General features: G+C 65.6%; 49 protein-coding genes and 1 pseudogene (1 of these 50 running past the window's edge). 19 read left to right on the top strand and 31 right to left on the bottom strand.

Translation table 11 applies throughout. The features are described 5' to 3' along the window. The 5 genes from XARJCFBP2528_RS15190 to XARJCFBP2528_RS15170 all read right to left on the bottom strand — a co-directional run. Positions 1-1079 carry the beginning of an NADP-dependent isocitrate dehydrogenase gene (locus tag XARJCFBP2528_RS15190; RefSeq protein ID WP_016903146.1) on the bottom strand. Its footprint begins 1153 nt before the window's first position, so 1079 of the gene's 2232 nt are visible here — the first part of the coding sequence; it begins with the start codon at positions 1077-1079; its stop codon lies beyond the left edge, outside the window. Positions 1080-1483: 404 nt separating this feature from the next. Continuing rightward, complete coding sequence (locus XARJCFBP2528_RS15185; protein ID WP_016903147.1) at positions 1484-2041, bottom strand: hypothetical protein; 558 nt, start codon at positions 2039-2041, stop codon at positions 1484-1486. A gap of 63 nt (positions 2042-2104) precedes the next feature. Then, positions 2105-2398 (bottom strand): LysM peptidoglycan-binding domain-containing protein, encoded by a 294-nt coding sequence (locus XARJCFBP2528_RS15180; protein ID WP_016903148.1) that lies wholly within the window; start codon positions 2396-2398, stop codon positions 2105-2107. A 102-nt stretch (positions 2399-2500) separates the two neighbouring features. After that, on the bottom strand, positions 2501-3316 hold the full coding sequence (gene queF / locus XARJCFBP2528_RS15175) for an NADPH-dependent 7-cyano-7-deazaguanine reductase QueF (RefSeq protein ID WP_016903149.1): 816 nt from the start codon (positions 3314-3316) through the stop codon (positions 2501-2503). Positions 3317-3482: 166 nt separating this feature from the next. Beyond that, positions 3483-4799, bottom strand: coding sequence for a M20 family metallopeptidase (locus XARJCFBP2528_RS15170; protein ID WP_026064472.1), 1317 nt, complete (start codon positions 4797-4799; stop codon positions 3483-3485). 256 nt (positions 4800-5055) lie between these two features. Here XARJCFBP2528_RS15170 and XARJCFBP2528_RS15165 point away from each other — a divergent pair, with 256 nt between their 5' ends. From XARJCFBP2528_RS15165 to XARJCFBP2528_RS15155, 3 genes are all read left to right on the top strand, one after another. Further along, a complete protein-coding gene (locus tag XARJCFBP2528_RS15165; protein WP_039518524.1) occupies positions 5056-6297 on the top strand; it encodes an efflux RND transporter periplasmic adaptor subunit in 1242 nt (413 codons plus the stop codon). A 93-nt stretch (positions 6298-6390) separates the two neighbouring features. Beyond that, on the top strand, positions 6391-9639 hold the full coding sequence (locus XARJCFBP2528_RS15160) for an efflux RND transporter permease subunit (RefSeq protein WP_047124855.1): 3249 nt from the start codon (positions 6391-6393) through the stop codon (positions 9637-9639). 133 nt (positions 9640-9772) lie between these two features. Then, a complete protein-coding gene (locus XARJCFBP2528_RS15155) occupies positions 9773-12913 on the top strand; it encodes an efflux RND transporter permease subunit (RefSeq protein ID WP_016903153.1) in 3141 nt (1046 codons plus the stop codon). Between the two features lie 929 nt (positions 12914-13842). Here the strand turns inward: XARJCFBP2528_RS15155 and hglS are convergent. The 11 genes and pseudogenes from hglS to XARJCFBP2528_RS15105 form a co-directional block, all read right to left on the bottom strand. After that, entirely contained in the window at positions 13843-15210 is a 1368-nt protein-coding gene (gene hglS, locus XARJCFBP2528_RS15150; RefSeq protein WP_016903154.1) for a 2-oxoadipate dioxygenase/decarboxylase HglS, read from the bottom strand. 343 nt (positions 15211-15553) lie between these two features. Then, positions 15554-15691, bottom strand: a pseudogene (locus XARJCFBP2528_RS23510) (beta-ketoacyl-[acyl-carrier-protein] synthase II); the annotation flags it as partial. Between the two features lie 124 nt (positions 15692-15815). Beyond that, positions 15816-16439, bottom strand: coding sequence for a hypothetical protein (locus tag XARJCFBP2528_RS15145; protein ID WP_047124854.1), 624 nt, complete (start codon positions 16437-16439; stop codon positions 15816-15818). Between the two features lie 160 nt (positions 16440-16599). Next, complete coding sequence (locus XARJCFBP2528_RS15140) at positions 16600-17187, bottom strand: hypothetical protein (RefSeq protein WP_016903157.1); 588 nt, start codon at positions 17185-17187, stop codon at positions 16600-16602. A 112-nt stretch (positions 17188-17299) separates the two neighbouring features. Next, positions 17300-18058: an HAD family hydrolase gene (locus XARJCFBP2528_RS15135; protein ID WP_016903158.1), complete on the bottom strand. Its 759-nt coding sequence runs from the start codon at positions 18056-18058 to the stop codon at positions 17300-17302. Positions 18059-18095: 37 nt separating this feature from the next. Next, positions 18096-18530, bottom strand: a complete 435-nt coding sequence (locus XARJCFBP2528_RS15130; RefSeq protein WP_016903159.1) for an EF-hand domain-containing protein — start codon at positions 18528-18530, stop codon at positions 18096-18098. Positions 18531-18785: 255 nt separating this feature from the next. After that, a complete protein-coding gene (locus tag XARJCFBP2528_RS15125) occupies positions 18786-19148 on the bottom strand; it encodes an EF-hand domain-containing protein (RefSeq protein ID WP_016903160.1) in 363 nt (120 codons plus the stop codon). A 224-nt stretch (positions 19149-19372) separates the two neighbouring features. Beyond that, entirely contained in the window at positions 19373-19750 is a 378-nt protein-coding gene (locus XARJCFBP2528_RS15120) for a hypothetical protein (protein ID WP_016903161.1), read from the bottom strand. A gap of 137 nt (positions 19751-19887) precedes the next feature. Further along, on the bottom strand, positions 19888-20085 hold the full coding sequence (locus XARJCFBP2528_RS15115; protein ID WP_016903162.1) for a CPXCG motif-containing cysteine-rich protein: 198 nt from the start codon (positions 20083-20085) through the stop codon (positions 19888-19890). Between the two features lie 80 nt (positions 20086-20165). Beyond that, on the bottom strand, positions 20166-20912 hold the full coding sequence (locus XARJCFBP2528_RS15110) for a M15 family metallopeptidase (RefSeq protein ID WP_080591356.1): 747 nt from the start codon (positions 20910-20912) through the stop codon (positions 20166-20168). Positions 20913-21010: 98 nt separating this feature from the next. Next, on the bottom strand, positions 21011-21817 hold the full coding sequence (locus XARJCFBP2528_RS15105) for an N-acetylmuramoyl-L-alanine amidase (protein ID WP_047124853.1): 807 nt from the start codon (positions 21815-21817) through the stop codon (positions 21011-21013). 311 nt (positions 21818-22128) lie between these two features. Between XARJCFBP2528_RS15105 and XARJCFBP2528_RS15100 the strand changes: the two genes are divergently transcribed. From XARJCFBP2528_RS15100 to XARJCFBP2528_RS15070, 7 genes are all read left to right on the top strand, one after another. Continuing rightward, positions 22129-23541 (top strand): SH3 domain-containing protein, encoded by a 1413-nt coding sequence (locus tag XARJCFBP2528_RS15100; protein ID WP_016905007.1) that lies wholly within the window; start codon positions 22129-22131, stop codon positions 23539-23541. Next, positions 23538-24635 (top strand): dipeptide epimerase, encoded by a 1098-nt coding sequence (locus tag XARJCFBP2528_RS15095; RefSeq protein WP_016905006.1) that lies wholly within the window; start codon positions 23538-23540, stop codon positions 24633-24635. The genes XARJCFBP2528_RS15100 and XARJCFBP2528_RS15095 overlap by 4 nt, the downstream gene beginning before the upstream one ends. A gap of 368 nt (positions 24636-25003) precedes the next feature. Then, positions 25004-26023 carry an IS5 family transposase gene (locus XARJCFBP2528_RS15090; protein WP_047124271.1) on the top strand — a complete coding sequence of 340 codons (1020 nt, stop codon included), beginning with the start codon at positions 25004-25006 and terminating at the stop codon, positions 26021-26023. Positions 26024-26673: 650 nt separating this feature from the next. Beyond that, positions 26674-27450 (top strand): L,D-transpeptidase family protein, encoded by a 777-nt coding sequence (locus XARJCFBP2528_RS15085; RefSeq protein ID WP_047124852.1) that lies wholly within the window; start codon positions 26674-26676, stop codon positions 27448-27450. Then, the gene (locus XARJCFBP2528_RS15080; RefSeq protein ID WP_016902824.1) at positions 27447-28754 is read left to right on the top strand and encodes an APC family permease; all 1308 of its coding nucleotides are present in this window, start codon (positions 27447-27449) and stop codon (positions 28752-28754) included. The genes XARJCFBP2528_RS15085 and XARJCFBP2528_RS15080 overlap by 4 nt, the downstream gene beginning before the upstream one ends. Positions 28755-28842: 88 nt before the next feature. Then, complete coding sequence (locus tag XARJCFBP2528_RS15075; RefSeq protein WP_016902823.1) at positions 28843-29340, top strand: hypothetical protein; 498 nt, start codon at positions 28843-28845, stop codon at positions 29338-29340. A 170-nt stretch (positions 29341-29510) separates the two neighbouring features. Next, positions 29511-29843 carry a hypothetical protein gene (locus tag XARJCFBP2528_RS15070; RefSeq protein WP_016902822.1) on the top strand — a complete coding sequence of 111 codons (333 nt, stop codon included), beginning with the start codon at positions 29511-29513 and terminating at the stop codon, positions 29841-29843. Between the two features lie 55 nt (positions 29844-29898). Here the strand turns inward: XARJCFBP2528_RS15070 and yiaA are convergent, their stop codons facing one another. Beyond that, on the bottom strand, positions 29899-30336 hold the full coding sequence (gene yiaA, locus XARJCFBP2528_RS15065; RefSeq protein WP_026064399.1) for an inner membrane protein YiaA: 438 nt from the start codon (positions 30334-30336) through the stop codon (positions 29899-29901). Between the two features lie 170 nt (positions 30337-30506). On the opposite strand from yiaA, the gene XARJCFBP2528_RS15060 reads away from it, so the two are divergent. Next, positions 30507-31685: a PQQ-dependent sugar dehydrogenase gene (locus XARJCFBP2528_RS15060; RefSeq protein ID WP_016902820.1), complete on the top strand. Its 1179-nt coding sequence runs from the start codon at positions 30507-30509 to the stop codon at positions 31683-31685. Between the two features lie 293 nt (positions 31686-31978). Here XARJCFBP2528_RS15060 and XARJCFBP2528_RS15055 read toward each other — a convergent pair whose 3' ends face one another. The 3 genes from XARJCFBP2528_RS15055 to tsaD form a co-directional block, all read right to left on the bottom strand. After that, positions 31979-34150, bottom strand: a complete 2172-nt coding sequence (locus tag XARJCFBP2528_RS15055; protein WP_016902819.1) for a glycoside hydrolase family 3 N-terminal domain-containing protein — start codon at positions 34148-34150, stop codon at positions 31979-31981. A gap of 234 nt (positions 34151-34384) precedes the next feature. Then, positions 34385-34741 (bottom strand): dihydroneopterin aldolase, encoded by a 357-nt coding sequence (gene folB / locus XARJCFBP2528_RS15050; RefSeq protein WP_024938857.1) that lies wholly within the window; start codon positions 34739-34741, stop codon positions 34385-34387. A 72-nt stretch (positions 34742-34813) separates the two neighbouring features. Next, positions 34814-35893, bottom strand: coding sequence for a tRNA (adenosine(37)-N6)-threonylcarbamoyltransferase complex transferase subunit TsaD (gene tsaD, locus XARJCFBP2528_RS15045; protein ID WP_026064397.1), 1080 nt, complete (start codon positions 35891-35893; stop codon positions 34814-34816). 280 nt (positions 35894-36173) lie between these two features. Here tsaD and rpsU point away from each other — a divergent pair, with 280 nt between their 5' ends. The 4 genes from rpsU to dnaG all read left to right on the top strand — a co-directional run bounded on the left by rpsU (position 36174) and on the right by dnaG (position 40152). Next, complete coding sequence (gene rpsU, locus XARJCFBP2528_RS15040) at positions 36174-36389, top strand: 30S ribosomal protein S21 (RefSeq protein ID WP_002808376.1); 216 nt, start codon at positions 36174-36176, stop codon at positions 36387-36389. Between the two features lie 257 nt (positions 36390-36646). Then, entirely contained in the window at positions 36647-37093 is a 447-nt protein-coding gene (locus XARJCFBP2528_RS15035) for a GatB/YqeY domain-containing protein (protein ID WP_016902816.1), read from the top strand. A 248-nt stretch (positions 37094-37341) separates the two neighbouring features. After that, entirely contained in the window at positions 37342-38292 is a 951-nt protein-coding gene (locus tag XARJCFBP2528_RS15030; protein ID WP_016902815.1) for a YihY/virulence factor BrkB family protein, read from the top strand. 111 nt (positions 38293-38403) lie between these two features. Next, a complete protein-coding gene (gene dnaG / locus XARJCFBP2528_RS15025; protein ID WP_016902814.1) occupies positions 38404-40152 on the top strand; it encodes a DNA primase in 1749 nt (582 codons plus the stop codon). 279 nt (positions 40153-40431) lie between these two features. Here dnaG and XARJCFBP2528_RS15020 read toward each other — a convergent pair whose 3' ends face one another. Continuing rightward, on the bottom strand, positions 40432-41643 hold the full coding sequence (locus XARJCFBP2528_RS15020; protein ID WP_016902813.1) for a lipase family protein: 1212 nt from the start codon (positions 41641-41643) through the stop codon (positions 40432-40434). A gap of 347 nt (positions 41644-41990) precedes the next feature. On the opposite strand from XARJCFBP2528_RS15020, the gene XARJCFBP2528_RS15015 reads away from it, so the two are divergent. Both XARJCFBP2528_RS15015 and XARJCFBP2528_RS15010 read left to right on the top strand, forming a co-directional pair. Further along, the gene (locus tag XARJCFBP2528_RS15015) at positions 41991-42995 is read left to right on the top strand and encodes a bile acid:sodium symporter family protein (protein WP_016902812.1); all 1005 of its coding nucleotides are present in this window, start codon (positions 41991-41993) and stop codon (positions 42993-42995) included. A gap of 265 nt (positions 42996-43260) precedes the next feature. After that, positions 43261-44841, top strand: coding sequence for a thioredoxin family protein (locus tag XARJCFBP2528_RS15010; RefSeq protein WP_016902811.1), 1581 nt, complete (start codon positions 43261-43263; stop codon positions 44839-44841). 201 nt (positions 44842-45042) lie between these two features. Here XARJCFBP2528_RS15010 and cyoE read toward each other — a convergent pair whose 3' ends face one another. Genes cyoE through XARJCFBP2528_RS14990 form a run of 4 tightly spaced genes read right to left on the bottom strand, consistent with a single transcriptional unit; the run spans position 45043 to position 48444 of the window. Continuing rightward, entirely contained in the window at positions 45043-45939 is an 897-nt protein-coding gene (gene cyoE, locus XARJCFBP2528_RS15005; RefSeq protein WP_016902810.1) for a heme o synthase, read from the bottom strand. A 2-nt stretch (positions 45940-45941) separates the two neighbouring features. Next, positions 45942-47105, bottom strand: coding sequence for a COX15/CtaA family protein (locus XARJCFBP2528_RS15000; protein ID WP_016902809.1), 1164 nt, complete (start codon positions 47103-47105; stop codon positions 45942-45944). Positions 47106-47115: 10 nt separating this feature from the next. Beyond that, a complete protein-coding gene (locus tag XARJCFBP2528_RS14995) occupies positions 47116-47691 on the bottom strand; it encodes a hypothetical protein (RefSeq protein WP_016902808.1) in 576 nt (191 codons plus the stop codon). A 27-nt stretch (positions 47692-47718) separates the two neighbouring features. Continuing rightward, positions 47719-48444 (bottom strand): SURF1 family protein, encoded by a 726-nt coding sequence (locus XARJCFBP2528_RS14990; RefSeq protein WP_016902807.1) that lies wholly within the window; start codon positions 48442-48444, stop codon positions 47719-47721. 60 nt (positions 48445-48504) lie between these two features. Here XARJCFBP2528_RS14990 and XARJCFBP2528_RS14985 point away from each other — a divergent pair, with 60 nt between their 5' ends. Beyond that, positions 48505-48723, top strand: coding sequence for a twin transmembrane helix small protein (locus XARJCFBP2528_RS14985; protein ID WP_006449736.1), 219 nt, complete (start codon positions 48505-48507; stop codon positions 48721-48723). Between the two features lie 98 nt (positions 48724-48821). Here the strand turns inward: XARJCFBP2528_RS14985 and XARJCFBP2528_RS14980 are convergent, their stop codons facing one another. From XARJCFBP2528_RS14980 to XARJCFBP2528_RS14955, 6 genes are read right to left on the bottom strand one after another with little or no spacing between them, the layout of a single operon-like run. Next, positions 48822-49697 (bottom strand): cytochrome c oxidase subunit 3, encoded by an 876-nt coding sequence (locus XARJCFBP2528_RS14980; protein ID WP_016902806.1) that lies wholly within the window; start codon positions 49695-49697, stop codon positions 48822-48824. Positions 49698-49736: 39 nt separating this feature from the next. After that, positions 49737-50333 carry a cytochrome c oxidase assembly protein gene (locus XARJCFBP2528_RS14975; protein ID WP_016902805.1) on the bottom strand — a complete coding sequence of 199 codons (597 nt, stop codon included), beginning with the start codon at positions 50331-50333 and terminating at the stop codon, positions 49737-49739. Further along, positions 50330-50500, bottom strand: a complete 171-nt coding sequence (locus tag XARJCFBP2528_RS23890; protein WP_024938846.1) for a hypothetical protein — start codon at positions 50498-50500, stop codon at positions 50330-50332. The genes XARJCFBP2528_RS14975 and XARJCFBP2528_RS23890 overlap by 4 nt, the downstream gene beginning before the upstream one ends. After that, positions 50481-52085, bottom strand: coding sequence for a cytochrome c oxidase subunit I (ctaD, locus tag XARJCFBP2528_RS14965; RefSeq protein WP_016902803.1), 1605 nt, complete (start codon positions 52083-52085; stop codon positions 50481-50483). Before ctaD ends, XARJCFBP2528_RS23890 begins: the two co-directional genes overlap by 20 nt. A gap of 39 nt (positions 52086-52124) precedes the next feature. After that, complete coding sequence (coxB, locus tag XARJCFBP2528_RS14960; protein ID WP_016902802.1) at positions 52125-53075, bottom strand: cytochrome c oxidase subunit II; 951 nt, start codon at positions 53073-53075, stop codon at positions 52125-52127. Between the two features lie 16 nt (positions 53076-53091). Further along, the gene (locus tag XARJCFBP2528_RS14955) at positions 53092-53568 is read right to left on the bottom strand and encodes a DUF2244 domain-containing protein (RefSeq protein ID WP_016902801.1); all 477 of its coding nucleotides are present in this window, start codon (positions 53566-53568) and stop codon (positions 53092-53094) included. Between the two features lie 290 nt (positions 53569-53858). Here XARJCFBP2528_RS14955 and putA point away from each other — a divergent pair, with 290 nt between their 5' ends. Beyond that, on the top strand, positions 53859-57059 hold the full coding sequence (putA, locus tag XARJCFBP2528_RS14950) for a bifunctional proline dehydrogenase/L-glutamate gamma-semialdehyde dehydrogenase PutA (protein WP_016902800.1): 3201 nt from the start codon (positions 53859-53861) through the stop codon (positions 57057-57059). Positions 57060-57671: the final 612 nt, after the last annotated feature.

Here is a 57671-nt window from a genome sequence, read left to right as displayed (position 1 = left end):
TCGCGAATCATCGCCGGCATCGACGCATCGACAATCACGTCGCTGGGCACATGCAGGTTGGTGATGCCCTTGTCCGAATTGACCATGGCCAGGGCCGGACGCTGCGCGTATTCGGCCTGGATATCGGCCTTGATCTGCGCCTGCTGGTCTTCCGGCAGCGTGGCGATGCGTGCGTACAGGTCGCCGATGCCGTTGTTGGGATCGAAGCCGACCGACGCAAGCGCTTCGGCATGCTTGCTCAGCGTGTCCTTGTAGAACTCGCCGACCACCACGCCGAACAGCACCGGGTCGGAGACCTTCATCATGGTGGCTTTCAGATGCACCGAGAACAGCACATCCTTGGCCTTGGCATCGGCGATCTGCGCGTCGATGAAGCTGGCCAGCGCGCGCTTGCTCAGCACCGCGGCATCGACGATTTCGCCGGCCTTGACCGCGACCTTGTCCTTCAACACGCTGCTGCTGCCGTCGTTACCGACGAATTCGATCTTCAACGCGCCGGCGGCCGCCGCGGTGGTGGATTGCTCGCTGCCGAAGAAGTCGCCGTCGTCCATATGGGCCACGTGCGACTTCGAATCGCTGCTCCACTTGCCCATGCGGTGCGGATGCTTGCGTGCGTAATTCTTCACCGACAACGGCGCGCGGCGGTCGGAGTTGCCCTCGCGCAAAACCGGATTGACTGCGCTGCCCTTGACCTTGTCGTAGCGCGCCTTGATGTCCTTTTCGGCATCGTCCTTGGGCGTGTCCGGATACGCCGGCAGCGCATAGCCCTGGCCCTGCAGTTCGGCGATGGCGGCCTTGAGCTGCGGCACCGAGGCGCTGATATTGGGCAGCTTGATGATGTTGGCTTCCGGCGTGGTGGCCAGCTCGCCAAGCTCACCGAGGTCGTCGGCGATCTTCTGCGCGTCGCTCAGGTGTTCGGGAAACAGCGACAGGATGCGGCCGGCCAGCGAGATGTCGCGGGTTTCGACCACGATGCCGGCAGTATTGGTGTAAGCATCGATGATCGGCAGCAGCGACTGCGTGGCCAGATACGGTGCTTCGTCGGTGAGCGTGTAGATGATCTTCGGTGTCTTCGACATAAGGTGCGATGGCTCGTGTGGTCGGAAGGAGCGCCGGCGTTGTTGGCACTGGCGTTGGCGTGCGCGACGGGGGTCGCTGCTGGCACGCCGATCGGCCGGCGCGTGGAACGCGGCGATGGATCAGCACGGCATTGTCGCGTCTGAGCCGCGCCCGGGTAAAGCGACCACAGGCGGATGCTCCATCCCGCCACCCGTCCAATGCGATGGATGCAGCTGAAACGAATGTGCCGTCTGACAGAATTGCATAGAAAAAAGGGCGCGATCGTGCGATCGCGCCCTGATGGCCTGCTGGAAGAACGATAGGGCAACGCGATGGACGCGCTTGTCCGACATGCTTGGGATCGGCGCGCTACCGCTTTGCGAATACGCACACCTATCTGCAGACTGCCTGCTCGCCTGGCTGCTTACTTGACCGTGATGGTCTGCGGAGTACCCGCCGGCTTGCCATCCACCATCACCTGCGCGGTGTAGCTGCCAGCCGGCCAGCCATCGGGCTTGCTGAAGCTGAGGTTGGTGGTTTCCGGGCCCGTCGTCGTCAAGGTGGCATTCTGCTCGCCGGCCACCTGGCCATCCTGATAGGTGAGTTTGGCTGCGACTGCCACATTGCTCGCGCTGCCATCGGTTTTCACCGAGACGATGATGGTGTCTTTGCTGCCGATATTGGCCGACGGAGTCACCGACTTGTCGGCAGTCGCCGTGGTGCCGACCACCACGCTCGACACCATTACCGCCGAACCTGTCGCGGCTGCGGTATCGGTGCTGGCAGCGCCGGTCGCGGTGCTCTGGCCAGCCTGATCGCTCGCCGGCGGTGTTGCGGCTGGACCCGGCATTGCCTCGGTGGCAGCCCCGGAGGTCGGATCCTTGGACACGCTGTCGTCGTCGGCCTTCTTGCTGCAGCCCGACAGGGCGAGGACGCCGGCAAGGGCAATGGCGAGGGTGCTAGAAATGGAAGTAGTACGCATGGATCAATCTCCGGATATCAGAATGAAAAGTGGGTTTCGAAAGCTGCCAGGTATGCGGTGCGCCTACGACTTCGGCGGCAACTGCAGGACCTGGCCCGGAAAGATCTTGTCCGGATCCTTGAGCGTTTCGCGGTTGGCTTCGAAAATCCGCGGCCACAGGTTGCCGTCGCCGTAATGACGCTTGGCGATGCTGGACAGACTGTCGCCCGCCTGCACGGTGACCGATTCGCCGACCAGCTGCGCAGTGCTCTGCACGCTGGTACGCACGTTGGAGAAATCCGCCGCTGGCGTGACGTCTGCGGTGCTGTCGACCGAGGACGTCACGTTGGAAAAATCTGCTTTCTTGTCGACATTCATTGCCGCAATCCCTTTGCATCACGATGACTGCAGGGTGCGCGGCGCGCCGTTAAGCGTGGATCGCGCCACCGTGAAGCTGGCGCGAGCCTTGAATGGGCGCGATTACTGGCGCAGGTCGCGGAAGATCGACAGCGGTGTCGGCACGCTGGGCGAGCTGCGCAAGGGGTTGATGTCCAGCCCGCCACGGCGGGTATAGCGCGCTTCCACCACCAACCATTCGGGCGCGCAGCGGAGCAGCACGTCATGGAAGATACGCTCCACGCATTGCTCGTGAAACTCGGCGTGGTCGCGGAAACTCACCAGATAGCGCAGCAGGCCTTCGCGGTCGATCGGGGCGCCGCGGTAGCGCAACGTGACGCTGGCCCAATCCGGTTGACCGGTGACCGGGCAATTGGACTTGAGCAGGGCCGAGGTCAGCACTTCTTCCACCACTGGTTGCGCGTGCGCCGCCAGATACGCGGCATTGGGCGGGCCGTAATCGTCGATGCTGACATCCAGTGCGTCGATCGACTCGCCCTCGCCCACTGCATCGATCGGCGGCAGACCGAATTCCACCGCCACGTCGGCACCGGCGCGCGTGGACAGGTCGGAGGCGATGCGCGTACGCACCGCTTCGGCGCTATTGAAGCGGGTGGCATTGAGCGAATTGAGATACAGCTTGAGCGACTTGGATTCGATCAACGACGGCGACTCGCTGGGCACGTGCAAGGTGGCGGTGGCCACGCACGGCTTGCCCTGCGCATCGAGCCAGCTGAGTTCGTAGGCATGCCAGCGGTCGCGGCCGATGAAGGGCAAGGCGCCCGTCAGGCCGATCGCCTCGCGCCCGGCCGCGCGCGGAATCGGGAACAACAGCGACGGATCGTAGCCATTGGGATAGGCGACCTCACGACCGAGGGTGGAATCTTCTGGGGTATTCATCGCGCCATTTTAGGCCGAGCGGGCTGGCCATGAGGTGTATAGCGGACGCTGGAGCGAGCTGGCGACAGAAGCAGCGGGCCGTCAAGCGGCCCGCCACCCCACACGATCACCAACGCTCAGCAGAAACCGCGCAACTGCACACGATTCCCCATTCCCCATTCCCGAATCAGCCAGCCTCCCCCTGATGCAGGTAATCCAGCGACACCTGCAACAGCGCGCGCAGGCCCACGTCCAGCGACGATTCGTCGAGCAGGAACTGCGGCGAATGGTTGCTGGGCGCGGTGGCCGGGTCGATGCCCTTGGCGGTGGAGCCGACGAAGAAGAACATCGACGGCACCTGCTGGGCGTAGAAGGAGAAATCTTCCGCGCCCATCTGCAACGGCGGTTCGTAGACATTGTCGGCGCCGACCACGGCCTGCAGGCTGGGCAGCATCCTGGCGGTCAGCGCCGGGTCGTTGACCGTGGCCGGGTTGCCGGGCTGGTCCGGCACCTGCGCCTCGACCTTGGCCCCGTGGGCGGCGGCGGTGTGCTCGGCCACCGTCTTGAGGTCGGCGAAGATCTGCTGGCGCATGGCTTCGTCGAAGGTGCGGATGGTGCCGACCATTTCCACGTCGTCGGGGATGATGTTGTAGCGGATGCCGCCCTTGATCGCGCCGAAGCTCAACACCGCCGGTTGTTTGGACAGGTTGGCGCGGCGGCTGATCACGGTCTGCGCGGCACCGATCATGTCGGCGCTGGCCACGATCGGGTCGATGCCGTTCCACGGCGCCGAGCCATGCGTCTGGCGGCCGATCATCTTGATCGCAAACCGGTCCGAGGCGGCCATCAGCGGGCCGCTGCGCACCGCGATCTTGCCGGCCTGCACGCTGGAGAACACATGCAGGCCGAACACCGCCTGTGGCTTGAAGTCGGCGAACAGGCCTTCCTTGAGCATCAGCGATGCGCCGCCCTCTTCGTTGCCGGGGGCGCCCTCTTCGGAAGGCTGGAAGATCAGCATCACTTCGCCGGGCAGCTGCTCACGCATGCCGACCAATGCTTCGGCCACCCCGAGCAGGATCGCGGTGTGGGCGTCGTGGCCGCAGGCATGCATCACCCCGACCTGCTCGCCGCGGTACTCGGCGGTGACCTTGGAGGCATACGGCAGGCCGGTCTGCTCCTTGACCGGCAAGGCATCCATGTCGGCGCGCAAGGCGATCTTCGGACCCGGCTTGCCGCCCTTGATGATGGCCACCACGCCATGATGGGCGATGCCGGTACGCGGCTTGAGGCCGAGCTTGCGCAGCTGCGCGGCCACGGTGGCAGCGGTGCGCTCCTCGCGGTTGGACAGCTCCGGGTGCTGGTGGAAGTCGCGGCGCCACTGCACCAGCTTGCTCTGCAACGGCGCGGCGGCGGCCTGGACTTCGGGCCGGGGCGCGGCCTGGGCGGCGGCCAGGGTGGGCAGGGCAAGCAGCAACGCGCTGGTCAGCAGGCGGGAGTGGCGCATCAGCAATCCTCTAAAGATGGTCGCTTAATGTAGTGCAGGTGCACGCTCGGTGGGCTGCAGTGGGGCTGGATTCAGTCCTGCGGTCAACCACATCGGCCCTGACGCGTTGCCGCTGCACTGCATCTGTGAACGCTGCAGTCGTTTCGTCCGGCGGGCCGTTACTTCAGTAACGCTCAATTGCCTGATCGCAACGATATGCTTCGCACAGCCGCCCCACGGTCGCACCAGCGCCCGGCCCGCCCTCAGGAGTTGTCGCATGTCGCGTTTTTGGAAGATCACACTGCTGGTCGTAGCGGTGCTCGTCGTGGTGTTCGTCGCAATGCGGATGTTCGGCGGGGGCAACCACGGCAAGCGGGCGGATGCACCGGACGGCAATGGCACCGAGAACAGCGGCCCGGTACCGGTCACGGTCGTGGCCGCCACCACCCAGGATGTGCCGGTTTACGCCAGCGCGCTGGGCACGGTGACCGCGCTCAATACCGTCACGGTCAGCCCGCAGGTCGGCGGCCAGCTGATGAGCCTGAATTTCAAGGAAGGCCAGGAAGTGAAGAAGGGCGAGCTGCTGGCGCAGATCGACCCGCGCACCCTGCAGGCCAGCTACGACCAGGCGCTGGCGGCCAAGCGCCAGAACCAGGCGCTGCTGGCGACCTCGCGGGTGAACTACCAGCGCTCCAACGACCCGGCCTACAAGCAGTACGTCTCGCGCACAGACCTGGATACCCAGCGTAACCAGGTGGCGCAGTACGAGGCGGCGGTATCGGCCAACGATGCGCAGATGCGCTCGGCGCAGGTGCAGTTGCAGTTCACCCGCGTGACCGCGCCGATCGACGGCATCGCCGGCATCCGCGGCGTGGACGTGGGCAATATCGTCAGCGCCAGTTCCACCATCGTCACCCTGACCCAGATCCGCCCGATCTACGTGTCCTTCAACCTGCCCGAGCGCGAGTTGCAGGCGGTGCGCAGCGGCCAGGCGGCCGCCCCGCTGGACGTGGCGGCGCTGGATCGCGGCGATGCGCACGTGATCAGCGGCGACGGCAAGCTGGAGGTGATCGACAACCGCATCGCCGCCGACAGCGGCACCTTCGGTGCGCGTGCGATCTTCGCCAACACCGACAACGCCTTGTGGCCGGGCCAGTTCGTCAACGTGCGCCTGCAGCTGCGCACCATCTCCGGCGGCACCGTGGTGCCGACCCAGGCCGTGCAGCGCGGCCCGGACGGCGATTACGTCTACGTGGTCGGCAGCGACAACACCGCGCAGATGCGCACCGTGGTGCAGGGCGTGGAAGTGGACGACAGCCATGTGCAGGTCACCAAGGGGCTCAAGCCGGGCGAGCGCGTGGTGACCGAAGGCCAGTTCCGGCTCAAGCCGGGCAGCAAGGTCAGCGCGCTCAAGCCGGGCGAAACCCCGCCGGAGCCGACCGAGGCAGAACTCAAGGCCGCGCAGGACAAGAGCCGTGGCGGCGCCGGCGGCCGACGCAGCGGCGGCGGTCCGCGCTAACTCGCGAGCACCGGCGACGGGACTTCCGTCGCCGGTGTGCATCGGCGCTGCGCGCGCCGGCATCGATTGACGTCTTCAGCAAGGACACCCCCCGTGGGCTTTTCGACCATCTTCATCCGCCGTCCCATCGCCACCTCGTTGTTGATGGCGGGCATCCTGCTGCTGGGCATCCTGGGCTACCGGCAATTGCCGGTCTCGGCGCTGCCGGAAATCGACGCGCCCAGCCTGGTGGTCACCACCCAGTATCCCGGCGCCAATGCGACCACCATGGCCTCGCTGGTGACCACGCCGCTGGAGCGCCAGTTCGGGCAGATCTCCGGGCTGCAGATGATGACCTCCGATTCGTCGGCAGGCCTGTCCACGATCATCCTGCAGTTCTCGATGGACCGCGACATCGACATCGCCGCGCAGGATGTGCAGGCGGCGATCCGTCAGGCCACCCTGCCCTCGTCGCTGCCGTATCAACCGGTCTACAACCGGGTCAATCCGGCCGATGCGGCGATCCTGACCCTCAAGCTCACCTCCGACTCGCTGCCGCTGCGCGAGGTCAACCGCTATGCCGATGCGATCCTGGCCCAGCGCCTGTCGCAGGTGCCGGGCGTGGGGCTGGTGTCGATCGCCGGCAATGTGCGGCCTGCGGTGCGCATCCAGGTCAACCCGGCGCAGCTGTCGAACATGGGCCTGACCATGGAGTCGCTGCGCAGCGCGTTGACCCAGACCAATGTCAGCGCGCCCAAGGGCTCGCTCAACGGCAAGACCCAGTCCTACAGCATCGGCACCAACGACCAGCTCACCGACGCGGCGCAGTACCGCGAGACCATCATCAGCTACAGCAATGGCCGCCCGGTGCGGCTGGCCGATGTGGCCAACGTGGTCGACGGGGTGGAGAACGACCAGCTCGCCGCCTGGGCCGACGGCAAGCCGGCGGTGCTGCTGGAAATCCGCCGCCAGCCCGGTGCCAACATCGTGCAGACGGTGGAGCAGATCCGCAGCATCCTGCCGCAGCTGCAGGCGGTGCTGCCGGCCGACGTGCACCTGGAGGTGTTCTCCGACCGCACCGAAACCATCCGCGCCTCGGTGCACGAGGTCAAGTTCACCCTGGTGCTGACCATCGCGCTGGTGGTGGCGGTGATCTTCGTGTTCCTGCGCCGGTTGTGGGCCACCATCATTCCCTCGGTGGCGGTGCCGCTGTCGCTGGCCGGCACCTTCGGGGTGATGGCGTTTGCCGGCATGTCGCTGGACAACCTGTCGCTGATGGCGCTGGTGGTGGCGACCGGCTTCGTGGTCGACGATGCGATCGTGATGATCGAGAACATCGTGCGCTACATCGAACAGGGCAAGAGCGGGCCGGAGGCGGCCGAGATCGGCGCCAAGCAGATCGGCTTCACCGTGCTGTCGCTGACCGTGTCGCTGGTGGCGGTGTTCCTGCCGCTGCTGCTGATGCCGGGCGTGACCGGGCGGCTGTTCCATGAGTTTGCGTGGGTGCTGTCGATTGCGGTGGTGATCTCGATGCTGGTGTCGCTGACGCTGACGCCGATGATGTGCGCCTACCTGCTCAAGCCCGACGCCCTGCCCGAAGGCGAGGACGCGCACGAACGCGCCGCGGCCGCCGGCAAGACCAACCTGTGGACGCGCACCGTGGGCGCTTACGAGCGCAGCCTGGACTGGGTGCTGGCGCACCAGCCGCTGACTCTGGCGGTGGCGATCGGCGCGGTGGCGCTGACCGTGGTGCTGTACATGGCGATCCCCAAGGGCCTGCTGCCCGAGCAGGACACCGGCCTGATCACCGGCGTGGTGCAGGCCGACCAGAACGTGGCGTTCCCGCAGATGGAGCAGCGCACCCAGGCGGTGGCCGCGGCGCTGCAGAAGGACCCCGCCGTGACCGGCGTGGCCGCCTTCATCGGCGCCGGCACCATGAACCCGACCATCAACCAGGGCCAGTTGTCGATCGTGCTGAAGACGCGTGGCGACCGCGAGGGCCTGGACGAAGTGCTGCCGCGCCTGCAAAAGGCGGTGGCCGGCATTCCCGGCGTGGCGCTGTTCCTCAAGCCGGTACAGGACGTCACCCTGGACACCCGCGTGGCCGCCACCGAATACCAGTATTCGATGTCGGATGTGGACAGCAGCGAGCTGGCCACCTGGGCCGGGCGCATGACCGAGGCGATGCGCAAGCTGCCCGAGCTGGCCGACGTGGACAACAACCTGGCCAACCAGGGCCGGGCGCTGGAGCTGAGCATCGATCGCGACAAGGCCAGCATGCTCGGCGTGCCGATGCAGACCATCGACGACACGCTGTACGACGCCTTCGGTCAACGCCAGATCTCCACCATCTTCACCGAGCTCAATCAGTACCGGGTGGTGCTGGAAGTGGCGCCGGAGTTCCGCAGCAGCACCGCCTTGATGAACCAGCTGGCGGTGGCCAGCAACGGCAGCGGCGCGCTGACCGGCACCAATGCCACCAGCTTCGGCCAGCTGACCTCGTCCAACTCCTCCACCGCCACCGGCGTGGGCGCGCAGAACACCGGCATCGTGGTCGGCGCCGGCAGCATCATTCCGCTGGCCGCACTGGCCGAGGCCAAGGTCACCAACACGCCGTTGGTGGTCAGCCACCAGCAACAGCTGCCGGCGGTCACGATCTCGTTCAATCTGGCGCCCGGCCATTCGCTGTCGCAGGCGGTGGAGGCGATCGAGCAGGCGCGCCAGGATCTGAAGATCCCCACCCAGGTGCATGCGGCGTTCGTCGGCAAGGCGGCCGAATTCACCGGCAGCCAGACCGATATCGTATGGCTGCTGCTGGCCTCGATCGTGGTGATCTACATCGTGCTGGGCGTGCTCTACGAGAGCTACATCCACCCGCTGACGATCATCTCCACGCTGCCGCCGGCCGGCGTCGGCGCGCTGCTGGCGCTGATGATGTGCGGGTTGAGCCTGTCGGTGGACGGCATCGTCGGCATCGTGCTGCTGATCGGCATCGTCAAGAAGAACGCGATCATGATGATCGACTTCGCCATCGACGCCCGCCGCGAAGGCGCCAACGCGCACGAAGCGATCCGGCGCGCCTGCCTGCTGCGTTTCCGCCCGATCATGATGACCACCGCCGCCGCGATGCTGGGCGCGTTGCCGCTGGCGCTGGGCACCGGCATCGGCTCGGAACTGCGGCGTCCGCTCGGCATCGCCATCGTCGGCGGCCTGCTGCTGTCGCAGCTGGTGACGCTGTACACCACGCCGGTGATCTACCTGTACATGGAACGTGCCGGCGAGCGGCTACGCGATTGGCGCGCGCGGCGTGCCGCCCGCCGCGACGGCGTGCCCCCGGCCTCCACCTCGGAGCGCCCGGCATGATGACCGATGGCGTCATCGCTGATCGGTCTGCCTGCCCACGGCACCGCCTTCCCGCACGCGCGTATGGCAACTGCGCTGGCTGTTGCCTTTCCCGATTCCCGAATCCCGAATCCCGATTCCCGGCAGTCACCCCATGAACATCTCCGCGCCCTTCATCAAGCGCCCGATCGGCACCGCGCTGCTGGCGATCGGTTTGTTCGTGATCGGATTGATGTGCTACCTGCGGCTGGGCGTGGCGGCGTTGCCGAACATCCAGATTCCAGTGATCTTCGTGCACGCCACGCAGTCCGGCGCCGATGCCAGCACCATGGCCTCCACCGTCACCGCACCGCTGGAGCGCCACCTGGGCCAGCTGCCCGGCATCGACCGCATGCGCTCCTCCAGCTCGGAGAGCAGCAGCCTGGTGGTGCTGGTGTTCCAGAGCAATCGCAACATCGATTCGGCCGCGCAGGATGTGCAGACGGCGATCAACTCTTCGCAATCGGACCTGCCGTCCGGGCTCGGCACGCCGATCTATTCGAAAGCCAATCCGAACGACGACCCGGTCATCGCCATCGCGCTGACCTCGGACACGCAATCGGCCGATGAGCTCTACAACGTTGCCGACTCGCTGCTGGCGCAACGGCTGCGCCAGATCACCGGCATCAGTTCGGTCGATATCGCCGGCGCCTCCACGCCGGCGGTCCGCGTGGATGTGGATCTGCGCGCGCTCAACGCGCTGGGCCTGACCCCGGACGATCTGCGCAATGCGGTGCGCGCGGCCAACGTCACCTCGCCGACCGGATTCTTGTCCGACGGCAACACCACCATGGCGATCGTGGCCAACGATTCGGTGTCCAAGGCCGCCGATTTCGCCCAGCTGGCGATCTCCACCCAGTCCAACGGGCGCATCGTGCGGCTGGGCGACGTGGCCACCGTCTACGACGGCCAGCAGGATGCCTATCAAGCGGCCTGGTTCGACGGCAAACCGGCGGTGGTGATGTATGCCTTCACCCGCGCCGGCGCCAACATCGTCGAAACCGTGGACCAGGTGAAGGCGCAGATTCCCGAGCTACGCGCCTACCTGCAGCCCGGCACCAAGCTGACGCCCTACTTCGACCGCACCCCCACCATCCGCGCCTCTCTGCACGAGGTGCAGGCCACGCTGATGATCAGCCTGGTGATGGTGATCCTGACCATGGCGCTGTTCCTGCGCCGCCTGGCGCCGACGTTGATCGCGGCGGTCACCGTGCCGCTGTCGCTGGCCGGCTCGGCGCTGGTGATGTACATACTGGGCTTCACCTTGAACAACCTCAGCCTGCTGGCGCTGGTGATCGCCATTGGCTTTGTGGTCGACGACGCGATCGTGGTGATCGAAAACATCATGCGTCATCTGGACGAAGGCATGCCGCGTCTGGATGCCGCACTGGCCGGTGCGCGCGAGATCGGCTTCACCATCGTGTCGATCACTGCCTCGCTGGTGGCGGTGTTCATTCCGATGCTGTTTGCCAGCGGCATGATCGGCGCGTTCTTCCGCGAGTTCACCGTGACCCTGGTGGCGGCGATCGTGGTGTCGATGCTGGTGTCGCTGACCCTGACGCCGGCGCTGTGCAGCCGCTTTCTGTCCGCGCACACCGAGCCGGAGAAACCTGGCCGTTTTGGCGCCTGGCTGGACCGCATGCACGAGCGCATGCTCGCGGTGTACACGGTGGCGCTGGATTTCTCGCTGCGGCACGCCTTGCTGCTGTCGCTGACGCCGCTGCTGTTGATCGCCGCCACCGTCTTTCTCGGCGGCGCAGTCAAGAAGGGCTCGTTCCCTGCGCAGGACACCGGCCTGATCTGGGGCCGCGCCAATTCCAGCGCCACGGTGTCGTTTGCCGACATGGTCAGCCGCCAGCGCCGCATCACCGACATGCTGATGGCCGACCCGGCGGTGAAGACCGTCGGCGCGCGGCTGGGCTCCGGCCGGCAGGGTTCCAGCGCCTCGTTCAATATCGAATTGAAGAAGCGCGACGAAGGCCGCCGCGACACCACCGCGCAAGTGGTCGCACGCCTGAGCGCCAAGGCCGACCGCTACCCGGATCTGGATCTGCGCCTGCGCGCGATCCAGGACCTGCCCAGCGACGGCGGTGGCGGCACCAGCCAGGGTGCGCAGTACCGCGTTTCGCTGCAGGGCAACGACCTGGCGCAGCTGCAGGAATGGCTGCCCAAACTGCAGGCCGCGTTGAAGAAGAATCCGCGCCTGCGCGATGTCGGCACCGACGTGGATACATCGGGTCTGCGCCAGAACATCGTGATCGACCGCGCCAAGGCCGCGCGCCTGGGCATTTCGGTCGGTGCCATCGATGGCGCGCTGTATGGCGCCTTCGGCCAGCGCTCCATTTCCACCATCTATTCGGATCTCAACCAGTACAGCGTGGTGGTCAATGCACTGCCCTCGCAGACGGCAACGCCCAAGGCGCTGGACCAGGTCTTCGTGCCCAACCGCGCCGGCCTGATGGTGCCGATCACCTCCGTCGCCACCCAGGTGCCCGGGCTGGCGCCGCCGCAGATCGTCCACGAAAACCAGTACACCACGATGGATCTGAGCTACAACCTCGCACCGGGCGTGAGCACCGGCGAGGCGGACCTGATCATCAAGTCCACCGTGGAAGGCTTGCGCATGCCCGACGGCATCCGCCTCAGCGGCGACGACAGCTTCAACGTGCAACTCAGCCCCAACTCGATGGGCGTGTTGCTGCTGGCCGCAGTGCTCACCGTCTACATCGTGTTGGGCATGCTCTACGAGAGCCTGATCCATCCGGTGACCATCCTGTCGACGCTGCCGGCCGCCGGCGTCGGCGCGCTGCTGGCGTTGTTCCTCACCAACACCGAGTTGTCGGTGATCTCGATGATCGCGCTGGTGTTGCTGATCGGCATTGTCAAGAAGAATGCGATCATGATGATCGACTTCGCGCTGGTGGCGCAGCGCGTGCACGGCATGGATGCGCGCGCGGCCGCACGCGAGGCCTCGATCGTGCGCTTCCGCCCGATCATGATGACCACCATGGTGGCGATCCTGGCCGCGGTGCCGCTGGCGGTCGGCCTGGGCGAAGGCTCCGAACTGCGCCGCCCGCTGGGCATCGCGATGATCGGCGGGCTGATCTTCTCGCAGAGCCTGACCCTGCTCAGCACCCCGGCGCTGTACGTGATCTTCTCCTGCCTGAGCGAACGCTGGAAGGCGCGTCGCGCACGTGCGCGTGCACGCCGGGCAGAGCGCGCGGCAGCACGGCGCCCGGCGGCGTCGGCGCACTGAAGCGACGCCGCACACGTGCCGGTCTGCACGGACCGGTGCGTGCCGGCCGGCATGGCGGTTGGCCCGCATCTTTCGCCATCGCTTGCCGCTTGCTGGCATGACGCCGGGGCATCGCTGCTGGCAGCGTATTCAAACGCGGCACGGTGATGCGAGCTGCAAATGCACGCTCGACCTACTTGCTTTCGGCCAGAGCCCAAGTGCTTGACCGCATCCAGACGACGCTGCGACCGGAAGTTCGGCTGTCTTGACGTGTTGGACGGTATGGATGGATCAGGGATGGATCAGTTATCGCGCGACGGGGCTGCAGCTTGGTTGCGGGGCCCTTGCCCGCCTACCATCGCAGGACACGCCGCAAGTACGTCCCTGTAGGCGCTTACGCGGCATCCATGCCGCGTAAGGTCCCGCGACGGTAGGCGGGCAAGGACCTGTCGAGATGGTCGGTGTCCGTGTCTGCAAGCGGGCATGGCATGCGTTGGTCGGATCAGGGTGGGTCCGATCGATCAGCTTCCCGGCACAGGCCGAGCAAGAGTCAGGCCTTCCAGCAAATAACCTGAAAAACGCAGGTAAACGCTCTTTACCCACCGACCAATTTCCTGGTGCGGTGTCCTCGCCGGTTGCGGGACCCTTGGCGGCATGAATGCCGCCAAGGAGCCTCCACGGACGGATTCACGGCGTGTCCCGCAAGCGGTGAGGACACCGCGCGCTCGACTCACTGAGCTTTTGACCTGAGCCGAAGCGCCTGACCGCGTCCAGATGCCGAGACTAGCCAAAACCTCGATTGCTTCTTTGTTCCGATGCTTCAAGGTACGCGCCATCCGAATCCGCAGCAGCGCACATTCTTGCAATGTGGACTGCGTGATCACGACACGTAATACGCGACAAAACCGGCAGACAGCAGGCGTGCAAACGTACGCGCCGCGCCGTGACCGCTACACCAGCAACGCCTGCAGCGACGCCCGCTCCAGCTGCGCGTACAACGCGCACTCATCCTGCACCTGCGCGCCCAGCGCCTGTTCGAAACTGCGCTTGCTCGAATGGGCGGCATAGGCGCGTTGTTCGGCGCCACCGAGATTGGACTGGAAGATGCCGGCCGCGCTCACCGGCAGGAAATCTTCATAGATGATCGGATCGGCACTGAGCAGACCGAGCGCAATCGCGGTTTCTGCCGGCATTGCCGCCACCTGCGCGGGATCGGCACGTCCGGCCTCGGTCAGCGCGTAGCGGAAATAGCCCAGGCCTTCCTGACGCAGCACGGCTTCGTCGTCGGGAAACGCCACGAACGCGGTCTGCAGCCGCGTGGCGTAATCGGTACCGGTGCTGCCCGCGCCATCGCTGTCGCGTGCCTGCGCCAGCAGCGCGTCGTACAGCGCGCGGCCCTTGGGCGTCAGCGCGAGCCCGCGTTGTTCGATCTCGCCGAAGCGCGCGGTATGCGTACCGTGCTCGGCCTGCCCGCTGTCGCCGACAAAGCGCACCGGCTCCTCCAGTGCCTTGAAGCTGGTCTGGCGCAGCAGGATCGGCACCCGACGACGCGGCGGCCCTTCGATCACCGCCTTGGCATCGATGCCGGCGCGCTGCATCTGCGCCTGCGCCGCATCGATATCCAGCGTGCGTGGCGTCAGGTGGTTGATATGCGGCCCGTGGAAACTCACCACGTCGGCGATCAGCTTGTGCGCCTCGCTCAACGCGCGGTAGGTCGGCAGCGACACCGTGGCATCGCCATGCCAGCGGAAGGTTTCCAGCGCTTCGGCCACGAACTGCTGCGCCTGCGCCGCCTCCAGCCCGCCATGGCGCTCGTGCTGTTCGATCAGCTCCAGCGCGGCGGCGGTGAAGATCTGCCGCTGCTCCAGGATCTGCGCCGCCTGCGCCCGCAGCGCGGCGTCTTCGATCAACTCCAGCCGCAGCAACGAGGTGAACACGCGGAACGGATTGACCGACAGCGCCGCCTCGTCGATCGGGCGGAACGCAGTGGAATGCACCGGCACACCCGCCACCGACAAATCGTAATAGCCCACCGGATGCATGCCCATCACCGCAAACAGCCGCCGCAACGTGGCCAGTTCCTGCGCCGTGCCGACGCGGATGGCGCCATGCCGTTCCAGATCCAGCCGCGCGCGTTCGTCGTTGCGTTGCAGGCGCGCGGCCAGGGCGGGATCGGCGCTCAGGGTGTCGGCGTTGACCTGCGCCACCAGCGTCATCAGGTCGCCGTACAACGGCACCTCGGCGCGATACATGTCCGACATCGCCTGCGCGAACAGGCTGCGGATGTGATCGGGGGAGACAAACACGGTATCGCGCATGGGCTGGTCTTGGCAGAGCCGGCCAACGCCGGCGTTGCAGCATTCTCGCCGACCGCACCCTGCGGCGGCCAGCTGCACGGCAGCATGCCGACGCCTGTGTTGGCGCGCAGACAGCCGCGCAGCCGATCGATCACCTCACGGCTTGCCACTGTGCGGGTTCCCACCAGGCGTAAAACGCATCGAGTGGCGGCTGGCGATCCGTGGCGAGCAGTCGTCCGCTGGATGCGGATGGTGGGCAAGCTCGGAACCGTAGCGCACGGCGTGGTCCATGTCGGTCCTAAGCCGACTGCGCCCGTGCGGCCGGGAGCGCAGTCATCTTGTGGGTCGCTCCGAGGATGGCCAACAAGCGAGAGAGGCCGCCAGCCCCGCCCAGGCTCAGGCCGACCTGGCGCGCATCGAACGGCTGGCACGGCTCCGGTGCCACTACCTGCAGCGAGTTGACGCCGAATAGCACGCTGCCGCACCGGTAGCCGACACCACCTTGAGCCGGCAGCCACCGGATCTGCTTGGACGGCGCGCAGGAAACGCAGCGTGCGAGTGGTACACGCCGGTTCCTAGTACCGCCACACCCGCCGGGTGGCTACGCCGCCGGTTTGCCAGCCACTTTAAAGCCCGGCCTGCGCCGCTGCCTCGGCCGCCTCGCTGGCCTGGCGCGCGGCTTCCAGCCGTTGCGCGTGATCGCCGAGCTGGCGTCGCAGCAGCGCGTCCAGGGTGATCGGACGTTCCCAGCGGTCGTAACTGGCGACGATGGCGTGCCGCAGCGCGCGCAGATGCACGGTCTCCGGCGTGACCGACAGCCGCGTGATCACGCCCTCCCAGCCGTCATGATGGTCACGGCTGTAGGCGCGTACCGTGTCGCGGCAGGACAACTGCAGCGTCTGCGCCCAGAAACAGGCGAAATAGATGTCGCCGGCGTGCCAGCCATGCACCTGCAACAATGCCTGCACATAACCGCGCGGGGTGCCGGTGTAGCGCGCAACTTCGCCGATGAAACTGTCCGGGTAGCGCTGCGCGTAGCTGCCCATGTCGGCCAGATGCTGGTCCACCCAGGCATCGCCGGTGCCCGGCGTCACTGCCGGCGCAGCAGCCGGTGCCGCAGCGGCAGGCGCGGATGCCGGCGCAGGCGACGTCTGCGCAACTGCCAGCATCGGCAGCAGCAGCGCACTCAGCAGCGGCAGGGATCGCAACGGCGAGATGAACAGTGAAGGCATGCGCCGATGATGCCGCATGCCCGCGTCGCTGTCAGGCCGAGCGCTTCCACCACCGACACAGGTGGCGCGCGGTCAGCGCGCCAGCCGCGTGGGATGCCCCGAGTCGGAACGGATGCATGACGCCGGACCGCCACGAGCATTCGCATGTCTGGCGCGCGCACAGCGGCGCCGGCCGCGCTCAGCGCAGATCGTAAAAACCGCCGTAGTGCACTTCGCGGCAGCCGCTGAGATCGCAGGCACCCACATAGCCCGGGCCGATGTAACGCTGCCGCGCATCGCGATTGTGCGGGCTGCTATAAGGGTCCGGGCCATACAGACCATTGCCGTAATAGATCTGGCCGTAGGGGCGGTTGCGCGACGCGCCCAGCCGCAGCCCGGCGCCATACCCGAGGTATCCGCGGGCGTCGCCGCCATAGGGGCCGTAGCGCTCGCCCGAATACCCGTCGGCAGCAAACACGCTGCTGCGCTCACGCCGGTCCGGCCGGGTCTGCAAGGTCGCAACACTCTGGCCCTGGGCATCCACATAACCCTGCTCGCGGTCGAAGCGCACCATGCGGAAATACACCAGCTCCCCCGCGTCCCGACGCGTACGCAGGCGGACATAGTTGCCGCCATCGTCGTAGTAAGGCTGACCGTCGCGAAAGATCACTTCGCTCGGGTTGATGACTTCTTCTTCGAGCTCGGCAGCCGCTAGCGACGGCGCGCCGCCTGACAGACCCAGCAATGCGGCCAGGCTGACACGGCAGGTAAACGACAACATGCGCATCGGTGATCCCTCCTAGTCGGCCAGGCATTCACGCCTGACCGGAAACGTCCTGTTGCTGGGCGCCGCCGGTTGCGCCGGCAGATCCAGGTCGCGGCGCTGGCCGCGACGGAAGTCAGCTTAGCGCGTGCTGCCGGGCCACTGCATCCAGCGCATGCACTGCCGCCGGCCAGCCGGCGGCGTCGGGCACTTCGCGCATGCGCGGCTCGTCGGCAGACACGCCATGCTCCTGCTCGTGCGCCCAGGTCACCGCGTACGGGGTGTAGATCCCCCAGCCGCCGATGGCCAGCACCGGCTCCACGTCCGAGCGCAAGGAATTGCCGATCATCACAAAGCGCTGCGCCGGCAGGTCGAACTCGGCCAGCACGCGCGCATAGGTCTGGGGATCCTTTTCGGACACCACCTCCACGCGCGGAAACAGATCGGCCAGACCGGATTGCTCGATCTTCTGCTCCTGATGGAACAGGTCGCCCTTGGTGATCAGCACCACCGCATAGTCGGCGGCAATTGCGCTGACCGCCTCGCGCACGCCGGCAATCACCTCCACCGGGTGCTGCAGCGTGGCGCGGCCGATCTCGACGATGCGCTGGATATCGCGTGCGGCGATGCGCGCCTGCGTCAGTTCGATGGCCGTCTCGATCATCGACAGCGTCATGCCCTTAGCGCCGTAGCCGAATACCTTGAGATTGCGCCGCTCCACCGCCAGCAGGTGCTGCTGCATGCGGGTATCGCCCAGATCCAGGTAATCGGCCAGGATCGCTTCGAAATCCGCTTCGGCAGTGCGGTAATAGTCCTCGCTTTTCCAGAGGGTATCGTCGCCGTCGAAGCCGACCAGTTGGATCGCCTGGCCGTCGCGCTGTGCAGAAGAGGTCATCGTGCCAGTTTAGCAGCGCACTGGAGCGCTGCTGCGGTCAATCCCCCGCGGCGTCGCCCGGACCGGGCTGGTAGCTGGCGAATTCGTCGCGCGACAGGCGCCCATCGCCATTGCTGTCGAAGCCGGCAAAATTCTCGCGCAGGACGGGGTCCGCGCCGGCTTCGGCTACGGTCAATGAGCCGTCGGCGTCGCTGTCCAGGCTGCGGAAGGTCCGTGGCGCCAACGTGCCGGCCTGCGGCGCCAGTGCGGCCTCCGCACCGCCTTTGGCAGCCGATGGCGCTGCAGCGTCGGCCGGCAGCAAGGGCGTGGTGGCAGGCGGTGGTGGGTCGATCGGCAACGGCGCCATTGCCGGTGTTGCCGTCCCTGTGGTGGAGGTCGCACGCGACGGGTTGGCTGGCGGCAACTCCGGCGGCGCCGCGAGCGCCCACAGTGGACTCGACAGGCCGACCAGCATGGCGATACGCAGCAGCATGAAAATGTGCCGAAGGGACGAGCGGGCAAATCTAGCGCGGCGCACGTAAAGAAAACGGGAGCGACCCTGACAGATCGCTCCCGCGTGTCCATCCTGTTACGTGGTCATGCTGCTACTTGCTGATCAGGAGCATCCACAAGGCGATGCCACGGATCAACCGACAACACTGCTCAAACGACTGCGATTGCGAAAGCTGCCTCCTGATGTCGAAAAAACATGTCGGCAAACGAACTCACTACCGTGCGACCTACTACCTCAGTTGCCTTGCGACCCACTACCCGCTGCGCCGCCCTGCTGCTTGGCGACAAACGCCTTGTATTCGTCCGGGGTCAGCTTGCCGTTCTTGTCGGAATCGGCGTCATTGAAGATCTGCGCGAGCCCGGCATTGACCTGGGCTTCCTGTGTGCTGATGGCGCCGTCGCTGTCGGTGTCGACGCTTGCCCAGGTCTGACCGCCGCCGGACTGCGCAGGCTGTGCCGCAGTGGTGGCAGAGCTTCCCGACTGGGCCGACGTCGCGGCGGCATCCTGCTGCGTACTCTGCGCCATGGCCGGCAGCGCCAGAGCGGCGGCAAGAGCGGCGGTGGCGGCGAGCAGCGAGGTGCGGTTGCGATTCTTCATTGGGTGGTCTCCTTGGCTTGGGAATGCGCGGTGTCGCCGCACATGGCCCCACCTTACCCAGCGCGAATGAACGCAAAACCCGCCGCAATTTCGCGCAAAACATCCTCTTAACCACGCGTCGGACGTTTGCGCCTAGCCATCTGTTAGACATCGGTGAGCCAAACAGAAGCAGCTCATTCAATGCGTCGAAATATGCGAACCGTGCCGCATTTCATAACGTAAATTTACGCATTCGGTGCCTCGTCATCCCAGCTTCCGGAGCTGAACAGTTTCCAACCCACCACCACACCGGCGATCGCCCCGGCCACTTCCAGGATCACCCGCGATCCCAATTCGTTGGGATCGTGGATCTTGGCCAATGCCAGGCGCGCGTACAGCGGCGACTCCAGCCGCACGATGCTGGTGTAGACGAGATTCCAGATGTCGTAGCCGCCGCCAATGACGACCGCGAGCAGACAGGCAATACCCAGCGTGTGCCCATGGGTGAAGTGCAGACGCCGGCCGATGTGCTCGACCCCGGCGAAGACCAGCACACCCAGCACCAACGCGATCAGGCCAGCCTCCAGCGAACCGAGCAGACCGAAGTGCAGGGGCAGATTCATCGTGACGATCCAGGCAGCAGGCGCACCAGTCTAGCGGTTGCGGGTGACGGATCCCGGCCGGGGCCGCAAGCGCAGGCGCTTACGCGAATGAGGATCGGCCTAGCGCTACGAGTGCCCGATGCTGCGGCGCGCCGCGCTCACGCATCGTCCTGCCCGCGCGCACTCACCTGCGCCTCGCCTTCTTCATCCCATTGCACGCTGACCGAGATCGGCTTGCAGCACACCTGACAATCTTCGATGTAATGCTGGTCGCCGCCGGTCAGATCCAGCGTCAGGGTGATCCACTCCCCGCAATACGGGCAGGCGATATCGATAAAGCGTTCCGGGTCGGACATGACAATTCCTTGCAGCAGCCTGGGGTGATGCACAACATGGACAGCACGGCGGCCGGAGTCACCGCCTGCGGCGCAGTCGCTCAGTTGACCGGCACATCGAACGCGGTATCCGGCATTGGCTCGGGGCGGAAGGTGAAATGCCACCACTCCATCGGATAGTTGGCAAATCCCTCCGCCGCCATGGCACGCAACAGCTGCTGGCGGTGGGCACGCTGGGCAGGACTGATGTCGCGCGCATCGGTATGCGCACGCGCATCGAAGAAATCGAAGTGAGTGCCCATCGCCACCGGCTGGCACGGGCCCTGCCGGCAATCGAGCAAGCCCAGGTCCAGCGTTGCGCCACGGCTATGCCCCGAAGTCTCGGCAATGTAGTCGCCCAACAGCGCGCGCTTATCCACACGCGGGTAGTACTGCGCCTTGGTCGACTGATCCTGCAGATCCGCAGCCCAGGCCACGAACGCCTGCACCGCGCGCACCGGCCGGTAGCAGTCGAACACCTGCAGTCGATATCCCTGGGCCTTGAGCGACCGCGCCACCCGCGCCAGCGCCTCCGCTGCCGGACGCAACAAATAGCACGTGGGCGCCTCATACCCCGGCACCACGCGCCCGGTGAAGTTGTTGCTGCCCGCATAACGCATGTCCACCGCAATCTCCGGCGCAAGGCCCTGCACATTGACCAGACCGGCTTGTGCGGCGGTTGTTGCCGAAGAGACATGCACCTCGGCAGCTGCGGCAACCAACGGCACCACCGCGATCGACAGCAGTGCATGACAGACCGCTCCCCGAACCCGCCGACGCAATGTCCGTATCGACCTGATTTGCCTCATCGTTTTTTTCCCTTGTAATCAATGGGGACATTGCACATCAGGCATCACGCCCGAATCGGGTCGCCAGGATGGCGCAGGCGAACGCGACCACGATGCACTTATGAGCCTTCGCTCTCAAGCTGCTTGGCCGTAACTGGCACGCTGAGTGGTCGCAGCGACCCGGTCAACGCATGCAGGATGCGCAAATCCTCGGCATCCAGCGTGCGGGCGTCGCTGCCGCGGTAGTGATGATGAAATGCCTGTAGCGTGGCGGCGGGATCGTCGAGGCTGTAGCCGAGCAGGGCCAGCGCCTGCCAGGGATCGAAGCCTGCCGGCGCGGCGGGGGCATCGGCGGCAGGCCAGCGGCCGAAGCCGGCGTCGGCCAGGCGCTTCCACGGAAACAGCGGGCCGGGATCGTTCTTGCGGGTCGGGGCCACGTCTTCATGCCCGACGATCTGCGTGCGCGGAATGCGCAGACGGGTGCACAGGTCGTCCAGCAGCACCAGCAGGCTGTCGATCTGGGCGGGCGCGAACGGCTCGCTGCCGTCGTTGTCCAGTTCGATGCCGATCGAGGCGGAATTGATGTCGGTGATGGTGCCCCATCGCCCGGCGCCGCCATGCCAGGCGCGCTGGTCGTCGCTGACCAGTTGATAGCGCGCGCCATCCTCGCCGATCAGATAGTGCGCACTGACCCGGCCGCCGCTATTGCGCCCGCGCAGCGTGCCCAGGCTCTGCGGCACCGATTGCTGGTCGGTGAAGTGCAGCACGATCAGGATCGGCCGCCGCGCGTCGTAGTTGGGCGAGGGCACCCACTGGGCCAGCGGGTTGCGCTGCGGCGCATGCGCGCACGCCCCCAGTGACAGCACCACCAGGCACAGCGCGGCGCGGAGCCAGGACGATGGCGACAGCGTGGGAGCAGATGACATCGGATTCTCCTGGCAAAACGGCTAGGGCTTGCGCTGTACCAGCACCCTGATGGGCCGCGCAGGCGATGCGCCCATTATCTGCCGTGCGGGGCGATGGCGTGCAGCACGCGGCTGCGGCCGGTGGCAGACAGACTGCACGTGTGCAGAGACCGACAGACCTTACGGCGCCGCTGCGCCATGCGACACGCACCGGCGATACTTGCGCATGCGTACACTACAAGCCGGCGCGGTCTGCGCAGGTCCGCGCGCCTGCGGTCGTGATTGCCTGTAAAAAGCCTCGCCAGTCGCTGCATCCATTAAGAGCCCTTTTCATGCCACTGTCGCGCCGCCTGCTGACGTTGTTGCTGCTGGTCACTGGACTGTCCTGCGTTGCCGCTGCGGCAACGCCTGCCAGCCCGATACCGCACACGGCACCGTTGGCGGCCAGCGATGCGCAGCTGACCGCCGACTACTGGATCCAGCGCGCTGGCAACACGCAGACGCTGCACATGACTGCCGCACAGATCGCCGGCTTCAATGCGCGTTTGCTGCGTGACGATGGCTCCATGCACGACCTGTCGCAGCTGGCCGAGGTGCTGCCGGCGGCCGAGGTGCGCGCGCGCATCGAAACACTGTCGGCCATGCCGACGCGTGCGTTATACGACAGCGAAGGTCGCAGCATCGATGCCTCGCGCCTTGCGACGCTGCGCCACGCCCTGGCACTGGATGCACTGCCCGCACAGGTCACGCCACGGTTCGCACTGGTGGTGCAGCGCGCGGCTCTGCGCACCTTCCCCACCGCACAACGCGTGTTCAGCACCACCGACGACCACGATATCGACCGCTTCCAGGAATCGGCGCTCTACCCCGGCACACCGGTGGCGGTGCTGCACACCAGCGCCGATGGTGCATGGCACTTTGTGCTTGCGGCCAACTATGCGGCCTGGATCGCTGCCGACCGGCTTGCCGTGGGCACGCGTGAGGAGGTGCTGGACTATGCACAACGCCGCCCACGGCTGGTGGTCACCGGGGCACGCGTGCAAAGCGCCTACACCCCGGAGGTACCCGCCATCTCCGCACTGGCGCTGGACATGGGCACCAGCGTGCCGCTGCTTCGCGACTGGCCGCCGCAGCAGCCGGTCAACGGGCAGTTGCCGCAGGCTGCCCGTGTCGTGCAGCTGCCGCTGCGCAACAGCGATGGTCGCTTGCAGCTGGTGCCGGCACTGATCCCGCGCAGTGCCGACGTGCGCGTAGGCCCGCTGCCGGCCACGCCTGCAGCGTTGTTGCAGCAGGCGTTCAAATTTCTCGGCGAACGCTATGGCTGGGGCAACGATTACGGTGCGCGCGACTGCAGCGGTTTCGTGCTGGATGTGTATCGCAGCCTGGGCATCGCATTGCCGCGCAATACCGGCGATCAGGCACGCAGCCCGGCACTGCTGAGCGTTCCGTTCCAGGCGCAGGCCGCACTGCCGCAGCGCCTGCAACAACTTGCCCGGCTGCAGGTCGGCGACCTGATCTATATCCCCGGTCATGTGATGCTGGTGATTGGACACGAGCACGGCGCGCCATGGGTGATCCATGATGTGGCCGGCGCCAGTTATCGCGACGCAGCCGGCAACGTGCAGCGCGCGCGCTTGAACGGTGTGTCGGTGACGCCGCTGCTGCCACTGCTCGCCAACGACGGCACACCGTTCGTCGACCACATCACCCGCATCCAACGCATCGCACCGATTGGCTCGCCATGAAGATCACCGGCTTTCGCCTCGGCATGCTGCGCGTGCCATTGAAGACCCCGTTCAAGACAGCAGTGCGTACCGTGCAGGCGATCGAGGACGTGGTGGTGCTGCTGCAGACCGACAGCGGCCACATCGGCTATGGCGCAGCGCCGGCCACCGCCCCGATCACGGGCGATACGCACGGCTCCATCATCGCTGCGATCCAGCATTGCATCGGGCCGACGTTGATCGGCCAGGACGTGGCCGATCTCAACCGGCTATGCGCGCTGGTGCAACACGCGCTGGAGCGCAACACCAGCGCCAAGGCAGCAGTGGAGATCGCGCTCTACGACCTGTGGGCGCAGGCCCTGGGCACCCCGCTCTACCGTGCGCTCGGCGGCGGCACGCCGCGCATCACCACCGACATCACCATCAGCGTCGATAGCATCGACGTGATGGTGGCGCAGGCGCAATCCGCGCTCACGCGCGGCTATCGGTCGCTGAAGATCAAGGTCGGCAAGGACAGCGGCTCGGACCTCGAGCGGATCACGGCGATACATGCCGCTGTCGCTGGTCGCGCATCGCTGCGCCTGGATGCCAACCAGGGCTGGACACCCAAACAGGCGGTGCGCACCATGCGCACGCTGGAACACGCCGGCATCGTGATGGAACTGGTGGAGCAGCCCGTCAAGGCCGCGGACATCGACGGGCTGGCGTTTGTCACCGCGCGGATCGACACACCGGTGATGGCCGACGAAAGCGTGTTCTCGCCGGTCCAGGTGATCGACCTTATCCAGCGCCGTGCCGCCGATATCGTCAACATCAAACTGATGAAGACCGGCGGGCTATCCGACGCAATCCGCATTGCCGATATCGCTGGCTTGTACGGCGTGCCCTGCATGATCGGCTGCATGATCGAATCCAGCATCAGCGTGGCTGCGGCAGTGCATCTGGCGGTGGCCAAGGCCGACAGCATCACCCTGGCGGATCTGGATGCGCCCGCGCTCGGGCAGTTCGATCCCACCGAGGGCGGCGTGCACTTCGACGATGCCCAGATCCATATCGACGAGTCGCCCGGCCTGGGCATCCGCCGCATCCACGGGCTGGAGCTCCTGCCGGCTTAACAGAACCTCTAAAATCTGCTGAAATAGGGCTTTTGGTCACATGTCGTTCCCTGCCGGAGTCGATGGACTGAACCTGCGCCGCTAAATGAAAAGAACTATGCGGACAGCCCGACCGGGGAAATAATCGGAGAATCCAGATGGATCTGTGCACAACGTTGTTGCCGAAAACCCTTACTTTCATCACCACGTACCGATGCACTGCAGCCTGCACGCAGTGCTGTTTTGAAAGCAGCCCCAAGGTCAAAGGACGGCTTGGTCGCGACGAGATGATTCGGGCACTTCACGATGTAAAAAATCGCTTTAAGGGCAGCTCTAAAAACCCCCGATCCTTGGCATCATAGTTCCACCGCCATCCAGGGTAAGAGCCGATGATCAGTCTGTTTGCCGGGGCCGAGCGCGAAGCCAAGCGCCAGCAGTTGAGCGATCCGCTGGAGCTGCTGTCGCGGCACATCGATTTCGTCGCGATCGCGGCGGTGATCGATGGCCACCTTCGCCTGGGCACGGGTGCCAAGGGCGGTCGCCCGGCGTGGCCGACGGAGCTGATGATCCGGCTGCTGCTGTTGCAGCAGTTGTACAACCTGTCCGACGAGGCGCTGGAGTACCAGGTGCTGGACCGTCGCAGCTTCCAGCGCTTCCTGGGGTTGGAACACAGCGGCAAGGTGCCTGACGCCAAGACGATCTGGGTGTGGCGTGAGCGGCTCAAGAAGAACGATCTGATCGGCGACATCAGCGCGGCGGTGAGCGGCCAGTTGCAGCGGGCCGGGTTCATTGCCCGGGGTGGACAGATCATTGATGCGAGCATCGTCAGCGCGCCGATCCAGCGCAATACGCGCGAGGAGAACGCCCGGATCAAGCGAGGCGAGGCTGTGCAGGACTGGAGCGATGCCAAGCGGCGGCAGAAGGACGTGCAGGCGCGCTGGACGCTCAAGCACGGCAAGGCCCATTACGGCTACAAGCTGCACGCCAACACGGATCGGCGCTGGGGGTTCATCCGGCGGCACGAGGTGAGTGCGGCCAACGTGCACGACAGCCGGCACTTCGAGACGCTGCTCGATCCAGTCAACACCGGGCGCACGGTACGGGCCGACAGCGCCTATGCCAGCCAGGCTCGGGAAACCGAACTCAGGCGACAAGGCTACCGCGCGGACATCCAGCACAAGGGGCAGACGGACAAGCCGCTGAGCCTGGCCCAGCAGCGTCGGAACCATCGCATCGCCAAGGATCGGGCGTTCGGCGAGCATCCGTTTGCCCGACTCGCCCAACAGGGAGGCAAATGCCTGCGCACGATTGGCCTGGCGCGAGCCCAGGTGGTGATCGGCCTGAAGGTTGCCGCACACAACCTGATGAGGCTGGCGCGGCTGCAGAGCCAGGGGATCGTGCCGGCGTGAGCGGAAACGGCGGCTGACAGGCCGCAATCCGGGTTTGAAATGCCATGGGTCGGCTCTTCGCGCCCCTTCGACCGGCAGGTGCGAGGGGGGCCTGTCGCCTTACCGAACATCTCAAACGGCAGAATCGAGGTTGTTCGAGGTGCCCTTAAAACGTCAGTAGGGTCTCCAGGCCGCATTGGTCCAGGCGCGATGCCTCACCACTTCTGCGCATGCAGTCACCCGGACAGCGAACGTCGTGCATTGCTTGCACCATGCCCACCGATCATCTCGACACGTCCTTGCCCGCTCACCGTCGCGGGACCTTACGCGGCATGGATGCCGCGTAAGAGCCTACAAGGACGTACTTGCGGCGTGTCCCGCGAGGGTGGGCGGGCAAGGGCCATGCAACCATGCCCCAGATCAGCCGCTCTGCAACCAGCTCAGCCACAGAGGCCAAGTCTCCCAGAACACCAAAACACACTCGCCAACCGTTATAAGCCCCGCCAAACAGTCGCACAAACCAGGCGCGCGCATGCGGCACACGGCCACATTGCTGAGTACAGTAGCGACATGATGGTGCGCCCGACGCGGCACCAAAGCAGCGTACTGTCTCCGTCAACCGTGTATCGACCCCAGACTTGTCCCCGCTCGACCATTCCCCCGGAGCCTGCATGCGCCTTGCCACCTTGTTTCGATCCGCCGTGCTGTTGGCGCTGGCGAGCTGCAGCAGCGTTGCCGTCGCTGCCGGGCCGATCGATGCCTTGAATCAAGCGCGCGCGTTGATCGTGGTGACCACGCCGGACTGGGACAGCACCCAGGCGCGCCTGCAGACATTCACCCGTGTGGACGGCCACTGGCAACCGGCCGCACCGGGCTTCGCAGTCGCGCTCGGGCGGCATGGCAGTGCCTGGGACGATGGCTTGCATCCGGCGCAGGCACAAGGCCCGCAGAAGCGCGAAGGCGACGGCCGCAGCCCGGCCGGTGTATTCGCGATCGGCCCGGCCTTCGGTTACGCCCAGCAGATCGACAGCGCCATGCCGTACCAGGCGATGAGCGCCACCCACTACTGCATGGATGTGCCGAGTTCGCCGCTGTACAACCGCATCGTCGATGCGGCGCAGGTCGGTAAGGCTGCAGTGGCCGGGTCGACCGAACCGATGCGCCTGGACCTGCAACATTCCGGCGATGCGCGTTACAGCGAGGGCTTCGTGATCGCCCACAATCCCGATGCGGTTCCCGGGCGCGGCAGCTGCATCTTCGCCCATCTGTGGCGCACGCCGGGCCAGTTCACCGCCGGCTGCACCGCGATGGCGCCGGCCGATATGCAACGCCTGCTGGCCTGGTTGAAGCCCGACGACAAACCGCTGTTCGTGCTGTTGCCACGTGCCGAATACGCACGCCTGCAAGCCCAGTGGCAGTTGCCCGAATTGAAGGAGGCGGCACGATGACCACCCCGGCTCCTGCACCCGATTCCACTGGCCTGGTCCGCGTGGTCAGCCGCTGGCAGATCGTCGGCTTGTCGATCAATGATGTCATCGGCAGCGGTATCTATCTGCTGCCCGCGGCCACCGCGGCACTGCTGGGGCCGATGAGCCTGTGGGCGGTGATGCTGGCCGGTCTGGCGGTGGCGTTGCTGGTGTTGTGCTACGCGCAGGCGGCCAGCTATTTCGACACGCCGGGCGGCAGTTACCTGTACACGCGTGAGGCGTTCGGCCCGTTTGTCGGCTTTCAGATCGGCTGGATGATCTGGCTCACGCGCATCAGTTCGGCAGCGGCATTGAGCAACGGCCTGGCCGATGCGGTGGCGCGGTTCTGGCCGACCGTGGCAACCGATCACTGGGCGCGCTTGCTGGTGGTCGTCGGTTCCCTGGGCCTGCTCACCGCCATCAACGTGATCGGCGTGAAATCGGCGGCGCGTACCGGCATCGCGCTGGTGATCGGCAAGCTGGTGCCATTGCTGCTGTTCGTGGCAATTGGCCTGTTCTACGTGGACTGGTCGTGGGCCTTTGCCGGCACCACGCCGGATCTGCGCGACCTGGGCAATCTGGGCGAAGCGGCCTTGCTGCTGCTGTTTGCCTATGCAGGCTTTGAGAACATTCCTGCGGCCGCGGGCGAATATCGCAACCCACGCCGCGACGTGCCCTTTGCGCTGATCACCATGATCGTGACCGTCACCTTGATCTACGCCGCGGTCCAGGTCGTCGCACAGGGCACGCTGCCCAATCTTGCCGCCTCGCCCACGCCATTGGCCGATGCCGCAAGCCGTTTCGGCGGCGAGGCGCTGGCGCTGATCCTCACCGTGGGTGCCACCATTTCCATCCTCGGCACCACCAGCAATACGGTCATGCTCGGGCCGCGTTTTCTGTTCGCGCTGGCACAGGATGGCTACGGCCCCGCATTCCTGGCACGTGTGCATCCGCGCTTCCACACCCCGGCTGCGGCAGTGCTGACCCAGGGCGTGCTGTCGCTGGCGCTGGCGTTGTCTGGCTCGTTTACGCAGCTGGCATTGCTGTCGATGGTCACGCGGCTGTTCGCCTATATCGGTACCGCTGCGGCAGTGATCGTGCTGGCGCGTCGCTACCGGCAACGCACCGACACCTTGCGCCTGCCTGGCGGGCCGGCCATTCCCATCGCAGCGCTGCTGCTGTCGCTGGGTCTGCTCGCCAGCGCCAGCTGGCAGAACCTGGCGGCCGCCGGGGTGGCATTGCTTGTGGGCTGGCTGATTTACCTGTTTCCGCGCAAGCCCGCATAGCGGTTTTCGCAGGACGCTCGCACAGCGATCACGCACGACTAACCGTGCTCGCCCAAGGCTGCAGCTCTCACCTGCATGGGAGCTTGCGATGAAACTGCGCCGTGTCTACAGCACGCCCGATATCGAGAGTGCGCAACGCGTCATGCAGGCCGCACGCAGCGCCGGCATCGACAACGATGCGCTGTCCTTGATTGCCCGTTCGGATATTGAACTGGAAGGCATTCCCGACGAGCGCAAGGATGCGAAGACGGATTTTCTCCCTGCTGCAGCGCGCGGCGCCGCCACGGGTGGCGCTGCGGGCCTGGTCGCCGGGCTGGTCGCCATCGCCGTGCCTCCGATCGGCCTCACCATCGCCGGCGCCGGCGTCATGGCACTGGCAGGCGCCCTGGTCGGCACCTGGTCGTCTGCACTGATCGGCGCCACCGTCCCCGATCCGGTCCGCCGCCAATTCGAGGACGAAATCCAGGCAGGGCGCGTCCTGGTCATCATCGACGCCGACGAGCCCTCGCTGCAGCATGCTGAAGCCAGCCTGCGTGCCGCCGGCGCTACGCCGCTACCGTACGAGGCAGCATCGGCAGCGACGTGATGCGCACCGACACCGGATGAATTGCTGGGCGCAGCGCACCGTATTGCGCAAGGGCGCACCAGAGAGCGTTACCAAGTGCAGCATGCCTTGATGTCCTCCTCACCTGCCCTGGCAACGGATTTAACACCCGCGCGCCTAGGTTAGGGCGCACATTCAACACGGAGACGAGCATGAACGTGCCGTATCAGATTCCGGGCCGCGCGCCGGACGAAGACCGCAGCCAGAACGTATCCAATTATTGGCGCGAGCGCTTCACCGAAGAATCGTATTACACCGAAGGTGACCGCTACGAAGATTACGAGGGTGCCTACCTTGCAGGACATGAGGCGCGTATCCGCGAAAACGCACGCGCCTACGATCAGGTCGAAGCAGAATTGCACCGTGAATGGGAAGCCAACCGTGGCACCGATGGCTTGAGCTGGAGCAAGGCCCGTCACGCCGTCAAGCGTGCCTGGGAAAATGCGACAGACTTCGTGAGTGGCGACAGCAAGTCCAAGCCCTGAAGACAACAACGCCACCGTCGAGGTGGCGTTGTTGTATCGGTGTGTGGGTGCTGCGTCAGTCCAGTGGCGGCGGTACCGCGCGCGAGTAATGCGATGCGATGGCGACATCCATCGCATCACGGGTGTTCTTCTGCACCGCAACCGCACCAAACAGGCTTAATGCGTAGGCCATTGCGTAGAAACCTTTCTCGCTCAGCAGCAGGGTCGCGTTGATCAAGCCGATTGCCAGAAGCAGCAGCGCGATGACCAGCGAAAACCAACAGATCGCGTAGTACAGTCCCGTCACCGGAATTCCATCTGCGCGGTCACGCACACTCTTCTGCAACGACACCGATGCGAACAGGCCAAACAACAGCAGCGTGAAGTAATAGCCTTTTTCGTTGAGCATCATCTGCGCGTTCCATAACCCGACCAGGTAGGCAATGCCGCCCAGCAGCAATGCAGCCCAGGATGCGGCGATAAAAGCAGGTGACGTTTTTTGCGTGGCAGCCATGGAAACTCCTTTTCATGGTGAAGCAGTAATGTGGGACGCACACGTCTCACAAAGAAAGTGATCTACGACAAGGCGGCCTTGAAGGCGTCGTGTAAGGTACTTTAAAACCCGACGCAGGACACGTTGCGGGAGGGCTGCAACGCAACTGCGCCCATTCCCTGGAGGACCTCATGTCTGTCCGACGTCTGCTTGCCCTGGCCTGCTCGGCCAGCTTGTTCACCGCCGCCGCCGCATGTGCCGCGCCTGCCGTCGCGCCCGCGGCCGCCATTCCCAAGGCGCAGTGGCCGTTCCAGGCCACCACCGTTGCCGATTTCGACGAACCCTGGGCAATGACCTTCCTGCCCGACGGCAGCCTGTTGGTCAGCGAAAAACGTGGCGCATTGATGCGGCTGGATCTCAAGACCAACCGCAAGAGCGCCATTACCGGCATTCCGGCGGTGGCGTACGGCGGCCAGGGCGGCTTCGGCGATGTCCTGGCGCATCCGCGCTTTGCCAAGAATGGCCTGGTTTATGTCAGCTACGCCGAACCGGGACAGGGCGACACCCGCGGCGCAGCAGTGGCACGCGCCAAGCTCACGCTGGATGCCAGCGGCGGCGGCACGCTGTCGGACCTGAAGGTGATCTGGCGCCAGGATCCCAAGGTCACCGGCAACGGCCACTTCGGCCACCGGCTCGCGTTCGGCCCGGACGGCAAGCTGTGGATCAGTTCCAGCGAACGCCAGAAGTTCACCCCCGCCCAGGACATGCAAGCCAACCTTGGCAAGCTGATCCGTCTCAACGATGACGGCAGCGTGCCGGCCGACAACCCGTTCGCTGCGCAGGGCGGCGTTGCCGCGCAGGTGTGGTCGCTGGGTCACCGCAATACTCTCGGCCTGGCCTTCGACGGCAAGGGGCGCCTGTGGGAACACGAGATGGGCCCGCTGGGCGGCGATGAGTTGAACCTGATCCAGCGTGGCGCCAACTATGGTTACCCGATCGTCTCCAACGGCGACAACTACGACGGCACCCCGATCCCGGATCACAACACCCGCCCGGAATTTGCCGCGCCCAAGATCAGCTGGACACCGGTGATCTCCCCAGCCGGCTTTGTGATCTACAGCGGCAAGCAGTTCCCGGCATGGCGCGGCAACGGCTTTATCGGCGGCTTGTCGTCGATGTCGCTGGTGCAGGTCTCGCTCGGCGATCAGCCACGCGAGGTGGCCCGTTATGACATGGGCGCGCGCATTCGCGAAGTGGAACAGGGTCCGGACGGCGCGCTGTGGTTGCTGGAAGACGAAGCCAGCGGCAGCACCGGGCGCCTGCTCAAGCTGACGCCCAAGAGCAAGGCAGCAGTCGAGAACGAGGCATAACTCCGCAAGATCGCGCCCAGGGGAGTCGTGCCACCGCCACGCGTCGAATGCGTGCTGGCGGTGGCCACGATTTTCGCCGCGAAGCCGTCTTCGATCCGGTGCGGTGTATGGCGCGATACATGCAGATGCGCGCAGACCCGTAGCCCCGCATCGACCAGGCACGTGCCTGCGTCTTCTCTGACCCGATGACGGCGCGCCCTTTGGCCACGTCCGTCACCGTCACGTCAAACCCGGTGCAGTAGCCGCACTCCGCTGCATGTCGCGTGAGTGCGCCATACCACGCCTGCGGGTGTTCAGGCCTCCAGCAACTCGAACGTCACCGCCTCGCCACTCTTGGCCGAGGCGCACACCCACACATCGAACACGCCCGGCTCGGCGCCAAACACATTCTTGTGGTTGGTAAAGGCCAGTGCGTCACGCGTCAGGGTGAACACCACGTCCGTACTTTCGCCAGGCTGCAACAATACCTTGCGGAAACCCTTGAGTTCGCGCACCGGGCGCACCCGGCTGGCCACGCGATCGTGCACATACAGCTGCACCACTTCTTCGCCGGCCACGCGGCCGGTGTTGGTGACGCGCGTGGTGATGGTCAGGGTCTGGTCCCAGCCCAGCTGCGCGCTGCTCAGCTGCGGCTGCGCGTACGCAAAGGTGGTGTAGCTCAAGCCGTGGCCGAACGGATACAACGGCTCGTTGGGCATCTCGCGCCAGCGTGCCTTGTACTCGGACAGCGTCGGCAGTTCCGGGCGGCCGGTGCGCAGATGGTTGTAGAAATACGGCTGTTGCCCGGTCACCTGCGGAAAGCTGATCGGCAGACGCGCGGAGGGGTTGTAGTCGCCGAACAACACGTCGGCCACGCCGGTACCGGTCTGCGTGCCCAGGTACCAGGTCACTGCAATCGCATCGGCATCGCGTACTGCACCGCTCAGGGCCAGCGCTCGGCCATTGCGCAGCAGCACCACCATCGGCGTGCCGGTGGCGGCAATGGCTTCGGCCAATGCCTGCTGCGCCGGCGGCAACACGATCTCGGTGCGCGACTGCGCCTCGCCACTGAAGCGCTGCGGCTCGCCCAGCGCCAGTACCACCACATCGGCGGCCTGCGCCGCATCGATGGCGGCGGAAATACCGCCCGGCAGCGCCTCTTCCAGGCCACAGCCCGGCACCACCGTCAGATGCTCGCTGTCGACCACCGCGCGCACACCCTGCTCCAGGGTCACGTAGCGCTGCTTGTCGCCGAACAGTGTCCAGCACCCCTCAATGTTCTCGCGGTCCTGCACGAACGGCCCGATCAACGCGATGTGCTGCCCGCTTTTCTTCAGCGGCAACACCTCGCCCTGGTTCTTCAGCAACACGATCGAACGCCGCGCCGCATCGCGCGACAACGCATCGTGCGCGGGCAGATGCGCGGTGTCGGCTTCGCGTGCCGGATCCAGCGAGCGGTACGGGTTGTCGAACAACCCGATCGCCTCCTTGAGCTGCAGCATGCGGCGCACGCTGGCGTCCAGCGTGGCCATCGGCACCTCGCCGCTTTCCACCAGCGATGGCAGATGCGCGGCATAGAAGCCGCTCTGCATGCTCAGATCCAGGCCGGCCAGGAACGCCTTCTTGGTCGCATCGCGCTCATCGGCGGCATAGCCGTGCGCAATCAGCTCCATGTCGGCGGTGTAGTCGGAAATCACCACGCCGGGGAACTGCCATTCGCCGCGCAGGATCTCGGTCAGCAACTCGTGGTTGGCACTGGCCGGCACGCCGTTGATGTCGTTGAACGAGGACATCACGGTCAGTGCGCCGGCATCGAAGGCGGCCTTGAACGGCGGCAGGTGCACATCGCGCAGGGTCTGCGGCGCGATGTCCACGGTGTTGTATTCCATACCCGCAGCCACGGCACCGTAGGCGGCGAAGTGCTTGGGGGTGGCCAGCAGGCAATCGTCGGCCTTCAGATCGCTGCCCTGGAAGCCGCGCACGCGGGCGGCGGCAAACGCCGCGCCCAGCACCACGTCTTCGCCGGCGCCTTCCGCACCCCGGCCCCAGCGCTGGTCGCGCGCGATGTCCACGGCCGGTGCGTAGGTCCAGTGCAGGCCGGCGGCGGTCGCTTCGATCGCGGTGGCGCGCGCGGTGCGCTCGGCCAGCTCGGGCTCGAAGCTGGCCGCCTCGCCCAGCGGGATCGGGAACACCGTGCGCATGCCGTGGATCACATCCGCCGCCAGGATCACCGGGATGCCCAGGCGGCTTTCTTCCACCGCCACCTTCTGGATCTGCACGCCCAGCGCGGCGCCGACGCCATTGAACAACGAGCCGACCCGGCCTGCGCGCACCTGCTGCAGCACCTCGTCGGCGTTGAGCACATTGGCTTCGGGATTCACGTCCGGCGCGAACGGCCGCACCATGTCGGCGAACACACCCAACTGTCCGACCTTCTCTTCGACGGTCATCTGGGCAATCAGGGTTTCGATACGATCAGCAGCCATGAGATCCTTGAGAAAACGTTTACATGGCCGTCAATTCTAGCCTGACGCGACCGCGAGGGGGCAAGTGTCGGGATTTGGAATTGGGGATTGGGGATTTGTCGGGTCCGGTTGAACCGCGCCTTGGGGGGCTGGGGATCGGTCGCGTGGTCGTGGATCGCTGGTCCCGCGCCACCTAGGTCTTCCGGGGCGCGGCCATGAATCGGAACTCGCGACCGGTGCCGCGGCCGGTGGCCGTCAGCGGGCCCGCTCGCGCTCGATGATCACCCCCACCGCCTGCGCGCCGCGCACCGCACCGGGCTTGCTCAGCTTCAACCGCAGCCAGTGCACGCCGAACTCGTCCAGCACGATCGCCGCGCAGCGCTCGGCCAGGGTCTCCACCAGCCCGAAGTCCGAGGCCTGCACGAATTCGATCAGCCGCTTGCTCACCGCCTTGTAGTTCAGGGTATCGGCGATGTCGTCGCTGGCGGCCGGAATGCGATTGTCGAAGCCCATCTCCAGATCGAACCGCAGCGTCTGGCGGATGCGCCGCTCCCAGTCGTAGATGCCGATCAGCGCATCGATTTCCAGGCCTTCGATAAAAACTTTGTCCATAGGTGGGGAATCGGGAATAGGGATTAGGGAATGGTGAGAAGCACAAGCAACGACACGGCAGCGCGAACGGAATCAAAGTAGCGCTTTTACGATTCCCGATTCCCGATTCCCGATTCCCGATTCCGCCGCCAGCGGCGGTAGCGCGGCCATATCCCAACGCGGCGTCACATGCACTGCCGCGTCGGCGCGCTCGCCGGCCTCCAGCCGCAGCGCGCCAGCGAAGGCGATCATCGCGCCGTTATCGGTGCACAGGGCCGGCCGCGGGAAGCACACCCGGCCGCCGCGCCGCTGCGCCGCGTCCTGCAGACGTGCGCGCAGGCGCTTGTTGGCGCCCACGCCGCCGGCCACCACCAGGGTGTTGCAGTCGGCCGCGTCCAGCGCGCGCAGGCATTTGATCGCCAGCGTCTCCACCACCGCATCCTCGAACCCGCGCGCGATGTCCGCCCGCGTGGTGTCGGACTGGTCGCTGCCGCGCCAGGCCAGCAGCACCTGGGTCTTGAGCCCGCTGAAACTGAAATCCAGCCCGGGCCGGTCGGTCATCGGCCGCGCGAACTTGTAGCGCCCCGGGGTGCCGGTTTCGGCCAGCGCCGCCAGTTGCGGCCCGCCCGGATACGGCAGGCCCATCATCTTGGCGGTCTTGTCGAAGGCCTCGCCGGCCGCATCGTCCAGCGTCTCGCCAAGCACCTCGTACTCGCCCAGCGCCTTCACCGACACCAGCTGGGTGTGGCCGCCGGAGACCAGCAGCGCCACGAACGGCGGCTGCGGCGGGTCGTCTTCCATCAGCGGCGCCAGCAGATGGCCTTCCATGTGATGCACGCCGATCGCCGGCACGTCCAGCGCCCAGGCCAGCGACCGCGCCACACCGGCACCAACAAGGAGTGCGCCGACCAGGCCCGGGCCGGCGGTATAGGCCACCCCATCGAGTTCGTCGATACGCAATCCGGCCTCGTCCAGGGTCTGGCGGATCAGCGGCAGCAGCTTGCGCACATGGTCGCGGCTGGCCAGCTCCGGCACCACGCCGCCGTATTCGGCATGCAGCGCGATCTGGCTGTAGACCGCGTGGGCCCGCAGCGCCGGCACGCCCGACAGCGCGGTGTCGTAGACCGCCACGCCGGTCTCATCGCACGATGATTCGATCCCAAGAACTTTCACGGCAACTCGGCAGGCAGGGACATGCGGCCTATTTTCGCAGCTTTTGCCCTGCGCAGATCGGCCAGGGGCGATCTGCTGCGCGGCCGTGTCATCGCCACCGGATCACCCGCAAGCGCAGGCTTTATCAGGCTTGTTCGCGCAGATGCTGCAGGGGGCTTGCAGGTCGTTGGCAAGTCGTTATAATGCGCGGCTCGCCGGGGCAACCCGGAAATTCCGTCACGCGAGTCCGCTCGCACCCGCCCGGGGCTCCCGGACGGAAATCCCATTATCTGGAGAACCCATGCCCAGCGTTAAAGTCCGCGAGAACGAGCCCTTCGAATTTGCGCTCCGCCGTTTCAAGCGCACCTGCGAAAAGGCCGGCGTGCTGGCCGAAACCCGCAAGCGCGAGTTCTATGAAAAGCCGACCCAGGAGCGCAAGCGTAAGGCTGCCGCTGCTGTGAAGCGTCAGTTGCGTCGTTCCTCGCGCGACGTCACCAAGCGCCAGCGCTTGTATTGATCGAACGCGGTTCCTTGCCGACGGGCATGCGCTGAAGGCGCGGCCCATCGGAGTGGAACCCAAGAGCCGGCACGCGCAAGCGTCGCCGGCTTTTTGTATTGGTCCGCTGCCAGGCGACCGCTGCGTTCTGCGCAGCTGCAGAGCCGACCGGCATCGCTGCCGCCATCCGCGCCTGCCCGGCCCGACTTCCTGCCGATGCACAGCGCCCGTCATGGCGCATCGGCACATCAGCAACACGCACTCCCAGGAGTTACACCATGCCCCTCAAGCAACAGCTCACCGATGACATGAAAGCCGCCATGAAGTCCGGCGACAAGCACAGCCTGGGCGTGATCCGGCTGATCAATGCCGCGATCAAGCAGAAGGAAGTGGACGAACGCGTCGAGATGGACGATGCCGCCGTGATCGCCGTGCTCGACAAGATGGTCAAGCAGCGCAAGGACTCGGTCACTCAGTTCGAAGCCGCTGCACGCGACGACCTGGCGCAGATCGAGCGCGAGGAGATCGTGGTGATCGAGCGCTACCTGCCGGCCAAGATGGGCGAAGCCGAGATCGTCGCCGCCATCCAGGCAGCCATCGCGCAGACCGGTGCCAGCAGCCCGGCCGACATCGGCAAGCTGATGGGCGCACTCAAGCCCAAGCTGGCCGGGCAGGCCGACATGGGTCTGGTCTCGACGCTGGTCAAGCAGCATCTGGCAGGCTGAATCTTCGCCCGCGCAGTGCCCAGTGCCCGATGGCCAGGGCACTGCAGCCAGCCGCCCGAGTGCGGCTGGCTGCAGCGCCTTTTCAATAGCAGCACACGCGCAACATCCAGCGCCCGCTTTCACCCGATCTTTGAACACGCCCTGTTAGAACACCTTCGCCAGCACAGGTCCGGGTGAAGCATTCCGCATGCCGGCATCACCTCACGACGCCTGCGCACACAACGGCATGCCCAAGGATTCCCCCGCCGGTGACGAAGCTCTCAACCGAACACCTGCAGAAACATCTGAGCCGCCTGCAGCGCAGCCTGCCGATGGCACTGCTCAATCGCTTTCTCGAGATCGACGTGATGACGCAGGCCGCGTCGCTGTCGTTCTACGCCTTGCTGTCGTTGGCACCGCTGCTGGTGCTGCTGCTGTGGCTGACCGCATCGCTGTATCCACCTGCACAGGAAGCGCTGGTGCAGCAGATCGCGCAACTGGCTGGCGGTAGCGCGGCGGAAGTGGCCGACACGGTGATCCGCAATGCCACCGATCAACCCGGAGTCGGGTCGTTGGCCGGACTGTGGAGCACGTTGCTGCTGTTCATCGGCGCCACGGCGGTGTTTGCGCAGTTGCAGAACGCCCTGAACCTGATCTTCCGCACCGACAAGCAGCGCCTGGAAGGCCTGATGGCGTGGCTGAAGAAGCGTGTGTTCTCGTTCGGCGTGATCCTGGCCCTGGGCTTCTTGTTGATCGTGTCGATGATTGCCACCACCGCGTTGCAGGTGGTGTTCGCACGGCTGCCATCGGTGCTGCCGGCGATTGGCTACATCACCACCCTGGCGCTGTACTCGCTCGCCTTCGCTTTTCTGTATCGCTATCTGCCCGATCGCACCGTCAACTGGCGGCAGGCCTTCGTCGGCGGTGTGATCACCGCGCTGTTGTTCGCACTGGGCCGCTACGGTATCGGCCTGTACATCGCCAAGGCCGCGCCTGGCAGCGCATACGGTTCGATGGGCACCTTGGTCATCCTGCTGGTGTGGATGTACTACGCCTCGGTGGTGTTCTTCGTCGGCGCCCTGCTGACCGCGGTGATCGACGAGCGCGTGCGCTCGCATCGCAAGCTGCGCGAGGCCGGCGTGGATACGGACAACCTGCCGCCGGTCGCCGCCGAACCGGATGCCGCGCCGCAGCCGCAGGAAGCACCGACGCGCAATTGATTGCGCATGCCGCGCCGGGTGCCGCGCGTACCCAGGCGGCATCCACCGCTTCGCTGAGGGCCCTCGCTCACTGAAATCGGCGCGCGCCGGCGGCTGGGATATCCTAGCGGGATGGCCCGCATCCCCGACGCATTCATCGACGAACTGCTTGCACGCACCGACATCGTCGAGGTGGTGGGCGGTCGCGTGCCGCTCAAGCGTCAGGGCAAGGAATACTCGGCGCGCTGCCCGTTCCATGACGAGCGCTCGGCCTCGTTCACGGTCTCGCCGACCAAGCAGTTCTACCACTGCTTCGGTTGCGGCGCGCACGGCACCGCGATCAGCTTCCTGATGAATTACGACCGCCTCGAATTTCTCGATGCGGTCGACGAGCTGGCCAAGCGTGCCGGCATGGAAATCCCGCGCGAGACCCAGCAACGTACTCCGCAACAGCAGGACGACAGCCGCGAGCTGTATTCGGCACTGGAAGCGGCGACCAAGTTCTTCCAGCGTCAGATCGAGGGCAGCGAACGCGCCCGCGACTATCTGGACGGCCGCGGCGTGGATGCCGACAACCGCGCGCGTTTCCAGATCGGTTACGCGCCCGATGGCTACAGCGCACTGAAGGACACGCTGGGCACCGATGCGCGCCGCATGAGCGTGCTCGAACGCGCCGGGCTGTTTTCCAAGAACGATCGCGGCCATGTCTACGACAAGTTCCGCGACCGGGTGATGTTCCCGATCTTCGACCGCCGCGGGCGCGTGATCGCCTTCGGCGGACGCATCATGGGCGCGCCGGCCGACGGCCGCGACCCGGGGCCGAAGTACCTCAACTCGCCGGAAACCGCGCTGTTCCACAAGGGCCGCGAGTTGTACGGCCTGTGGCAGGTGCGCCAGGCCAATCAGAAGATCGAGCGGCTGATCGTGGTGGAAGGCTATATGGACGTGGTCTCGCTGTTCCAGTTCGGCGTCACCCAGGCGGTGGCCACGCTGGGCACGGCGACCACGCCCGAACATGCCGAGTTGCTGTTCCGTAACGCGCCGGATGTGTACTTCTGCTTCGACGGCGACAACGCCGGCCGCAAGGCGGGCTGGCGTGCACTGGAATCGGTGCTGCCACGCATGAAGGACGGCCGCCAGGCGTTCTTCCTGTTCCTGCCCGATGGCGAGGACCCGGACACCATCGTGCGCAAGGAAGGCGCGCAGGCCTTCGATCAGCGCCTGAAGCAGGCCACGCCGCTGTCGCAGTTCTTCTTCGACGAGATGTCGCGCGAGATCAACCTGCACACGCTCGATGGCAAGGCGCGGCTGGCCGAACGCGCAAAGCCGATGCTGGCACAAATCCCCGAAGGCGCGTTCGGCGACCTGATGAAGCAGGAGCTCTCGCGCCTGACCGGCGTGGGCGTCAGTCAGGCGGCGCAGGCGTCCACATCGCAGGCACGGCCACCTGCCCGCATGGGTGCACCCGCGCAGAAACGCAGCCTGGTGCGCGCGTCGATCGCGATCCTGCTGCAGCGGCCGTCGCTGGCGATGAGCCTGGAGGGCGACCACGATTTTTCCGGCCTGCGCCTGCCCGGCATCGACCTGTTGATGGAACTGCTGGCACTGGTGCGGCAACGCCCGGAAATCAGCACGGGCGCGCTGCTGGAACACTTCGCCGAACGCGACGAACAGGCCGCGCTGCAGAAACTGGCCGCACAGGCATTGCCCGGCGACGAGCACAGCTGGGCGATGGAACTGCATGACGTCGTTGCGCAACTGGACAAGCAATTGCTGCGTCAGCGCCTGGACGAACTGCAGGACAAGCAGCGCGCGCAGGGCCTGGACGACACCGACAAGTACGAATTGCGCGAGCTGTTCAAGGCGCTTGCTGCGTTGTAGTGCGGGTAACGCGAGGGGATCGGCTTACGCTGTCGTCTGCGGGCCAGGCGCGCACGCTGCACGACGCCATGGCCCAGTTGCACCGGCAACTGCTGCAGCAGCGCATTGAAGCGCTGCAGACAAGGCAACACGCACACGGACTCGATGAGATCGACCAGCACGCACTGCGCGCACTGCCGCGCCTGCGTTCGGGCGCGCGCCGGGCACCCGGCGCATGCTGTCAGACCAGCTGTTGCCGACGCAGCCGGCCAGCCCTGGCCGCCGCATGCAGGTGCGCGCTCATAGCTGCTTGAACAAGGTCTTGGCCATCGAGCCGAGCGCCGCGCTGACCGCTTCGATCTTGTCGGCATCGGCCAGTGCGGCCTGGCCGGCATGCGCGGTCAGCCGCTCGATCAGGGCATCGCGTGCGGGCGCGCCGTCGGCACTCTGGGTCTGCGGCGTACCGGACACCGGCGTGAGCCATGGGGCAATCAAGGCCTGATAGGCGGTGGTGTGCTGGGAAGCCATCTGCTCGAGAAATTGCACGACCGTGGTGGGGGTGCCGGTGAGCGTGCCGGTCAGCGGCTGGTTGGCGATCTGCCGGTAGTTCACCGTGGACGCCACCGCATTGGCGATGGCCACATCGACCAGCACATCGATCTCCTTGATCGGCGCATTCCCGTACAGCGTCTTGATCTGACTCAGCATCGGCACGGTCCAGGCATGCGGCACGCAATCGAGCGTGTTCCACAAGTCGGCATTCCATATCTGATACGGCGCCGCGCCCGGTGCTGGAGAGGGCAATGTCTGTGCATACAGCGCGGCGAACCCGCCGTTGCCCGGCGTGGCGCCGGCGGTGGGATAGCAGTGCACGGCGCTGAAATTGTCCAGTTTGCCGTTGGTCTTCAACCAGGTCGCCAAGGTCGGCGACAGCGCACCGCCCAGGCTGTGTCCGGCAAAGATCACCGTCGCCTTGCTGCCATCCAGCGCTTGCAGGAAATCCAGCAGCGTCGTGTTCGGCGCCAGTGCGGTGGAGGGACTGACCATGTTGAGCAGATGCCACACACCGGTGGCGGCGCCCATCGAGATGACCGCCGAACCCGGCTTGACGGGTTTCTTCGCCGCAACCGGCGCGGTGCCGAGCAACGGCGTGTAGGTCGCAAAATCCACCACCGAGGACACATCGAAGTCTTCGGTGAACCAGTCGTAGAGCGACTCCGGGTTGGTGGCGCTCAGCGCGACCACATATGCCTCGCCGATGCCCGGCATGGCGTCGGTATGGGCGACGTACATGGCATTGCCCGACAGCGACGAATCGGCCGCCTGCCAGACCTGCGGCCCCCACACCAGTTGCCAGTCGCCGATCCTGTCCTGGGTGTCGGCCGATGCCAACGTCTGCAGCAACGTGGCCTGGTAGTCCGCCTGCAACGCCGGCTGGCTGCCTGTGCGATCACCTACCCAGTTGGCCAGGGCGGAAAGCGCAAAGGTCTGTTGATATTGGTCGTAGCGCATGGACTGGCTCCTTTCCTTAGGCCTCGCGTGGAAACACGAGCGAACACGGATGCGGCATGCGGGCACCGTTTGGGCACGGAGGCGCGCGACATGTGCAACCGGAATCTAACAAAGGATGTGCGTGCCAGAAGCGCCCGCGCAGCGGAATCTCGACGCATCGCACGAATCGCTCACCACACCGAGCGGCGCCATCCGCAACGCTGCAGGCAGGCGCAAGCGCATGCTGCTGCCGGAGCCGGTGCGAGCACGCATGCGTCTTCGGCCTTCGCTACGCGGCCGACTCGCACGGTGCACGCTGGCCTCTACAATGGCACTCTGCAGACAGCCCCTCCCCCTGAATACGCACGATGATCAAACACTGGCTGGCGCGGTTGCGCATTGATCCATTCACCCTCGCGCTGCTGTGCACGGTCACGCTCGCCTCGTTCCTGCCGGTCTCCGGCACCGCCGCGGCGGTCATGGACGATGTCACCGACGTGGCGATCGCCGCGCTGTTCTTCCTGCACGGCGCGCGCCTGTCGCGCGAGGCGGTCAAGGCCGGCGCGCTGCATTGGCGCCTGCATCTGGTGATCCTGGCCTGCACCTTCGTGCTGTTCCCGCTGCTCGGGCTGTTGTTCAAACCGCTCGCGCATCTTGCGCTGACACCGGAGCTGTATATCGGCGTGCTGTTCCTGTGCGCGCTGCCGTCCACGGTGCAATCGTCGATCGCCTTCACCTCGATGGCGCGCGGCAACGTGCCGGCAGCGGTGTGTGCCGCCTCGCTTTCCAGCCTGCTGGGGGTGTTTTTCACGCCGTTGCTGATGGGCGCCCTGGTCGGCAGCCAGGGCGCGATGGCGCACCCGGCCGAGGCGATCGGCAAGATCCTGCTGCAGTTGCTGGTGCCGTTCCTGGCTGGCCATTTCATGCGCCCGTGGATCGGCGGCTGGGTCGAACGGCATCGCGCCGTGCTGCGTTACACCGACCAGGGCACCATCCTGCTGGTGGTCTACACCGCCTTCAGCGCATCGGTGAACGAAGGCCTGTGGCAGAAGACGCCGTTGCCGGCCTTGCTCGCGGTGCTCGGTGCCGCCGCGTTGTTGCTGACGGTGGCGATGCTCTCGATCACCTTCATCGCGCGGCGCCTGCGCTTCAACCGCGCCGACGAGATCGCGATCGTGTTCTGCGGTTCGAAGAAGAGCCTGGCCACCGGCGTGCCGATGGCCAAGGTGATGTTCGCCGGCGGTGGCCTGGGCGCGATCGTGTTGCCGATCATGCTGTATCACCAGCTACAGCTGATCGTCTGTGCATTCGTTGCCGCGCGTTATGCGCGCACCGCGCCGGGCGAGCCGCAGATCACTCCCGGTGGTCATTGAAGGTAACGGCCACTGCACGGCGGTGGTCTGATCGATGGCACCTAGCACAGCCCGCGCTGCATGCCCTGCAAAGGCCTGCTTGCCGCCGGTGCGTTGCCTGCGCGCCATCGCCGGCCCGCTACGCCCGGCGCGACACCGGTTCGCGTTGCGTGCCGGTGCCGGTTGTAAGCAGATATACAACGGTTATGACGCACTCCGACGCTGGCACAGTGCCGCTCGCTAGAGTGTTCGATCCACCTTGCTGCCGCCCCCATCGGTGATTGCCATGACGCTATCGTTCCGACGCCCTGCCCCGTCCCTGATCGCGCTGCTGGCGGTGCTGGCCACGCTCACTGCCTGCAACAAGCCCGCCACGCCGCCAGCCCCGACACAGACCAAGGCGGCCGCCACGCCGGCGCCTGCGTCCAGCATCGCCTGGCGCGAGGGCGATGTCGAAGATGCCTTCGCCGAGGCCAGGGAAAGCGGCAAGCCGATCCTGCTGTACTGGGGTGCGGCCTGGTGCCCGCCCTGCAATCGCCTGAAGGCCACCTTGTTCAAGGACCCGGCCTTCATCGCGCGCACGCAGCAATTCGTGACGGTGCATCTGGACGGCGATTCGGAGGGCGCGCAGGCCTGGGGCGAGCGCTTCGGCATCAAGGGCTACCCGACCATCATCGTGCTGCGCCCGGATCGCAGCGAGATCACCCGCCTGGCCGGCGATGCCGACAACGCGCGTCTGGCCGATGTGCTGCGGGTCGCGGCCAAGAGCACCAGCACCGCCAGGCAACTGCTCGACACCGCATTGCAGACCCCGCAGCAGCTCAGCGCGGACGACTGGGCCGTGCTCGGCAACTACGCCTGGGGCGCCGACGATCGGCTGGTCAAGCCGGAGCAGGCCGTGGATGTGCTCACGCGCCTGTCCAGATCGGCGCCACAGCCGGCGCTGCAACGCAGCTTCGCCCTGGCGGCGATTACCGCAGCCAAGGAGCCACCTCCACCCAGCGCGGCGTCACGCACGTTGCTGGAAGCAGTGCTGGCCGATCCGGCAGAGGTGCGCGCCAATCTCGGCACGCTGAGCTACATGCCTGCACGGCTGGTCGCCGCTGCCAGTAGCGATGCCGGTGAGCGCACGGCCTTGTCCAATGCGCTGAATCTGGCATTGGACAAGGTCTACGCCGACACCGCACTGCCGATCGCCGACCGGCTCGGCACCGCGTATGCCCGCATCCAGCTGGCACGCCTGGCACAAGGCCAGCCAACCGAAACCGAGGCCAAGGGCCCGCAACCGCCGTTGCCCAAGACCGTGGTCGACACCGTGCAGCAACGCGTGCAATGGGCGACCGACACCGCCAGGACCGATGAGGAGCGCCAATCCACCATCAGCACCGCCGCGGCATTGCTCGGCGAGGTGGGCGACCGCAGTGGCGCCGAACAGTTGCTGCTGGCCGAATTGACGCGCAGCAAGACGCCTTACTACTACATGCCCGAGCTGGCCGATCTGGCCGAACAGCGTGGCGATAAGAAGACCGCGCTGTCCTGGCTCAGGAAAGCGTACGAAAGCGCGCAAGGACCGGCCACCCGTGTGCAATGGGGCGTGATGTACGTGGATGGCCTGATCCGGCTCAGCCCGGACGACACCGCCGGCATCGAGGCCGCTGCCACCCAGGTGATCGGCGAGCTGGCCGGGCAGCCCGATGGCTACCGCCAACGCACCCGGCAGCGCTTCGCCACGCTGGGCGCCACGTTGAAGACCTGGAGCAAGCAGCATCGCCAGGAAGGCAATGCGGTGCTGACGCGCCTGCAGCAGAAGATGCAGAGCAGCTGTGACAGCAAGAACACCAGCGAGTGCGCCAGCTGGTTGAGCTGAGCCGGCGTGAGCGAGCAGCCCGCTACGCGGTGAATTTGAGTGCGCTAAGTAGCGATTGCGCACCGGATGCTCAACGGCACGCACGACTGACGTGTAAGAGCGAGATGGGCCGGTTCCAGCCACCGGCCGCATCCGCCTGACGGCTGCCTCGGTCGCAGCCCTATCGATCGCCTTGATGGCAGCAGCGGGCGTTCGCTGCCGCTAGCGCACCCACGGCAACAGCAGGTGGTCCACCATCAGAAACGCGAACAGCGCCATCAGGTAGACGATGGAGTAACCGAACATCTTCATCGAGAACAGCTCGTCCGGCGGGTCGAGCATGCGCCAGGCGTACCAGAGGAACACCACGTTGAGCACCACCGCGCCGCCCAGGTAGAACAGCCCGCTCATGCCCACCGCCACCGGCAGCAGGGTCACGATCGCCAGCAGCACCGTGTACACCAGGATCTGCTTGCGCGTATGCGGCACGCCATGGGTGACCGGCAGCATCGGGATCGCCGCCTTGGCGTAATCGGCACGGCGGAAGATCGCCAGCGCCCAGAAATGCGGCGGCGTCCAGATGAAGATGATCAGCACCAGCAGCGAGGCGTTGATCCAGTCGGCACTGGTCGGCAAGCCGGTCACTGCGGCCCAGCCCAGCATCGGCGGCGTGGCGCCGGCCAGACCGCCAATCACGATGTTCTGCGAGGTCGCACGCTTCAGGTACACGGTGTAGATCACCGCGTAACCGATCAGCGACGCAAACGTCAGCACCGCGGTGATCACATTCACCCAGACCACCAGGATGGTCATGGAGATCACGATCAATACGCCGGCAAACAGCAGCACCTGCCACGGCCGCACCTTGCCCACCACCAGCGGCCGCCACGAGGTCCGCGCCATCTGCGCGTCGATCTTGGCGTCCAGCAACTGGTTGATCGCCGCCGCCGCCGACGCCGCCAGCCAGATGCCCAGAAAGCCCAACGCACCGGTGCGTACCTGCACCCACGTCGGCACATCGGGGATGGCCAGGAACATGCCCACCAGGGCGGTGAACACAATCAGTGCCACCACCTTGGGTTTGGTCAGATCCCAGTAATCGCGTGCGCTGACAGCCATGCTCACTCCGGCGCGCGCAGCCGCGCCAGCAGCGAGACCAGCACGAACAACAATGCGACCGCGCCGCCGTTATGCAGCACCGACACTTCCAGCGGCAACGCCAACTTGACGTTGAGCATGCCCAGCGTCACCTGCACCGCCACCAGCACCGCCAGTGCACCGGCCCACACCCGCATGCCCGGCGAACGCGACAGCCGCCAGGCCAGCCACCACAGATACAGCGCCGTCGCAATTGCCCACAACCGGTGCGCCATCTGGATGGCGATACGCGCTGCGCCATCGAGCACACCGCCTTCGTAATCCACCCCGATCCCGCGCCACAGCGTGAAGCCTTCGCGGAAGTCGTGCGGCGGCCACCACTGACTGACGCAGCGCGGGAAATTGTCGGCCGACCAGCTACCGCCACCGCAGGCCAGCGCCGCGTAATTGGCACTGACCCAGCCGCCGAGGGCGATCTGCAGGCCCAGCACCGCCACACCCGCACGCAGCAGCCACTTGAGCCGCGAGGCATCGGCCAGCGTGATCGGCAGATGGGTCGCGCGCCAGGCCATCCACACCAGCAGCGAGAACATCAGCATGCCGCCGAGCAGATGGCCCATCACAACGATGGGTTTGAGCAGCAGCGTCACCGTCCACATGCCCAGCAGCGCCTGGAAGATCACCACCGCCAGCGTCAGCACCGCCGCACGCGCCAGGTCGATATTGCTCCAGCGCAGCGCCGCCAGCAGCAGGATGGCCTCGCCGGCAATCGCCACGCCGAACGCCAGTGCGTGCCAGCCGGACATGTACAAAGGAATCGACAAGGCCACCAGCACCGCGGCAGAAACCACCTGAGCGATGCCCATGCGGCGGCGGCGTACCGCCAGCAACGACAGCACCAGCACCTCCACCCCGAGCGCGCCGGCCAGGAAGCGGTGCACCTGCTCGCGCCAGGCCTTGTGCGATTCCAGCGGCCGGATCTTGCTGGCCACATGCGTATTGGCTTCGTCGCTGGTCTGCGGCCAGGTGACGCGGCCGTAGCAGGTCGGCCAATCCGGGCAGCTCATGCCGGCATCGGACAGGCGCACGAACGACCCGAACAGGATCGTGCTCGCAGTGAACAACGCAGCCAGCCAGGCCATGCGATGGAAGTGGCGGAACAATGCCGGTGGCGCAAACAGATTCATCGAAACGGGCTCACATCAGTTTCAGCAGCTTGACCAGATCGGCACGCAGGCCGGCCGGGTCGAACCCCGGGGCATACCGCAGGATCACGAAGCCGTTGGGGTCGATCACATACACCGGCACGCCGGCGGCATCGTCGGCACGCGGCAGGCCCTGCCGCAGCCGCGCGTCGTCGCGCAGTACACGCAGGGCCGGCATCGGCGGCAACCCGGCCGGCGGGGTGCCGATCCACAACACCTCCACCTTGTCGGCGCGATGCCCGAGCAGTTGCCACACCTTGTCCAGTTCGGCCGCCAGCGTCACGCATTGCTGCGTGCAACTGGCCGGCGGTGCGAGCGCAATCCGCCACACGCGTTCGGCAGGCGTCCAGGCATACGGCTGCCCGTCCGCGCGCACCGGCACCAAGCCGCGCAGGTCGGCAGGCGGCTGGAGCAACTCGCCGTGATTGCGCATCGATGCCGGCTGCCATCCGGAGAAGCGCAGCACGCCGGCCAGCAACATCGAGCCGAAGAACAGCACCGCCAGGGCAATCAGCATCCTGCGGCCGCGTTTGACCGAATGCGGCGTGGCCGATGTGGAGGAGGTCATGCCGGCGATTTTCTCATGCCGCAGGCGTCAGTGCCCGCGTCGACGGCGGCGACGCGCACGCCACGTCAGCAGCGTCGCGGTGACCAGCACGGCTGCGGCCAGACCGAACCATTGCACCGCATAACCCAAGTGCCGCGCGGGCGGAAGCGTATTCGGCAGCATCTCCAGGTCGCGTGCGTAACCGACCGGCAGGGCCGGATCCAGGCGTAGGACCTGCGACGAAATGTCGCGCCTGCCAAGCGCGCTGCGCAGGGCGGTGGTCTCCAGACGCGTAGCCAGCCAGGTCTGCGGCGCATCGGCAGCCGACAACGCCGGCCCCATCGCAAGCCCGGCCGAGGGCGGCGCACCCAGCAACCCCTGCAGCGTATGGGTCCCTTGCAGCGGCGTGGTCCTCGGCAATTGCCGATTGGCCGGCAACGGCAGCCAGCCCAGATCGACCAGCAGCGTGACGGGGCTGCCCTGCGGCGCGGCAAGCTGATAGATCCGCACGCCGGCGCGCCCGGCATGCAGCTGATTGTCCAGCAGCACCTGCTGCGGCAGAAACCGCACCTGCCCGCTCACCCAGGCCAGCGCATGCGGCGTGGCCAGGGCCTGCACCAGGGTCAACGGCGTCTGCCGCACCTGCGCCGCGCGTTCCAGCAACGCCTGTTTGTCGTGCATGCGCTGCAGCTGCCACTGTCCAAGCGCCACAAAACCCGCGCTGACCAGCAGGGCCAGGCACCATCCCAGCACCGCCGTGTGCTTGCGCATCATGACAAGCGACGCAAAAAGGCGTGCAATGCCGCTACCACGCCGACGACCACCGGGGCTGTTGTGAACGATTCGCTCAAGACGTTGCTGATTGTCGCCTTCCTGATCGTGATCCTGTGGAACCTGGGCGCAGGCCTGTACTACCTGCTCACCGACCGTGGCGAAACCAAGCGTACCGTCAACGCACTGACCTGGCGCATCGGCCTCTCAGTCGCACTGATCGCCGTGGTGATCCTGGGCATCTATACCGGCTGGATCAAGCCGCATGGGCTCGGCCGCTGATGCGGCCGACGGGATTGGGGATTCGGCATTGGGGATTGGCAAGAGCGATCCGCGTTTGCTGTTACCAATCCCCAATGCCGAATCCCCAATCCTAGCCCTCAAAGTACATACACGAACAGGAACAACGCCAGCCACACCACGTCGACGAAGTGCCAGTACCACGCAGCCGCTTCGAAGGCGAAGTGGTTGTCGCGGGTGAAGTGCCCGCGCGCGACACGCAGCCACATCACCGCCAGCATGATCGTGCCCAGCAACACGTGCATGCCGTGGAAGCCGGTGAGCATGAAGAAGGTCGAGCCGTAGATGCCAGATCCCAGCGTCAGATTGAGCTCGGTGTAGGCGTGGATGTATTCCTCCGCCTGCAGGAACAGGAACACGCAGCCCAGCAGCACGGTCAGCCCCAGCCACAGCAATAGCGCCCCGCGACGGCCGCCCTTGAGCGCGTGGTGCGCAATGGTCAAGGTCACGCCGGAACTGAGCAGGATCAGCGTATTGATCAGCGGCAGGCCCCAGGCCGGGATGGTCTGGAATTGCCCACCGATCGTGCCGGGGCCATTGGTCGGCCATGCAGCGGAATAACCGTTCCACAGCAGTTCGTTGGTCATCACGCCATCGCCTTCGCCGCCCAGCCAGGGCAGCGTCAGCACACGCGTGTAGAACAACGCGCCGAAGAAGGCGCAGAAGAACATCACCTCGGAAAAGATGAACCACACCATCCCCATGCGGAAGGAGCCGTCCACCTGGCGGTTGTAGTGCCCGGCGTTGGATTCGCGGATGACATCGCCAAACCACATGAACAAGGTCGCCAGCAACATCGCCATGCCGACGAAGAACGTCCAGCGCCCCCAGGCCGCATCGTTGAGCCAGCTGGCCACGCCGATCATCATCACGAACATCGCAATCGACCCGACAAAGGGCCATTTGCTCTGGCTCGGGACGAAATACGCATCGGCGTTGGGACTATGGTCGGCCATGGCGTTGCTTCCGTGTCGGTGCTGCGTGTGGATGAAGGATCAAGGCGCCGCGCGCGGTGCGCTGGATGCGCCACCGCCCTGCAACTCCGAGGTCAGGGTGTCGTTGCGATAGAACGTGTAGGACAGGGTGATCGTGGTGACTTCTGGCGGCAGCGCAGGGTCGACAATGAAACGCAGCGGCATATCGCGCGTTTCGCCGGCCTGCAAGGTCTGCGCGGTAAAACAGAAGCATTCGGTCTTGTTGAAGTATCCGGATGCCCGCGCCGGTGCGACCGATGGCACCGCACTGCCGACCACTGCCCGCGCACTGTCGTTGCGTGCGAAGTACAGCGCCTCATTGAGTTCGCCCGGCACCACATCCATCGTCATCTGCTCGGGATGAAAGGTCCACGGCAGTTTGGAATTGACCCCGGCATCGAACTCCACCCGAACCGTGCGTTTGCCAGCCCCTGCAATCGCAGTTGCATTGCCACGCGTACTGCCCGGCGCGCGCTCCATGCGGATGCCGAAGACTTTTTCGCACGCGATGCGATACAGCGGCACCAGCGAAAAGGTCAGCACGAACACGCCCAACACCACGCCCAGCAGCTTGAACAGGCCGGCCGTCGGTGCAGGTGCGGGCGCCCGCGCGTTCACCGCCCGATGACTCCCGACGCAATGAAACCCGCATAGATCAGCAGCGCGATGATGCCGACGGTGATCGCCGTGCGGCGCACCGCACGACGCTGTTGCGCCTGCCGTTCGGCAGCGGAGAGCAGACGTGCCACAGCCGGCGGCGCGGACTCAGTGACCGATGTCTTCATGCGCAAGATCTCCAGGCTTGATCACCGGCGGCACGGTGAAGGTATGCGCAGGTGCCGGCGACGGCACCGTCCACTCCAGTCCCTTGGCGCCTTCCCAGGCACGTGCGTCGGCCTTGGCGCCGCTGCGCAGCGAGGCGAGCAGGATGCCGGCCATCAGGAACGGCGTGGCGAACATGCCGAACGCGCCGATCGAGCTGATCAGGTTCCAGTCGGCAAACACCACGTTGTAATCGGGGATCCGCCGCGGCATGCCGGCCAGGCCAAGGAAATGCTGCGGGAAGAACAGCAGATTGACGAACACCATCGTCCACCAGAAATGGAACTTGGCCCAGGTCTCGTTGTACATCCGCCCGGTCCACTTCGGCCACCAGTAGTACACCGCCGCAATCAGCGCGAAGACCGCACCGGTGACCAGCACATAATGGAAATGCGCGACCACAAAATAGGTGTCGTGATACTGGAAATCCGCCGGCACGATTGCCAGCATCAGGCCCGAAAATCCACCGATGCTGAAGAGAATCACGAACGCCACCGCCCACAGCATCGGCGATTCGAACGTCAGCGAGCCCTTCCACATCGTGCTGACCCAGTTGAACACCTTCACCCCGGTCGGGATGGAGATCAGCATCGTGGCAAACATGAAGTAGATTTCGCCGCCGAGCGGCATGCCCACGGTGAACATGTGGTGCGCCCACACGATGAAGCTCAGGAACGCGATCGCCGCGATCGCATAGACCATCGCCTGATAGCCGAACAGCGGCTTGCGGCTGAAGGTCGGGATGATCTCACTGACCACGCCGAACGCCGGCAGGATCATGATGTAGACCTCCGGATGCCCGAAGAACCAGAAGATGTGCTGGTACATCACCGGGTCGCCGCCGCCGGCCGCATTGAAGAAGCTGGTACCGAAGAACTTGTCGGTCAGCAGCATGGTCACCGCGCCGGCCAGCACCGGCATCACCGCGATCAGCAGGAAGGCGGTGATCAGCCAGGCCCAGCAGAAGATCGGCATCTTCAGCAGGTCGATACCCGGCGCGCGCATGTTGAGCACGGTGGCGATGATGTTGATCGCACCCATGATCGAACTGACGCCGGCCACATGGATCGCGAACACGCTGAAGGCCACGTTGTAGCCGCCCTGCAGCGACAGCGGCGGGTACAGCGTCCAGCCGCCGGCCGGCGCACCGCCGGGCAGGAATAGCGTCAGCAGCAGTAAGGTAAACGCCACCGGCAGCAACCAGAACGACCAGTTGTTCATGCGCGGCAACGCCATGTCCGGCGCGCCGATCTGCAACGGAATCATCCAGTTCGCCAGGCCGACGAAGGCCGGCATCACCCCGCCGAAGATCATCACCAGGGCATGCACGGTGGTCATCTGGTTGAAGAATTCCGGCTTGACGAACTGCAGCCCGGGCTGCATCAGTTCAGCGCGGATCACCACGCTCATCGCCGCGCCGATGATGAACATCACGAAGGAAAACAGCAGATACAGCGTGCCGATGTCCTTGTGATTGGTCGAGAAAAACCAGCGCTCGACGAAACCGGGCTGGTGGTGTCCGTGGTGATCGACTGCGGTATGCGCCATGACGGAACGACCTCTACGAAGCGGTGCGGTTGCGGGCGATTAAAGAGCGGCGGTCGGTGCGGCGGCCGGAGCAGGCGCTGCGGCTGGAGCGGCCTCGCCGGCAGGCGGTGCTGCAGGTGTGGACGCCGGCGCCGGGGTGCCGGCCGGTCCGGCAGGCGCTGCGCCGGCAGTGCGACGGGCCGCCAGCCAGCGCTGGAATTCGGCCTTGGGTAGCGCTTCCACCACGATCGGCATGAAGCCATGATCCTTGCCGCACAACTCGGCGCACTGCCCGCGATACACGCCCGGCTGCTCGATATTGGTCCATGCCTCGTTGACGATGCCGGGGATCGCGTCCTGCTTCCAGCCAAGGGCTGGCACCCACCACGCATGGATCACGTCGTCGGCGGTGATCACAAAACGGATCTTGGTGTTGACCGGCAGCACCAGGCGGTTGTCCACGTCCAGCAGATAATGCGGTTGCGATGCAGCGGTCGGACGCTCGCCACTCTGGCGGATGCGGTCGGATTCGCGCGCCAGCCGGCTGGTGAACTCCACGCCCTGGCCCAGGTATTCGTATTTCCACATCCACTGGTAGCCGGTGACCTTGACGGTCATTTCCGACTCGCGGGTGTCGTACATCGCAATCAGTTTGGCCGTCGCCGGCCAGGCCATCGCAATCAGCACCAGCACCGGGATCACCGTCCACAGCACTTCGGCCGTGGTGTTGTGGCTGAATTGCGCGGCCACCGCTCCCTTGGACTTGCGGAACTTGAAGATCGCATAGCCCATGGCACCGAACACCAGCGCGCCGATCACCACGCAGACCCACAGCGCCACCATGTGCGCCTCGTAGGCCATGCGCGCGGTCTGGGTGACCCCGCGGCCCATGTTGAGCTGCCATTCCTTCGGATCGGCCGACTGCGCCCAGGCGACTGAAGCGCTCGACAGCGCCAGCATCGACAAAGCCAATTTCGGATACGTCGCCTTCCAGCTGCTGCGTTGCGTCATTGCCTAGACCCTTACGTCATCGGTGACGGCCATTGGCGGCCGCGAGCAAGCGTTTCAGCGTAGTTGCCAGTTCCACACGTTCGGCCGGCCCGAGAAAACTTCCGATCTCGATCTGCTTGCCGCTGCTGACCAGCACCACCCTGTCGTCGCGTTCCATGCATAACCGCACCCAATGCGGATGTGCCTGAAACGCTGGTGGCGCATGTCCGGATGGAAACACCTCGACAACGGTCTCCCCTACCCGGATCGCTTCTTCGCGCTCGCCACTTCGCCACAACTGCCGTAGCGCCAGCGCCACCACACCACTGTGCAACAGGGCGAACACCGGCGCGAATGCATTGCCGGTCCACCACCCCAGGCCCGCAAATACCCACATCGTTCCCGCCAATACTGCGAACAGCTGCACGAACTGCCTGGCCGACAATGCCCGCGGAGGCCGCAACCGCAACTGCGTCCCGACCCCTTCGGACATCAACGGCAGTACTTCGATCATTGGCAACACGCAGCGCACTGCGGGAATGGCCCGATGGTAGACCCGCACGAATGCATGCGGCAAGCGTTTCCGGCAATCATGCGATTGCTGCAGTGCAGCTAAAAACACGCGTAAATCAATCACTTCCCGGTGCATGTGCCGATGCCTGCGGCTGCGGCCGGCAGGGAGCGAGTCTGTTTTGGGCCTGCACCGGCCACGTGCACAAAACGGCGGAAAAGTTGCCGCTTCCACACAAGTGCGCAGGGGCTGCGGCTCTCTAGAATGAGCACGGATTCCCAGGCACCCTTCGCATGAACGCTCAGCTCGACCCGCTTGCCTCTCCCTCAGTTGCGCGCCCGCTGCTGGCGCCCGAGCTGCCTGCCGCACCCGGCGCATTGCGTGCGGCGATCACCGCCGCCTGGCTCAAGGATGAAACCGAGCACGTCCGCGAATTGCTCGACCAGGCGCGTCTGCCCGCCGCCGAACAGGCCAAGGTGCAGGCAGTGGCCGCCGACCTGGTCACCCGCGTCCGCGCACGTGCGCAGGACCAGGGCGCGATCGAAGCCTTCATGCGCCAGTACGACCTGGGCAGCGAAGAAGGCGTGCTGCTGATGTGCGTGGCCGAAGCGCTGTTGCGCATTCCCGACCAGGACACCGCAGACAAGCTGATCCGCGACAAGCTCGGCGATGCGGACTGGAAAAAACATGTCGGCGGCAGCGACTCGGTGCTGGTCAACGCATCGACCTGGGGCCTGATGCTCACCGGCAAGCTGGTGCAACTCAACGACCTCACCCGCGCCGACGTGCCGGGTGCGTTCAAGCGCCTGATCGGCCGCGTCGGCGAGCCAGTGATTCGCCTGGCCGTGCGCCAGGCGATGAAGATCATGGGCCACCAGTTCGTCATGGGCCGCACCATCGGTGAAGCCCTGTCGCGTTCGCGCAAGGGCGACAACGCCGATTACCGCTATTCGTTCGACATGCTCGGCGAAGGCGCATTGACCATGAAGGATGCGCAGCGCTATCTGCAGGCGTACCGCGATGCCATCCACGCGATCGGCCGCAGCGGCAGTTTCGTCGGCACCGATGTCTTTGCAGCGCCCAGCATCTCGATCAAGTTGTCCGCACTGTATCCGCGCTACGAGCACGCCAAGCGCGCACGCGTGATGGCCGAGCTGGTGCCGGGCGTGCTCGAGCTGGCGCAACTGGCCAAGTCCTACGGCATCGGCTACACCGTCGATGCCGAAGAAGCAGACCGTCTGGAACTGTCGCTGGACATCATCGAGGCCACCTTCTCCGACCCGTCGCTGGATGGATGGGAGGGCTATGGGCTGGCGGTGCAGGCGTATCAGAAGCGCACGCCGTACACGATCGATTTTCTCGCCGATCTGGCACGCCGCGTCGGCCGTCGTATTCCGGTGCGTCTAGTCAAGGGCGCGTACTGGGACGCGGAGATCAAGCGCGCACAGATCGAAGGTCACCCCGGCTACCCGGTCTTTACCCGCAAGCAGAATACCGACGTGTCGTATCTGGCCTGCGCGCGCCGCATGTTCGCGCACAGCGATGCGCTGTATCCGATGTTCGCCACGCACAACGCGCAGACCATTGCGGCGGTACGCGCAATCGCAACGACCAAGCATTACGAACACCAGAAACTGCATGGCATGGGCGATGACCTGTATGCCGAAGTGATTCCGGCCGATCGCCTGGGACTGCCCTGTCGCGTGTACGCACCGGTCGGCTCGCACGAGGATCTGCTGCCGTACCTGGTGCGTCGCCTGCTCGAGAACGGCGCCAATTCCAGCTTCGTCAATCGCATCACCGACGAGGACGTCGCCATCGAAGACCTGATCCGCGATCCGGTCGAAGCGGTGTCCTCGTTCGGCTCCATTCCGCATCCCAAGATTCCGCTGCCTACCGATCTGTTGCGCAGCCAGAACCAACACAGGAAAAACTCCATGGGCGCCAATCTCGCCAACGACAACGATCTGCGGCAGCTGGCCGAGCAACTCAATGCCGCCATCAAACCGTGGAAGGCCACCCCGTTGGTTCCCGGCGCGGTGATCAGCACACCCAGCGAGGCGGTGCGCAACCCGGCGGACCGACGCGAAACGGTCGGGCACTGGCAGCCGGCCGATCCGGCCACCGTGCAGACCTCGCTGGCAACCGCCGCTGCTGCGCAGCCGGCTTGGAACCGCACACCTGCGGCCAGCCGCGCCACCATCCTGGAGCATGCCGCCGACCTGCTCGAAGCACGCATGCCCGAGTTCATGGCGATCTGCGTCAAGGAGGCCGGCAAGACCCTGCCCGACGCCGTGGCCGAAGTGCGCGAGGCGGTCGACTTCCTGCGTTACTACGCAGCCCAGGCACGCGCGCAGTTCGGCGCACCCGAACGTCTGCCCGGGCCGACCGGCGAATCCAACGAGCTGCAGCTGCATGGCCGCGGTGTCTTCGTCTGCATCAGCCCCTGGAACTTCCCGCTCGCCATCTTCCTCGGCCAGGTCGCCGCCGCATTGGCTGCCGGCAACAGCGTCATCGCCAAGCCTGCAGAGCAGACCAGCCTGATCGGCTACGCCGCAGTGAAGCTGCTGCACGAAGCGGGCATCCCCGAAGCGGTTGTGCAGTTCCTGCCGGGCGACGGCGCCACCGTCGGCGCCGCACTGACCAATGATCCGCGCGTGGAAGGCGTCGCCTTCACCGGCTCCACGGAGACCGCACGCGTCATCAACCGGACCCTGGCCTCCCGCGAAGCCGCGATCGGTGTGCTGATTGCCGAGACCGGTGGCCAGAACGCGTTCATCGCCGACTCGTCCTCGTTGCCGGAGGCCGTCGTCAAGGATGCGATCTCCAGCGCCTTCATGTCCGCCGGCCAACGCTGCTCGGCGGCCCGCGTGCTGTTCGTGCAGGACGACATCGCCGACAAGGTCATGACCATGCTGGCCGGCGCGATGGGAGAGCTGAAGATCGGCGATCCTGCGCTGCTGTCCACCGATGTTGGTCCCGTCATCGACGCAGATGCGCTCAAGATCCTCGATGATCATGCGGCGCGCATGGATCTCGAAGCTCGCCTGATCGGCACCACCATCCTGGATCCCGCCACTGCCAACGGCAGCTTTTTCGCCCCACGCGCGTACGAGCTGACCTCACTCGCGCAGCTACAACGCGAAATTTTCGGACCGGTCCTGCATGTCATCCGCTGGAAAGGCGACCAACTCGACGCCGTCATCGATCAGATCAACGCCACCGGTTACGGTCTGACCCTGGGCGTGCACTCGCGCATCGACGAGACCATCGATCGCATCACCACACGTGTTGCGGTCGGTAATGTCTACGTCAACCGCAATCAGATCGGCGCGGTCGTCGGCGTACAGCCCTTCGGCGGCCAGGGACTGTCAGGTACCGGCCCGAAAGCCGGCGGCCCGCATTATCTGCTCCGTTTCGCCACCGAGAAGGTCGTCACCGTCAACACAACAGCCGCAGGCGGCAATGCCTCGCTTCTGACACTGGGCGACTGAGAGGCAGTCCAAACCATTTCAGGCCATCTCTTGGCTTGCTGAGGAAAACAAGAACCCCGCATCGCGGGGTTTTTTGTTGTGCCCTGATGTCCGCATAAGGTGCTTTGCCCGTACATCTACATTGCGCAGAAGCAAGCGGGAGGTCATTGCCGCACAACAGCATCACTGCCAGCACCCACCACTCGGCATCACCGTGAAAGTCAGGGGACAGAGGTGAGAAAGAAGCTCAACCTTGGACCGTGTCAGTGACATGCATAGGCAGACGCGTCACAGTCCACGCAAGGTGGTTTCGACTTCGGGCAGCTCGGGCATGTAGGTCTCCAATCGTCCAGGCCGACGGTACGCCGGCACGGATCAATATGGTGGCCAACGACAGTAAATCCAGCTCGTCGCCCCAGCATCGTTACGATGGTTGATTGCGCCTAGAGCGTCCGAGTGCCGTGGTGTTACTTGGCTTCGGCTATGCCTGTGGCTTGCCTTTAGCCCCGGCTTTAGCTCTGGCTCTGGCTTTAGCTCTGGCTCTGGCTCTGGCTTTGGTTTTGGCTTTGGCTTTTCGCGGCCGAATTTCGGACAAAAAGAAACCCTCAGTCCTATTGGACTGAGGGTTTCGGG

It is taken from the genome of Xanthomonas arboricola pv. juglandis (genome assembly GCF_001013475.1).
GTDB classification, from domain to species: domain Bacteria; phylum Pseudomonadota; class Gammaproteobacteria; order Xanthomonadales; family Xanthomonadaceae; genus Xanthomonas; species Xanthomonas arboricola.
Note: the sequence above shows the minus strand (reverse complement) of the source record. Positions and strands in the feature narration are given on the sequence as shown.

Coding starts and splice junctions, on each gene's coding strand:
- XARJCFBP2528_RS15185 (WP_016903147.1), bottom strand. CDS start 2,041: ATGCGTACTACTTCCATTTCTAGCACCCTCGCCATTGCCCTTGCCGGC.
- XARJCFBP2528_RS15180 (WP_016903148.1), bottom strand. CDS start 2,398: ATGAATGTCGACAAGAAAGCAGATTTTTCCAACGTGACGTCCTCGGTC.
- queF (WP_016903149.1), bottom strand. CDS start 3,316: ATGAATACCCCAGAAGATTCCACCCTCGGTCGTGAGGTCGCCTATCCC.
- XARJCFBP2528_RS15170 (WP_026064472.1), bottom strand. CDS start 4,799: ATGCGCCACTCCCGCCTGCTGACCAGCGCGTTGCTGCTTGCCCTGCCC.
- XARJCFBP2528_RS15165 (WP_039518524.1), top strand. CDS start 5,056: ATGTCGCGTTTTTGGAAGATCACACTGCTGGTCGTAGCGGTGCTCGTC.
- XARJCFBP2528_RS15155 (WP_016903153.1), top strand. CDS start 9,773: ATGAACATCTCCGCGCCCTTCATCAAGCGCCCGATCGGCACCGCGCTG.
- hglS (WP_016903154.1), bottom strand. CDS start 15,210: ATGCGCGATACCGTGTTTGTCTCCCCCGATCACATCCGCAGCCTGTTC.
- XARJCFBP2528_RS15145 (WP_047124854.1), bottom strand. CDS start 16,439: ATGCGGCATCATCGGCGCATGCCTTCACTGTTCATCTCGCCGTTGCGA.
- XARJCFBP2528_RS15140 (WP_016903157.1), bottom strand. CDS start 17,187: ATGCGCATGTTGTCGTTTACCTGCCGTGTCAGCCTGGCCGCATTGCTG.
- XARJCFBP2528_RS15135 (WP_016903158.1), bottom strand. CDS start 18,058: ATGACCTCTTCTGCACAGCGCGACGGCCAGGCGATCCAACTGGTCGGC.
- XARJCFBP2528_RS15130 (WP_016903159.1), bottom strand. CDS start 18,530: ATGCTGCTGCGTATCGCCATGCTGGTCGGCCTGTCGAGTCCACTGTGG.
- XARJCFBP2528_RS15125 (WP_016903160.1), bottom strand. CDS start 19,148: ATGAAGAATCGCAACCGCACCTCGCTGCTCGCCGCCACCGCCGCTCTT.
- XARJCFBP2528_RS15120 (WP_016903161.1), bottom strand. CDS start 19,750: ATGAATCTGCCCCTGCACTTCGGTCTGCTCGGTTCGCTGGAGGCTGGC.
- XARJCFBP2528_RS15115 (WP_016903162.1), bottom strand. CDS start 20,085: ATGTCCGACCCGGAACGCTTTATCGATATCGCCTGCCCGTATTGCGGG.
- XARJCFBP2528_RS15110 (WP_080591356.1), bottom strand. CDS start 20,912: ATGAGGCAAATCAGGTCGATACGGACATTGCGTCGGCGGGTTCGGGGA.
- XARJCFBP2528_RS15105 (WP_047124853.1), bottom strand. CDS start 21,817: ATGTCATCTGCTCCCACGCTGTCGCCATCGTCCTGGCTCCGCGCCGCG.
- XARJCFBP2528_RS15100 (WP_016905007.1), top strand. CDS start 22,129: ATGCCACTGTCGCGCCGCCTGCTGACGTTGTTGCTGCTGGTCACTGGA.
- XARJCFBP2528_RS15095 (WP_016905006.1), top strand. CDS start 23,538: ATGAAGATCACCGGCTTTCGCCTCGGCATGCTGCGCGTGCCATTGAAG.
- XARJCFBP2528_RS15090 (WP_047124271.1), top strand. CDS start 25,004: ATGATCAGTCTGTTTGCCGGGGCCGAGCGCGAAGCCAAGCGCCAGCAG.
- XARJCFBP2528_RS15085 (WP_047124852.1), top strand. CDS start 26,674: ATGCGCCTTGCCACCTTGTTTCGATCCGCCGTGCTGTTGGCGCTGGCG.
- XARJCFBP2528_RS15080 (WP_016902824.1), top strand. CDS start 27,447: ATGACCACCCCGGCTCCTGCACCCGATTCCACTGGCCTGGTCCGCGTG.
- XARJCFBP2528_RS15075 (WP_016902823.1), top strand. CDS start 28,843: ATGAAACTGCGCCGTGTCTACAGCACGCCCGATATCGAGAGTGCGCAA.
- XARJCFBP2528_RS15070 (WP_016902822.1), top strand. CDS start 29,511: ATGAACGTGCCGTATCAGATTCCGGGCCGCGCGCCGGACGAAGACCGC.
- yiaA (WP_026064399.1), bottom strand. CDS start 30,336: ATGGCTGCCACGCAAAAAACGTCACCTGCTTTTATCGCCGCATCCTGG.
- XARJCFBP2528_RS15060 (WP_016902820.1), top strand. CDS start 30,507: ATGTCTGTCCGACGTCTGCTTGCCCTGGCCTGCTCGGCCAGCTTGTTC.
- XARJCFBP2528_RS15055 (WP_016902819.1), bottom strand. CDS start 34,150: ATGGCTGCTGATCGTATCGAAACCCTGATTGCCCAGATGACCGTCGAA.
- folB (WP_024938857.1), bottom strand. CDS start 34,741: ATGGACAAAGTTTTTATCGAAGGCCTGGAAATCGATGCGCTGATCGGC.
- rpsU (WP_002808376.1), top strand. CDS start 36,174: ATGCCCAGCGTTAAAGTCCGCGAGAACGAGCCCTTCGAATTTGCGCTC.
- XARJCFBP2528_RS15035 (WP_016902816.1), top strand. CDS start 36,647: ATGCCCCTCAAGCAACAGCTCACCGATGACATGAAAGCCGCCATGAAG.
- dnaG (WP_016902814.1), top strand. CDS start 38,404: ATGGCCCGCATCCCCGACGCATTCATCGACGAACTGCTTGCACGCACC.
- XARJCFBP2528_RS15020 (WP_016902813.1), bottom strand. CDS start 41,643: ATGCGCTACGACCAATATCAACAGACCTTTGCGCTTTCCGCCCTGGCC.
- XARJCFBP2528_RS15015 (WP_016902812.1), top strand. CDS start 41,991: ATGATCAAACACTGGCTGGCGCGGTTGCGCATTGATCCATTCACCCTC.
- XARJCFBP2528_RS15010 (WP_016902811.1), top strand. CDS start 43,261: ATGACGCTATCGTTCCGACGCCCTGCCCCGTCCCTGATCGCGCTGCTG.
- cyoE (WP_016902810.1), bottom strand. CDS start 45,939: ATGGCTGTCAGCGCACGCGATTACTGGGATCTGACCAAACCCAAGGTG.
- XARJCFBP2528_RS15000 (WP_016902809.1), bottom strand. CDS start 47,105: ATGAATCTGTTTGCGCCACCGGCATTGTTCCGCCACTTCCATCGCATG.
- XARJCFBP2528_RS14995 (WP_016902808.1), bottom strand. CDS start 47,691: ATGACCTCCTCCACATCGGCCACGCCGCATTCGGTCAAACGCGGCCGC.
- XARJCFBP2528_RS14990 (WP_016902807.1), bottom strand. CDS start 48,444: ATGATGCGCAAGCACACGGCGGTGCTGGGATGGTGCCTGGCCCTGCTG.
- XARJCFBP2528_RS14980 (WP_016902806.1), bottom strand. CDS start 49,697: ATGGCCGACCATAGTCCCAACGCCGATGCGTATTTCGTCCCGAGCCAG.
- XARJCFBP2528_RS23890 (WP_024938846.1), bottom strand. CDS start 50,500: ATGAAGACATCGGTCACTGAGTCCGCGCCGCCGGCTGTGGCACGTCTG.
- ctaD (WP_016902803.1), bottom strand. CDS start 52,085: ATGGCGCATACCGCAGTCGATCACCACGGACACCACCAGCCCGGTTTC.
- coxB (WP_016902802.1), bottom strand. CDS start 53,075: ATGACGCAACGCAGCAGCTGGAAGGCGACGTATCCGAAATTGGCTTTG.
- XARJCFBP2528_RS14955 (WP_016902801.1), bottom strand. CDS start 53,568: ATGATCGAAGTACTGCCGTTGATGTCCGAAGGGGTCGGGACGCAGTTG.
- putA (WP_016902800.1), top strand. CDS start 53,859: ATGAACGCTCAGCTCGACCCGCTTGCCTCTCCCTCAGTTGCGCGCCCG.